This window comes from Arthrobacter sp. zg-Y916, from assembly GCF_020907385.1.
Taxonomy (GTDB): Bacteria; Actinomycetota; Actinomycetes; order Actinomycetales; family Micrococcaceae; genus Arthrobacter_B; species Arthrobacter_B caoxuetaonis.
In genome coordinates this window covers 395,231-451,406 of the sequence record NZ_JAJJOD010000001.1, presented here as the reverse complement: position 1 = coordinate 451,406, position 56,176 = coordinate 395,231, and the positions used below count along the sequence as shown (strand labels likewise).

Genomic DNA, 56,176 nt, shown 5'->3' with positions numbered 1-56,176 from the left:
ACTGTGGCCACACCGGCGCAATGGTTCGAAGGAGCACGTCCGAGGACTCTGCCGATGGCGGTTGCCCCCGTCATCATCGGTACGGCAGCGGCGTATGACCTCGGAGGCCTCCGCTGGGTGAACGCCCTGCTGGCCGCCGTTGTGGCGATCCTCCTGCAGGTGGGCGTGAACTATGCCAACGACTATTCCGACGGCGTCCGCGGCACCGATGACAACCGGGTGGGCCCGCTGCGGCTCACCGGTTCGGGCGCGGCCGCGGCGAAGCACGTCAAGTACGCAGCGTTCGCCTGTTTCGGTGTTGCCATGGCTGCAGGCCTGGCACTCGTGGTCCTCTCCCAGGCCTGGTTCCTGCTGCTGGTGGGAGTGGGCTGCATCGCCGCTGCATGGGGCTACACCGGCGGGCGCAACCCCTACGGCTACATGGGCCTGGGCGACGTCTTCGTCTTTGTGTTCTTCGGCCTGGTGGCGACGCTCGGAACCACGTTCACCCAGGCCGGGCAGGTCAGCGGCGCGGCATGGATCGGTGCCGTCTCGACCGGCCTGATCGCCACAGCGCTCCTGATGGCCAACAACGTCCGCGACATTCCCACCGACCGAGAGTCGGGTAAACGGACCCTGGCCGTACGTCTGGGGGACGACGCCGCGCGGATCAGTTACGTGATGATGCTCGCGCTGGCACTGCTGCTTCCGCTGCTGCTGGTGGGCGATTACCCGTGGGTGCTGCTGGTCCTGCTGCTGCTGCCTGCGTGCCTGATGCCCAGCTGGCTGATGCTCAAGGGCAAAAAGCGCCGCAGCCTGATTCCGGTGCTCAAGCAGACCGGCCTGATCAACCTGGGCTTCAGCGTGATCTACGGACTAGCCCTGGTGCTGACCCGCCTGCTGGCTTAGCTAGCCCCGTAAGCCCTGACCAGAGAGCAGGCACGTCCGGCGGTCTCGGCGTCCGGCATCGAAATGACGCACTTCGGCCTGGAGCCGCCTGTCAGGATCAGAGCGGGACCGCTGCGCACAATGAACCCGGTTCCGGCCGGGCTGATCCGGTAGCCCCAGCCGCCAAAGTCCAGCGCCTGTATATCCTGCACGGACACACTGGTGATTTCCCGGTATTCAAGCGGCATCAGTTTCCAGAACCCACCAGCCAGAACCCGCACGCCGGCGTCGTCAATTACTGCATTTCCCGAGCAGAAGATCCAGATCAGCGCGGCGGCGGGAAGCCCCAGCAGGGCCAGGGCCGGATGGACAAAGACGAGGCTCATGGCTACCGCGGCGCCGGTGCCCAGGCTGAGCAGCCAGCTGACCGGCCCCATTGAGATCTTGATGACCATGCTTTCCCGGTTGGCGGCAGCCCGACGCGCAGCTGCGGCTACGGCTGAGTCTTCACTGGCTGCGTCGGCGTCGGCGGCCACAGTATCTGCGTCGGGAGTACGGTCCACCTCCCCAGGCCTGTACAGCCAGCCGCAGACAGCACCGGCCACACAGCCTGCGACGGCGGATATCCACATCACCGGGGAATCGATCTCAGCTTGTGAAGCATCAGCGAGCCCAATCTGTCCGGCGACGACGGCGACGGCCAGACCAGTCATCAGCACGCCAAGGGCGATTCCGAGCCCAACCCCGATGCGGGCAATGACCGCCGAATAGCCACGGGTCAGGACGGACAGGCCCGCGACGACAGCACCGGTTCCTCCGCTGGCAAAAACCGCAACGGCCGCCATGCCCCACAACGACGAGTACCCGTCGACACCGTCGGGGCCCCAGTGGCTCGCCAGCTGGTCGGGAAGGCTGCCGGCCACCGTGGCCATCCACCCTGCGGCAGTCAGTCCCAGGGCCAGCGGGCCGGCAATCACTGCGAGCAGCCAGCGCCGGTTGTAGGTGCTTTCGCTCTGCTCTGATCGGTTGCTGAGTTCTGTATTTGCCATGCGCTCCCCCACTGCTTACCCGGCGTTTGGCGGGTAGGACTGTCCGTCGACCCTAACAGGGACGCACGGAGGGTCCGGTGTCAGTTCTCGCGGGGTTTGCGGTCGGCGTCGATTGTGACGTCCGGATTGCTGTCCAGCATGGAGTCCTCGGCCGCCGAATCGTCGAGCTCTGCCCGGTTGCGCGACGGCGGAGTTTTTTCGCTGAAACGGCTCTGCAGGGTGACGGCAGCGGCGTCGCGCATATCGCGGAAGAACAGGTACGTAACGCACCAGGCCAGGACCGCTGCCACCAGGGCAGACAGCACGAGACCCAGCTGCAGGTACAGCCCTGCAACAAAGAAGACGGCCACCAGACCAAGGCGGAGAGCGGTAAATTTCCAGAAAGCCACGTTCCTATTCTACGGGCACGCCCGGACCCTGCCTTCCGGATCGCACGGCCGGGCATGGAGGTCACGCAGATTGCCTTGAACAGCACCCAGTCAGCCCTCAGCTCACTCCACTACACTGGGGTCATGCCCCGCCTCGTACTCCTCGGCGTCATCGTCGTCGCAGCCGTCATCATCTACGCGGTCATTGACTGCCTTATGTCCTCTGCCCGGGAAGTGCGCAGCATCTCCAAGCCGGCCTGGCTCGCCACGATTGTGCTGCTGCCGGTCTTGGGTGCCATCCTGTGGTTCCTTTTCGGCCGGCCGGGCCGACGGCCGGAGCCCAGGCCCCGTGCCAACCGGCACCCCACTGCCCCGGACGATGATCCCGAGTTCCTCCGCAACCTGGAGATCCGCCGCCGGCAGAAAGAGAAGGAAGCGGAACTCAAGCGCCGCGAGCAGGAACTGGCCGACCGCGAGAAGCGCTCAAAGCAGAACGACGACGAGAAGCCCAGCAGCAACTAGCTCAAGCTCCAATGCAAAAGCCCCGTTCCGGATCCGGAGCGGGGCTTTTGCTTGCCCTGCGATCTTTTCGGACGCAGCGTTCCATGCCCGGCCGCCGGACGTACAATTCCTGCATCGCGTCGTGGCGGCTGGCGTCCCGGGGCCTGAAATCTCCCGGGTCTGAAGGGAGCTATCACATGACCGACAGCCCTGATGCCGAACGGAAGGCCGCGGCGGCCTCCTCCGGAGCGCATGCCAGGAAATGGAGTGTGGACATTGGCCCTGTCTGGGCCGGTTTGATAACGGGCGGGCTGGCCCTGGCCGGCACGGCCATCGGTATCGTCGTCAGCGGCCAGCAGGAACGCGAAAGTTTCCTGCGCGATGAGCGGCTGGACAGATACTCCTCCCATGCCAGTGCAACGCAGATCTTCCTGGTGGACCTTGATACATGGGCGGCAGCCGCAGAATCCCAAAGCGACGGCGAAGCACAGGCACGGGCCGACGTCGAAGAGTCCTACCGGACGGCCGTTGAAGCGGCCTGGGATGTCCGCCTTATCGCACCCGCCGAAGCCGAAGAGCTAAACCAGCTCATTTCCCAGAAAGTGGACAGCGCCTACACCTACCTGAAGGACGGATACACCGAGGGAGAGAGCGAGAACCTGAAGGCCCTGGGCGCCGAGGTGAATCGACTCGTCTCAGACCTGGCGGAGCACGCCGCCACCGGGATCCGGCCGTCCGCGCCCGCCGGGGAACACCAACTGTCCCTGACCGCAGATGGCGGAGACATCTACACCTGTGAGCGGGCACCGTGAGCTGCTGAAAACCCCGCCCCGGCCGAAGCCGGAACGGGGTTCTGCGAAAGCCGGGGACAGGGTGGGAGGCGCAATCCCCGCCGCCCGAAGGCAGTGCCTAGACGCCGGAGTAGCTGTGCAGCCCGGCGAAGTAGACGTTCACGATGGTGAAGTTGAAGACCACGCAGAGGTAGCCGACGATCGAGAGCCAGGCGGCACGGGTGCCGGTCCAGCCGCGGGTGGCGCGGGCGTGCAGATAGCCGGCGTAGACAACCCAGATCACGAACGTCCAGACTTCCTTGGTGTCCCAGCCCCAGTAACGGCCCCAGGCCTGTTCGGCCCACACGGCGCCGGCCATCAGGGTGAACGTCCACAGCACGAATGCAACGGCGTTGATGCGGTAGGAGAAGTTCTCCAGCGACTGGGCGGACGGAACGATCTTCAGGAACGCCAGGCGCTCCTTGGCTCCGGCACGGACCTTGGCCTCGCGGTCGGCCTGCAGCAGCTGCAGGACGGACATGGCGAAGGTCAGCGTGAACAGCGCCGAAGCAATGACGGCAACCGACACATGGATGATCAGCCAGTAGCTCTGCAGTGCGGGGATGAGGTGGCCTACCGGGGTCGGGAAGCCGATGGTCGCAGCCATCATCATGATCAGGACCAGGCCGATGACGAAGGTACCGAGGAAACGCAGGTCCCGCCGCAGCAGTACCAGCAGGAAGATCACGGAAACCACCAGGGCGCCGGTGGTGCAGAACTCGTACATGTTGCCCCACGGCACACGGTGGGCGGCCATGCCGCGCATGACGACGGCGGCGGCATGGATCAGCGTGCCAAGAACCGTGAGGGCCACGGCAACGCGGGCAGCGTTGCGGCGCGCACCGGTGTAGCCCATGGCATCGTCGGCAGTGACGGCTTCGCCGCCTCCCCACTGGCGTGCTGATCCTTCAGGGCCCGCAGGAGCGCCGGCGGTCGCCATGACGCGCTGCGCCGGTGCTGCGGATGCAGCTTTCTGGTCGATCGCCTTCAGGGTCTTGCTGCTCTTAGCCAGGTCCCAGGTGAACGCAAGGAACGCCACCGTGTAGGTGAAAGCGGCGAGCAGCATGAAGAGGTCGCTGTACTCCGCAAGTTGGTAGTCGATGGAGGGCATTAGGAGTCCTTACCTGTTTCTTCCGTGCGTCCGGCCGTGCCGGCCACTGATGCGTCAGCCAGGTCGCCCGGGCCTTCCGCCTGTGCTGCGGCGGGTCCGCCCGCCAGCCACTTCTTTTCGAGCAAACCGCGCAGGGCTTCGGCTTCGGCTTCAAGGCGCGGATCCTCGCCGCGGGCCAGCAAACCGTACTCGACCATTATGCGGCCATCCCCGCTGGTCCCTGTACGCACCCACACCCGTCGGCGGGCGAGGAACAGGGAAGCGGACAGTCCGGCAAGGCTGAGTACCGAGAAGATCAGCACCCCTACCTTGGCCGGATCGTAATGGATGTCCAGAGCTGCGTAGCGCAGCAGTCCGTCGAAACTGATCGATCCCTTGCCCTCGGGCAAGTCATAGATCTGGTTCATGCCGAGCACGATTCCGCCGGCATCCAGGTCCCTGTTGTTCAAGGGGGTGAGGTCGTCGGTATCGAGGACGAAGACATTGCTCGGGACACCGTTGTCCAGGCCCAGGTCGCCGTAGTAGGAGTTCAGGTTCAGCTGCGGGTTGACCGGATCGGGGTCGCCGGAGAAAGCGACGCCCTCGGGGTCCAGCATGGCGGTGGGCAGGAAGAACCCGACGAAACCGAGCTGGTCGGGCTTGGCGTCCGGTGCCTTGATCACCATCAGGGAGGTGTAGACGCCGTCCGTGGGGACGCCTACCACCGGGCCCTGGAAGGCGATGTCTCCGGCGCCGTCGCGCACTGTGACCACCGGCGCGTAGCCGTTGCCCACCAGGTAGACCTTTGTTCCGCCGATGCTCAGCGGCTTGTTGACCTTCAGCGTCTCGGACCGCGGAGCCTCATCGGGGTCTTCCTGCACGGTGACGCTGGCGGTGAAGTCCAGCGGCTGGACGTTGCCGTTGGCCTGCCGGTCGAAGGTGACGTCGAAGTCGTCCAGGGTCAGGGAGTACGGGGCCAGCTGGGACTCGGAGAAGTTGGTGCCGGGGCTGAAAGTGTCATACCCCACGAGGGTATTCACAAAGGTGTCCCCTTCGACCACCACGCGCTGGCCGTTGTAGCCCACGAGCCCGCCGATCGCCACAGAGGCCAGGACCCCGATCAGCGACACATGGAAGACAAGGTTGCCGGTCTCCTTGGCGAAGCCGCGTTCGGCGCCCACGGAGGGACGGTCCGAGTCCAGGTCACGGGCCTCCACCCGGTAGCCGCGCTTGCGCAGGACCTGGGCAGCGTCGCGGGCTGCCTGCCCGGCGGTGAGGCCGGTGCCGGCGGGAACCACCATGGTTCCGTATTCCGGAAGCCGCGAAAGCTTCGTGGGAGTCCTCGGGGGCTTGGAGCGCAGCGCCTTCCAATGGACCTTGGCGCGCGGAATCACACAGCCGATCAGGGAGATGAAGAGAAGCAGGTAAATGGCCGAGAACCAGATGGAGGAGTACACATCGAACAGCTGGAAGCGGTCCAACCAGGGTCCTGTGCCCGGGTTGTCCTGAATGTACTGCGTGACAGCTGCGGGGTTGGCCGGGCGCTGCGGGAAGAGTGAACCCGGCACCGCCGCCACCGCCAGCAGCAGCAGCAGGAACAGCGCCGTGCGCATGCTCGTGAGCTGGGTCCACGCCCAGCGCAGCGTGCCCAGCAGGCCGAGGGAGGGAAGGGCGACGTCGTCGGCCTTCTTTTTCCCCGGCTTGCCGGCAGGCGGCGTGGTTGCGTTGGCAGACGGCGCGCCGGAGGGCGGTGTCTGCATCTCTTCGCTGTCCGGTTCAGGTTTCAACTGGTTCTCATTGTTCTGTGGAGTCGGGTTCCGGCCAGCTGGCGGCCGGAGTCTCGGACATGGGACATGCTCATCAGATGGGCAGGGTGACACTATCCAACCAGCCTTGGAGCTGGTTGATCCAAACATTCCAGACGCCGGTGACCATCAGCAGCCCCAGCGCGATCAGCATGCCGCCGCCAAAACGCTGCAGCGCAAGCCGGTGGCGGCGGAAGAAGCCCAGTGCGCCCATCCCGCGCCGGACGCCCAGGGCAATCAGCAGGAAGGGCAGTCCCAGGCCAAGGCAGTAGACGAACGTGAGCAATGCCCCCTTGGCCGCCGAGGCATCGTCGCCGGAAAAGGAGAGCAGCTGGACTGCGGAGAGGGTCGGCCCCATGCACGGTGCCCAGCCCAAACCGAAAGTGATGCCCAGCAGGGGTGCGCCCCACAGGCCGGCCGGCGGCCGTGCCTCGATCTTGCGGTCGCGCTGGAACCAGGACAGCCCACCCATGAAGATCACGCCCATCAGGATGATCAGCACGCCCAGGACCTGCGGAATCCAGGCCTGGTCCGGCCCGCGCAGCCATGCCCCGAGCTGTCCGATCCCGGCTCCGATGGCGACAAAAACCACGGAGAACCCCAGGATAAAGAGTGCAATGCCCGTCAGCATCCGCCCCCGGCGCTGCTTTTCCAGGTCAATGCCCGTCAGCCCCGTCACGTATCCCAGGTATCCGGGCACGAGCGGCAGCACGCAGGGGGAAAGAAAGGAAACCAGGCCGGCGAGGATCGCCACCGGGATGGCCAGCAGCATCGACCCGTTAAGGATCGTTTCCGCGAAGACGTTGGCGGCCGGCAGCGCGGCGGGAAGCAGGGGCGGCACGGCTACGCAGCCAGCGCGTCGCTGATCAGGGTCTTGAGCGTTCCCTTTTCAGCCAGGCCCAGGATCCGCGCAGCGACCCGGCCTTCACGGTCAAGCACCAGCGTTGTCGGCACAGCCTGCGGCGGTACGAAGCCCGTCATCGCGAGCAGCACGTCCCCGTTGCGGTCCTCGAAACTGGGGTAGGGAATGGCGAAGTTCCGTTCAAAGGCTTCCGCCGTCTTGGCCTCGTCGCGGATATTCACGCCGTAGAACCGGGCGCCTTCGGGCGAGAACTGCTCATGCAGTTCCACGAGGTCAGGAGCTTCCTTGCGGCACGGCGCACAGGCTGCGTACCAGAAATTAAGGACGACGACGTCGCCCGCCCAGTCCGCGTTGGTCACCGTAGTGCCGTCAAAAAGGGTTCCGGACAGTTTAACGGGCTCACCGCGTTCGGAGACTGCGTATTCCGTGACGGACCCGTCGCCGGCGATGTAGTTCTTGTTGTCTCCGGCTTTGGCCTGGGCGGCAAGCGGGTCCTCAACCGTGCATCCGGCCAGGGCGGCGGCCAGGGGCACGCCTACGGCCAGCCCGGCACCAATCCGCAGGAAGGACCTGCGGTGCATGGCATCGGACTGGTTGTCGCTCTGAGGTTTCTTCACGGATTTCCAGCTTTCATCGCGGCAGGGGAGGGCCACTTCTACAACGCGTAGTAATTGTATTATGCGCCGGGGATGTTCGCTGCCCCGGGCAGCAGGTCCGCGGAGGGCTCCGCATAACGAACGCCGGACAACACGTCGCCCTCGAAATCCAGGGTGGTTACGGAGGTCAGTGTGCATTCCCTGTTCCGCGGGTCATGCCACAGCCGCCGCCCCTCAGCGGCAAGCCTGGTGACCCAAATCGGCAGCTGATGGCTCACGAGGACGGCTTCGGCGCCGTCGCCGCCTGTTTCCAGTGCCCGGACCCGGGCGTCCTGCACGGCAGCCATGACGCGGTCCACCTGCTGGACATAGGGCTCACCCCAGGAAGGCTTCATGGGATTCCGGAGCAGCGGCCAGTAGCGCGGGCTGCGCAGCCGGCTCTTCACTCCAGAGAGTCCTTCAAAACGGTTTTCGGCTTCGAGGATCCGCTCGTCCGTCTCGATTTCCAGGCCCAGGGCAGCTGCGATGGGTGCGGCCGTTTCCTGCGCCCTGGTCAGCGGTGAGGCAACCAGGTGCACCAGCTTGGCGCCGTCGTTCTTCTGCGACTGGAAGTGGGAGGCGACGCGGCGGGCCATCTCCTGGCCCAGATCTGAGAGGTGAAACTCGGGCAGGCGCCCGTAAAGGACACCGTCCGGGTTAAAGACTTCTCCATGGCGGACGAGGTGGATCGAGGCACGCGACATGATTCCAAGTCTCGCAGACACGCCGGTGAAGATTAAATCTTCACAAACAGTTGAACCTTTGAGTTTTATGTGTAAGACTCAATGCAATTGCATCTAATAGCCGGGCAGGCGACCGCCGCCCGGTGATCCACGACAGGAGTTACCCCACCATGATCCCTACCGGACTTAACGCAGGCACCTGGAACCTCGACGCTTCCCACAGCGAAGTCGGCTTCACCGTCCGGCACGCCGGCATCAGCAAGGTCCGCGGCAATTTCGACAAGGTCTCGGCTGTCCTCGAAGTCGGCGAGTCCCTTGCCGGCTCCAAGATCTCCGCCACGATCGATTCCTCGTCCTTCAACTCCAACGACGCCAACCGCGACGCCCATGTCAAGGGCCCGGACTTCTTCGACGCCGAGCAGTTCCCCGAACTCACGTTCACCGCCACCAACGTGGAAGGCTCGGGCGAAAGCTACAAGCTCACGGGCGATCTGACCATCAAAGGCACCACCCGCCCCGTGACCCTGGACGTCGAATTCAACGGTGTGGCCGTTGACCCCTTCGGCGCCACCCGCGCCGGATTCTCCGCAACCACCTCGATCAGCCGCAAGGAATTCGGCCTGACGTGGAACGCTGCCCTGGAGACCGGCGGCGTACTGGTGGGCGACAAGGTAACCATCAACGTCGACGCTGCGTTCGTCGCCGCTTAGTCCCAGTCACTTAGCCCCAGTCACTTAGTCCCAGTGCAGGAGCCGTGGACCGGAACCCCCGACGGGTGTTCCGGTCCACGCTTGTTTAATCCACAGTTTCCCCGCCCACGACCGGAGAGTGTGTCCGCGCCGGTGCCGCGCCAGTGCCCCGGCGATAGACTTGTCACCTGACTTCGCAGATGGGCACACTTGCCTGCCGGCACCCGCCGGCAGGCACCAAACGGCAGGCGGGCCCCATGACCACTCCAAACATCCCTGACCCCAGCGATCCCGACGCTCCGCGGGAAACTCCCCCGCCGGACTCCGCGGTGGAAGGCGAACAAGAGCGCCAGCAGCCCCGCTACGGGCAGTACAGCAAGCCGGAACAGCCGTCCGCTCCGCCCCATGCCGGGCAGGAAGACGGTCAGGCTGGCCCAGCCGCCCCGCAGGGCGGACAGCCGGGGCAGTACGGGCAGGCAGGGCAGTACGGGCAGCCGGGGCAGTACGGGCAGCCCAGCCAATATGGGCAGGCACCTGGCCAGCCGCAGTATGGCCAGGGACCCTACGGATATCAGGCTGCCCAGCCTTCGGGCTACCCCTCGCCTGCTGGAACAGGGTCCTCCAAGGGTCCTGCGCCGCGTGAGGTTGAGCTTGGCTTCTGGCTCATCATCGCGGCCGGCGTCCTGTCCTTCATCAGCAACCTGCTGACGTCCCTGAACCTGCCGAACCTGCTCTCCCCCGAACAGACGCAGATGCTGCGGGACAGTGACATAGATCTGCAGGATGCCAGCGGCTTCCTGATCACCTTCTCGGTGCTGGTGGGGCTGATCGGCCTGGGCATGTACGTGCTGATCGCATTCTTCGTTCGACGCGGACACAATTGGGCCCGGATCGTGGGCACCGTCTTCGCTGCTTTCTCGGTTTTCGGGCTGCTGGTGTCCCTTCCGACCTACTTCGCCTCACCGCTGGGGCTGCTGTCCCTGGTCGCCACACTGGCCGGGATAGCCGGGATCGTGATGCTCTACCTGAAGCCGAGCAATCCCTACTTCCAGCGGCACGATTACAACCCTTACCGCCCGTACTAGCCGGTGGCATAAATCTTGGCTGCTCCGGCACCGGTTCACCCTAATGATGGTCACAGCAGCAGGTCCTGGGCGTAGCGTTAGCTGCCCTACAGGGAGCTGACAACCTCCCGGTAGGAGTACTGTTTTCCGGTCTCTTGAAGGCGGCGACGACTATGACCCCACCTCCCGAAGCCCCCAATTCCCCGCAAGCCGGTTCCACGTTTCTTTCCCGCCACTTCCATTTACCAGTCCGGAACCTTGGGTTCCACCGCCTGGCGGTACGGCCATCCCGGACAGGGTGGCCGGAGCGCGATTCCGCTCCGGAAACACCGGATGCGCCTGCACCGGCAGCAGCCCCTGCACCGGAGACTGCACCGGCAGCACCACCGGCGAGCGGCGCAGCCGCAGGCGCTGCACTCGCCGGCGGCGAGCGTCCAGCGATGCGTACTTCACCCCAGCCCGCTGCCAAGCTGCCGCCCCGGCCCGAACGGGCGCCCGTTCCCCAGCCGGTTCCGCCCCCTCGCCTTTCCAGCCGGAAAACCCCCCGCCGCGCTCCGCTGGCGGTCAATGCGGGTGCCTTGCTGATCTTCGCAGCCGGTGTGGTGGTCCTGGTGGCCGGTTTCCGTGCGGCCATGGACCCTGGTCGCGGAGTACCGGAAGCTACGGCACAGCTCCTGGAACTTGGCGTCCCGGCTGACACCCTGCTGGTCCTCGCCAGGGTTGCGGATGTGGCCATGACCGCCGTGACTTTTGGGGCCTGCTTCTTCCTGGCCTCAGTAATCCGCGATGGCCGGAATTGGGCGCGGGTGTGCTGCGCCGCACTGGTAGCCGCAGCTCTCTTCTTCGGCGTCCTGAACCACGCGGAACAGCATGTGGCGGCCGCACTGATCGCCGGCACCGGGCTGGCACTGTCTTTCCTGCCTGGCACCGCGAGGTATTTCGCGAGGGGCCGGGCCCGCACTTTGGGAAGCTGAACTTCTCAGCGCATCAACCGGGCCTGGGCGTCGGTCGCAAGGGCCGCCACCTGGGCGCGCTGGGCATGGTAGGCAAGGATCTGCAGTTCGGTGGCCATGTCCACCTTGCGGATCTGGATTTCGGGCGGAGCCTGCAGCACCACCGGGGCGAAGCTGAGGATGCTTGTGATCCCGGCTGCAATGAGACGGTCGCACATCTGCTGCGCCACGTCTGCCGGGACAGCCAGGACGGCCATGTTGGCCCTGGTCTTTTCGAGCACGGCTTCCATGGCATCGACCGGGCTGATCCGCAACCAGCCGACTTCCTGGCCCACGGTCATCTGGTCAGCGTCGAACAGGGCCACGACCTCGAATCCCCGCGACCCGAACCCGGGGTAGCCTGCCAGCGCCCGCCCCAAATGCCCGGCCCCCACGATGGCGACGCGCCAGTCCAGCGTCAGGCCCAGGGCCGCAGCAATCTGGCCGCTGAGGTACGGGACGTCGTAGCCCACGCCGCGTGTGCCGTAGGAGCCCAGATAGGAGAGGTCCTTGCGGAGTTTTGGTGAGTTGACTCCCGCGGCCTCCGCCAGCTCCTCGGAGGATACCCGCTCGATTCCCTCGGTCATCATGGTCCCCAGCACACGCAGGTATACGGTGAGGCGCGCCAGCGACGCCGCTGGGATGTGCCGCCCGTGGCCGGACGGCTGACGGCTTGCCGGGTCACTCATCCCTGGTACTCACCTCTGCCGCTTTCGTTGCTCAGGGCCCCGCAGCGGCGCCCGCGGACCTCCGTCCGGTACTTGCCCACTCTAGGGCCGCTCCTCGGGGCTCTCCAAGTGTTCTCCTCCTCCACGGACTTCTTCCGTCTCCCCCGGTTATGACGCCAGCAGCCGGCGCAGCCGGGCTTCATCAATGTGCCAGAAGTCCCGCTGGATTCCGTTGATCATCAGGACCGGGACCTCCTCGGAGAAACGGGCAAGGTAGTCGGGGTCACCGTCAATAGAGCGTTCCTGCCACGGAACGCCGAAATCGCCGCACACCCGGTCCAGAACCTTCCGGGCCGCCTCGCACAGGTGGCAGCCCGGGCGCGTCAGCAGCAGGACCTCCGGAACCGGCGCGGACGTTGGTACACCATTCATGACTTCCAACTTAGCCTGCACGGACCCATGTCCGTGGAACAAGCGGGTTTTTCAGTAGACTCGAGCTATGCCCCGATCCACTGCCGTCCGAGCCACCGATTATCCGGCTGCGGCAGGAACTCCGGGAGAAGCGGCTTTTTTCGACGTCGACAATACCCTTATGCGCGGTGCCAGCCTGTTCCATGTGGCGCGCAAGATGCACCAGCGGGGGGTCTTCACCCTTCGGGAGGCCGGCGGTTTCGCGTACAAGCAGCTGCGCTTCATGCTGAAGGGCGAGAACCTCAAGGACGTTCACAGCGTCCGTGACGCAGCCCTGGCCTTCGCAACGGGACTGGCAGCCGAGGACGTCCGTACCCTCGGCGAAGAGGTCTACGACGAAATGATCGTTTCGAAGATCTGGCCCGGCACCCGCGCACTGACCGAACAGCATATGAAGGCGGGCCGGCCGGTGTGGCTGGTCACGGGAACGCCGGTGGAAGTGGCATCGGTGATTGCCAGCCGGCTGTCACTGACAGGAGCCCTGGGGACTGTCAGCGAGGTGGCCGACGGCCTCTACACCGGCCGGCTGGTCGGTGAATTCCTGCACGGTCCGGCCAAGGCAGAAGGCGTCCGTGCCCTCGCCGAGCAGGAGGGACTGGATCTCTCCCGCTGCTGGGCCTACAGCGATTCCTTCAACGACGTGCCGCTGCTGACGTTGGTGGGCCATCCTGTGGCGATCAATCCTGACGCGCGCCTCCGCCGGCACGCCCGCGATCACAACTGGCCCGTCTATGATTTCCGGTCCGGACGCCGTGCCGCCACGCTCGGCCTTAAGACGGCTTCGGCTGCCGGGGCAGCCTACGGATTGTGGCGCGGCTTTTCCTGGGTCCGTTCCCGCTAGGTCCGTCCCCGCGCAGGTCTTAAAAAGCTGAAGCCCGCCAAGTCCTGAACCGGACGGCGGGCTTCTGCGGCGCTAAAGAAGAATCTACTTCTTGTTGCGGCGCTGGTGACGGGTCTTGCGAAGCAGCTTACGGTGCTTCTTCTTAGCCATACGCTTGCGGCGCTTCTTAATAACTGAACCCACAGAGTCCTCACAAACTTGAATTAGGAGCCATGCCGGTTCCTGGATCAGGGGGCCTGGGCGGCCCGCCGTCAACGGTTCCGGCAGATACTAGCCATGATTGAAACGTTCCTTAACAGGGTACCGCTTCCACGCTGTCTTTCCGGACAGCGCCGTTTGCACCCTGGCACCCGTTTCGGGTGATGCCTAAGCGGTGCCCGTCCGGCGGTCGATCACCGCGTTGCGCAGAACCTGCTGCACCGCAGATTCCGGAACCCGGTAGGACCGTCCGAACCGGACTGCCGGAAGTTCTCCGGAGTGCACCAGCCGGTAAACGGTCATCTTGGACACACGCATGACATCCGCGACCTCTGACACCGTCAGAAACCGCACGTCCGAGAAATTGCTCTCGTCTGCCATTTATCTCTTGTTCCTTCGTTCGGAAGCAACTTGCGTCCAGTCCGACTGGAGGGGCGAAGCGCAAGGAGCGCAATCCCGTCTCGTCGAACATCGGCGGCGTGTCGCCTTGATGACCATCTGATGACCGTCTAGCACTCTACTCTAGTGGCTGAAGTAACCATAGTGGAAGTTTTTCCGCTGAAAGACGGTCCCTTTCCGCGATGTTTCTTCCGCTTGCTCCCGCGGTCCGCGGCCGGCGCCGGTGCAGGACTGCAGCACGGCTTCAGGCTCCGGTGCGACGGCGCCGGGAGGCTGCTGCCAGCGCCTCGAGAATGACAGCCGACGTATCCCAGTCCATGCACTTGTCCGTGATGCTTTGCCCGTAGGTCAGCGGGCGGGGGTTCTCACTGTCGTGCGGCTGCGCGCCGCCCACCAGGAAGCTCTCCAGCATGACGCCTGCGAGCCTGTGCCGTGCATCGTGGCCGGATTCCAGCGTGGCGGCCAGTTCCAGTGCCACTTCTGCCTGGCGGTGATGGTTCTTGCCGCTGTTGGCGTGGCTGGCGTCCACGATTAGGCGCGGGTTAAGGCCCTTGCCGGCCAGGGTTTCGGATGCCGCAAGCACATCCGGGGCGGAGTAGTTCGGCCCGGAGCTGCCGCCGCGGAGGATGAGGTGCGTGTCCGGATTCCCGGCGGTACGGACCATTGATGCCCGTCCTGCGCCGTCGATCCCCAGGAATGACTGCGGAGCGGACGCGGCATCGCACGCGTCCACGGCGATCTGCAGCGAACCGTCGGTTCCGTTCTTGAAGCCGACCGGCATGGACAGCCCGGAGACCAGCTGCCGGTGGATCTGGCTCTCGGTGGTCCGGGCTCCGATTGCTCCCCACGACACCAGGTCGGCGACGTACTGGGGGCTGATGGGTTCCAGGAATTCTGTCCCGGTGGGCAGGCCGAGTTCCGCAGCCGCGATGAGGAAGCGCCGCGCGGCGAACAGCCCGGTGGCGATGTCATGGCTGCCGTCCAGGCGGGGATCGTTGATCAGCCCTTTCCATCCCACTGTGGTGCGCGGCTTTTCGAAGTAGGCCCGCAGCACCACGAGAAGATCGGACCGGTGCTCTTCGGCGGCAGCGGCAAGGCGTGCAGCGTACTCCAGCCCGGCCACCGGATCGTGGATCGAGCAGGGCCCTACGATCACAAGGAGCCGGTCATCGGCCCCGTTGAGTACGGCACGGATGTCTTCGCGCCCCCGGCTCACGACGCCGGCAAGCTCGTCGGTGAGCGGCAGTTCAGCCAGGAGATCGGCGGGTGCCGGCAGCGGGAGGAACTCGCTGACCCGCAGGTCCGACGTACGGTTTGAATGTTTTGTGCTGGTGAGGTTCATGGTCCCGTTATCCGTGTGTGAGGCCGGCGGGACTTCTCTTCAGACCCCGCCGGATATGGCGAAGGGCAAGGGAATAATCCCCTGCCCTGGTGGCTCTGAAGGTTGGCGTCAGCGAATTATCGCGCGGGCTCCTCCAGAGCCAACGAAAAATACGCATACCAACGGTTAGTCATGCCTAGACGGTAGGCCCAGGCCGCGCTGCTTGGCAAGCCGGGCGCCCGCCGGCCTGGATTGTGACGCTGCCGCCCGCCTCTCCGCCCGCTTCGTGAACATGCCTTGTCAGGCCCGCACGCCGCTCCGTAGTCTCAATGATTCCAGAGCAGAATGCTTCGAAAGGCGTTGCCCCCTTGAGTAACAAACCTCCGGCCCTGACCCGCCGTGTCCCCCGCGTCCACGACCTCGCTCCCCTGATGCAGTTCAAGAAACCTCAGCTGGGAGCAGCTGCAAAGCTGCGCCGGGCGAGCACCATCTGGGACCTGCGGGACCTGGCGAAGCGGCGCACGCCCAAGGCGCCGTTTGACTACACCGACGGCGCCGCCGAATCAGAAATCACGCTGCGGCGTGCCCGGGAGGCGTTCACCAACGTCGAGTTCCGGCCCGGAGTACTGCGGAACGTCGAAACTGTGGACCTTTCCACGACCGTGATGGGCCGCACCTCTGCCCTTCCCTTCGGAATTGCACCCACGGGGTTCACACGCATGATGCAGTCGGAGGGTGAATACGCCGGATCGCAGGCTGCAGCGGCGGCAGGGATCCCTTACACGCTCTCCACCATGGGCACGGCGTCCATCGAGGACGTCGCAGCGGCAGCACCGGATGGACGTAACTGGTTCCAGCTCTACCTCTGGACGGACCGGCAGAAGTCCAGGGAACTGATCGACCGCGCGGCAGCAGCCGGATTCGACACGCTGATGGTCACCGTGGACACCGCCGTCGCCGGTGAACGCCTCCGCGACGTGCGCAACGGCATGACCATCCCTCCGGCGCTGACACTCAAGACCGTGCTGGATGCGTCCTACCGGCCGGCCTGGTGGTTCAACTTCCTGACGCACGAGCCGCTGTCCTTCGCCAGCCTGAACCGGTACTCCGGCACCGTCGCGGACCTGATCAATTCCATGTTCGACCCCACCTTGACCTTCGATGATCTCGAGTGGCTCCGCCGGACCTGGAAGGGGAACCTGGTGGTGAAGGGGATCCAGACCCTGGAGGACGCCCGCAAGGCCGTCGATTACGGGGCAGACGGCATCGTTGTGTCCAACCACGGAGGACGCCAGCTGGACCGCGCTCCCATTCCCCTGCACCTGCTCCCGGAGATTGCTGCCGAGCTCAAGGGGAAAACCAGCATCATCCTGGACACCGGGATCATGAGCGGCGGGGACATCGTCGCTGCTCTCGCCCTGGGTGCCGACTTCACGCTGATAGGCCGCGCCTACCTGTACGGACTGATGGCCGGCGGGCGGGCCGGAGTGGACAGGACCATCGAGATCCTCTCCACCCAGGCCGCCCGCACGCTGGCGCTCATGGGGGTGGACCGCATCGCCGACCTCAAGCCGGAGCATGTCCGGCTGCTCTCGGCCTATGCCCCTCTCAGCGGGAGCCCGGGGCTGGACGCGGCCGCGGTTGACTAGATGACGCCGAGCGCCAGCATCGCGTCGGCGACCTTGACGAAGCCGCCGATGTTGGCGCCCACGACGTAGTTGCCGGGAGCCCCGTATTCTTCCGCCGTTTCCGCGCACCGGTCATGGATGTTCACCATGATTTGGCTCAGCCGCTGTTCGGTGTGTTCAAAGGACCAGGCATCGCGGCTGGCGTTCTGCTGCATTTCCAGCGCAGACGTGGCAACGCCGCCGGCGTTGGCAGCCTTGCCCGGACCGAAGAGGACGTTCGCTTCCTGGAACACCTCGATTGCCTTCGGGGTGCACGGCATATTCGCACCCTCGGCCACGGCGACAACACCCGACTTGACCAGCGAGGCGGCGTCATGTTCGCCCAGCTCGTTTTGGGTGGCGCACGGAAGGGCGACGTTCGCACCGGCGTCCCAGACGGATCCGCCGGCCACGTAGGAAACTCCGCTGCCCCTGCGCGCTGCGTACTCGGAGATGCGGCCTCGTTCGTGTTCCTTGATCTGGCGCAGCAGCGGAACATCAATGCCCGCTTCGTCCACGACATAGCCGCCGGAGTCCGAGCAGGCAATGACCTTGCCGCCCAGCGACTGCGCCTTCGCAATGGCGTTAATGGCCACGTTCCCGGAACCGGAGACGATGACCCGCTGGCCGTCCAGGCTGAGGCTCCGCGTCTTGAGCATCTCCTCGACGAACATCACCGCGCCGTAGCCGGTTGCTTCGGGACGGACCAGGGACCCGCCCCAGCTCACTCCCTTGCCGGTGAGGACGCCGGACTCGTAACGGTTCGTAATGCGCTTGTACTGCCCAAAGAGGTAACCGATTTCCCGGCCGCCCACCCCGATGTCACCGGCGGGGACGTCGGTGTATTCCCCGATGTGGCGGTACAGCTCGGTCATAAAGGACTGGCAGAACCGCATGACTTCGGCGTCGGACTTGCCCCGGGGATCGAAGTCGGAGCCGCCCTTGCCGCCGCCGATGGGCATGCCGGTCAGTGCGTTCTTGAAGATCTGCTCGAAGCCGAGGAACTTGACGATGCCCAGATAGACGGACGGATGGAAGCGGAGCCCGCCCTTGTACGGGCCAAGCGCGGAATTGAACTCGACGCGGAAGCCGCGGTTGATGCGCACATGTCCGGCGTCGTCGACCCATGGGACCCGGAAGATAATCTGCCGCTCGGGTTCGCAGATACGCTGCAGGATGGCGGCTTCGCCGAACTCGGGATGCTTGCGCAGCACCGGTTCGAGGGATTCGAAGACTTCGACCACCGCTTGGTGGAATTCGGTTTCGCCGGGATTGCGGCGGAATACTTCGTCGCGCACGCGCGTAAGAGTTGCGTCCATGTGTTGCTCCTTTGGTGATCCCCTCCCGCTTAATACGCTAGACCGATTGGTGCCTGTGCGCGATCCAGGACCGGTGCGGGATGCCGTCTAGGGGCGACGGCGACGGAACTTGGGCAGTGAACCCAGCAGATCAGCGGCGCGTTCCGCGGCGCGGCCGACGGTGCGGCCAAGCTGCTGCTGGACGCTGGCGTCGGATGCCGAAAGGTGCTCGGCGGCCCCCGGCGGCAGCTGCGCTGCCACGGCAGCGGCAGCGGTTTGCCGGCCTGCCTCGGACGCTGGGCGTCCGGCAAACAGGGACCGGCCGCCGCGTGTTTCGGCTGTCTCCAGCCCGGCGGCGACGCCGGCCAGACGCGGAGTGGTGGGCTGGGCGGCGGTAAGTGATGGCAGATCAAATGCGCTTAGCCATAGTACTACTTCATCGAGGGGGGCCGTCTTCAGCGCGTAGTAACGGCGCTGGCCGTCAGCGCGCATGGTGACAAGGCCGGCCTCGCGCAGGACCTTCAGGTGCTTCGACACCGTGGGCTGGCTGACCTCCAGTTCTTCAACCAGCGTTCCAACGGATTTGTCCCCGCCACGGAGGGCACCGAGGATTTCACGCCGGGTGCCTTCCGCGATGACAGCGAATACATCGTCAATGACCATAGGCATTACCTTAGCGGTACATGCCCCCGGCGGCCTTCCCGCCATCGGGACGTGCAGCGGACTAGTCGAACCAGGGGTCCAGTCCGTGGAGCGGGAAGATCTCCTTGCGGGTGGCCATGACAGTCCGGTCAATGTCGTCATTGGGGTCGTAGCCAACTTCCCAGGACCGCCACCACATGTCCACGCCGTCCCCCATCGCCTGCGGGGTATCGATGCCGTGCCGTTCCCGGACGTAGTCGCGCCAGGCGGCCGGAACCGGCGTCGTCACCGGCATTCGGTGGTTCGCAGCCACTGCCAGCAGCAGGGCCCAGGACCGCGGAACCACACTCGCAACGTTGTAGCCGCCACCGCCGGTGGCTACCCAGCGGCCTTCGCTGAACTGGTCGGCCAGCCCGGAAATGCTCAGCGCTGCCTGCCGCTGGGTATCCACGGAAAGCCGCAGGTTGGACAGCGGGTCGTCCCGGTGTCCGTCGCAGCCGTGCTGGCTGATGATCACCTGCGGCTCAAAGGCACCGGTGAGCTGCGGGACGACGGCGTGGAAGGCCCGGAGCCAGCCGGCGTCCGAGGTGCCCGGCGGCAGGGCCACGTTCACCGCTGTGCCCGGCGCGTCCGGTCCCCCGGCTTCGTTGGCGAATCCCGTGCCCGGGAAAAGCGAAAGCCCTGTCTCGTGCAGGGAAATGGTCATGACGCGCGGGTCGTTCCAGAAGATCGACTGCGTGCCGTCACCGTGGTGCGCGTCGACGTCGATGTAGAGGACTCGGGTATAGCCGGCAGCAAGGAAACGGTCGACGGCGGCAGCGGCGTCGTTGTAGATGCAGAACCCGGAGGCCTTGCCGGCCGCGGCGTGGTGCATTCCTCCGCTGAAGTTCACTGCGTGCAGCGCTTCGCCGGACAGCACCGCTTCCGCCGCTGCCAGCGATCCCCCAAAGAGCCTGGCGCTGGCTTCGTGCATGCCCTCAAAGGCCGGGTCGTCTTCGGTCCCCAGTCCCAGCGGTTCATTTACCTGTCCGGGATTCCGGCTGACGTCACGCACGGCGGCAACGTATTCGGGCAGATGGACCCGGGCCAGCTGGGAGTCGCTTGCGACGAACGAATCGGTCAGGCTCACCTGCGGCAGGTCGAAGATTCCCAGTTCCTTCGCGAGCCGGGCAGTGAGGTCCAGGCGGAGCGGACTCATGGGATGGTTTGGCCCAAAGTTGTAGCCCATCATCGACTCGTCCCACACGATGCGTGTTGGAATCGCGGGGAGGCTCAGCCCGGAAGTGGTCATGCTCACAGGCTACGCGATGCGGCCCCCGCGTCCCGCAACGCCGGCGGCAGGGTTAAGTGGTTTACTACCTATTCAGGACCACCGCGCACAGAACTGGACTTTTCTACCCATGGCATCCGATCCTCAGCTGACGCGGCAGACCAACCTGCGCCGCCCCCTCGGCTTGGTAGTTGCAGCCCGGGACTTCATAGACGCCGTGGCCAACTCGTCCCCGGCGCGGCTGGCCCTGATCGTCTTTTCCCTTGTCATCCTGTTGTTCACGGCCCTCCTGGCACTGCCCGTGGCGTCCTCCTCGGGGCAGGCCACCGCCCTGCATGATGCGTTGTTCACGGCTGTTTCGGCCGTCTGCGTCACCGGGCTGACCGTGGTGTCCACGGCAACCCACTGGTCCGCGTTCGGCCAGGTACTCATTCTGGTGGCTATCCAGGTGGGCGGCCTGGGCATCCTGACCATGGCTTCACTGCTGGCGCTGGCCGTGAACCGGCGTCTGGGCCTGCGCGGCAAGCTGATCGCACAGGAAGGCATGAACACCGGCCGCCTGGGCGAGGTCGGCAACCTGCTGCGGATCGTTGTCAGCACAACGGTGCTGATTGAACTCGCGCTGGCCGCTGTGCTGGCACCCCGGTTCATGATCTTGGGCGAGTCACCGGGACAGGCGATTTGGCACGCCGTCTTTTACGCCGTCTCCTCCTTCAACAACGCCGGGTTCACGCCGCACTCGGACGGTTTGGTGCCGTACGAATATGACCTGTGGGTCCTGGTGCCGATCATGGTCGGCGTCTTCATTGGCAGCCTGGGCTTCCCGGTCATCATGGTCCTGCTGCAGAGCCGGCTGCGGGCCCGGGGTTGGAACCTGCACACCAAGCTCACGGTGCTGATGTCACTGATCCTGTTGGTTGCCGGCACGCTGCTCTGGGCGGTTTTCGAATGGTTCAACCAGCGCACCATTGCCGGGATGGGCGTGGGAGAGAAGATCCTGCACGCCCTGTTCGCCTCCGTGATGATGCGTTCGGGCGGCTTCAGCCTGGTGGACATGGCGGACCAGGACGCCTCCACCCTGCTCATCACGGACATGCTGATGTTCGCCGGCGGCGGCTCCGCATCGACGGCCGGCGGCATCAAGGTGACCACCATTGCCGTGATCTTCCTGGCCATCGTTGCCGAGGCCCGCGGTGACACGGACGTCCGCGCCTTCGGACGGAACATCCCGGCCGGTGCCCTGCGCGTGGCCATTTCCGTGGTGATCCTGGGCGCAACCATGGTGGCGGTGGCTACCATCGGGCTGCTGGTCGTCACGGACGAAACCCTGCAGCCGGTACTGTTCGAAGTGATCTCTGCCTTCGCTACCGTAGGACTAAGTGTTGGGCTCAGTCCCGAGCTGCCGCCGTCTGGCAAGTACATCCTGGCCGGCCTGATGTTCGCCGGGCGCGTGGGCACCATCACCCTGGCCGCCGCCCTGGCGCTGCGGCAACGCAAGCCGTTGTACCACTACCCCGAGGAAAGGCCCATCATTGGCTGAGAGACCGCCGCACAACGCCCCCGTCCTGGTTATTGGGCTGGGACGCTTCGGTTCTGCCACCGCCGAGCAGCTGGTGAAGCAGGGCCGGGAAGTCCTGGCGATCGAGCGGGACCCGGACCTGGTGCAGAAGGCCTCGGGAAAGCTCACCCACGTGGTCCAGGCGGATGCGACCAACATTGACGCGCTGAAGCAGCTCGGCGCGCAGGACTTCTCCGCCGCCGTCGTGGGCGTGGGCACGTCAATCGAGTCCAGCGTGCTGATTACCGTGAACCTGGTGGATCTGGGCATCGAGCACCTGTGGGTCAAGGCGATCACGCCCGCCCACGGCAAGATCCTGACCCGGATCGGCGCCAACCACGTGATTTACCCGGAGGCCGATGCGGGCCAGCGGGCCGCACACCTGGTGGGCGGCCGGATGCTGGACTTCATCGAGTTCGACGACGACTTCGCAATTGTCAAGATGTACCCGCCCAAGGAGACCCAGGGATTCACCCTGCGCGAGTCCAACGTGCGGTCCAAATACGGGGTCACGATCGTCGGGGTGAAGTCCCCGGGCGAGGACTTCACCTACGCCCAGGCGGACACCCGGGTCTCCAGCCGGGACGTGCTGATCGTTTCCGGCCACGTGGACCTGCTGGAACGGTTCGCCTCGCGCCCCTAGCGGGCGGTCCCTCCGCTAGGAAGCGGCGTTCAACTCACCGGTGATTTCTGCAGAGCGTTCGGCGGCCGCGGCCATGCCGGCTGCAATGATGCCCGGCAGGTCCCGGTCCGCGAAGACTCCGATGGCCGCTTCCGTGGTCCCGTTGGGGCTGGTCACGGCCCTGCGGAGGGCCGCGGCGTCGGCTCCGGGTTCGGCCAGCATGGCGCCGGCGCCGGCCAGGGTTTCGGCGGCAAGCAGGACCGCCAGCTCCGGCTCGAGCCCCAGTTCCGCTCCGGCCTTCGCCATGGCTTCAGCAAGATAGAAAGCGTAAGCGGGTCCGGATCCGCTGACTGAACCTACGGCGTTGATCTGCTCTTCGGGAACCTGGACCACGCGCCCGGTTCCCGCCAGGAGCGAGCGCACCAGTTCCACGGACGCCGGTGCAGCCGCAGCTCCGGCGGACAGCGCGGTGACGCCCCGGCCCAGCTTGGCCGGAGTGTTGGGCATGGTGCGGATGACCTGGGCCCCGGCCGGCAGGGCGGCTTCCATCAATTCCAGCGGCACCGCGGCAGCAACGCTCACGACGACGGCGCCGGGCTTCAGCACCGGTCCCACCTCGGTGAGCATGGCACGCACGCCGGCGGGCTTGACCCCTACGATCAGCACGTCGGCTTCCGCTGCGGCGTTCCGGTTGGCGGCTTCGTCCTCCGAGCCTGCCAAGACGGTGATCCCATGGCGGACACGCAGTTCGGCGGCCCGTTCGGCGCGGCGGACGGTGGCAGTGACCCGGTCCTTGGGGAAGCCTCCGGCGAGGATGCCGCCGAGGATGGCTTCGTTCATGGAACCGCAGCCGAGGAATGAGATTCGGGGAGAAGTGGGCATGGCCCGATTCTTTCATGCCCTCCCCGCAGCCCCGAATACGCCTGATTCGGAGCTAATATCCAGCTTCCTCAATGCTCCTGCACATCGTCGGTGCCTATTGTGGGTACTGCCTCTTGGAGGTGCGAGTGATGAAGGGCCGGTTTTCCGGTCCTGTGGTGCCGGCGATTCGTGGATGTTCCCCCCAACCGTCCCGTTGCAATCGTCGGCACACACTCGTTTAACCGCCCGGTTCCGGGCTTCTTTCCGCCGTTATTCGTCCAGGACCTGGTTCAGGTTTACCCGGGCGAACTCCAGCGTCTGGCGCAGCATTTCTTCCCGTTCGCCGGGCTCTTTGGCCTTGCGGGTGCTGACTTCAATGGCCACGGTCCCTGTGTACCCCGTCTCTGAAAGGTACTGCAGGGCTTCGGCGCAGCGCTGTGTCCCTTCCCCGGGGAGCAGGTGCTCATCCTTGCCGTTGGGCGTTCCGTCGGTCAGGTGGACATGGCTCAGCCGGGTCCCCAGCCTGCGGATCTCTTCGTAGGAGTCCATTCCCGCGATCGCAGCATGGGAGAAGTCCCAGGTCACATGCTCGTAGGGTTCCGGAAGCGGGTTCCAGTGGGGCAGGTACGCCTTGGCCTCCCGGCCGCGGACCCGCCACGGATACATGTTCTCCACCGCAATGGTGACGCCGTACTGCTCGGCAATGTGCCGCACGCCTTCAGCAAAGTTTCCGGCATAGCCGGTCTGCCAGCGGAACGGCGGGTGCGCCACCACGACGCTCGCCCCGACTTCGGCGGCCATCGCGGCGGAAAGCTCGATCTTGGTCCATGCTTTACCCCAGACCTGCTGTGTCAGCAGCAGGGTGGGAGCATGGATCGCGAGCACCGGCATCCGGTACCGCTCGATCAGGTCCTTCAGGGTCTCCGGATTCCGGCTGATCTGGCTGCCCGTGACCATCACCTCCACCCCGTCGTATCCGAGGTCGTGCGCCACCGCAAAAGTGTCATGGACAGAGAGCGGATAGACCGAGGAACTGGACAACGCCACCGGGATACGCGGCAGGTTGGAGGCGGGTTGGACAGGCTTTGGTGAGGTTAGGGTCATGTTGTGCTCGCACTTCCGTTCGATTCACCGGCAACAGCCAGGACCAGCGCCCCGGCCGGTTCCTGCGGGTATGTTTCAGGCCCGGCCGGCAGCGGGCCCGGGGTGTCGAAACGCAGCGTGTCGAACCGCTGCAGGATCAGCCCCTCGCGCAGCGCCCAGGGGCAGATGCGCAGGGACTTGAGATCAAACGCTTCCATGGCGGCCTCCGCGACCAGGGCTCCGGCCAGCAGCTGGGGAGCCCTCAGCGCCGAGACGCCGTCCAGCCGGGAAATGTCGGCAGCGCTCATCCCGGACAGCCGCTGGACAAGCTGGGAAAGGTCGCTGCGGCGCAGCTTCCGCTTGGCGTAGGGGCCGGCCGCCGAGGGTGCCGCGCCGCACACACGGGCCAGTGAGCGGAAAGTCTTCGAGGTTCCCGTCGCCACGTGCGGCGTTCCGTACGGGAGAAATTCCAGCAGCGCGTCCTGCACCGTGTCCCTGATGTAGGCCCGCAGGGCCGCCACGCGGCGGGGTGCGGGCGGGTCTGTCTGAAGCCAGTCCCGGGTGAGGCGTCCGGCTCCCAGCGGAACGGAGACGGCGACGTCGGGCAGTTCGTCCTGTCCCTGCGCCAGTTCGAAGGACCCGCCGCCAATGTCCAGGTCAAGCAGGCTGCCTGCACCCCAGCCGTACCAGCGCCTGGCGGCCAGGTAGGTCATGGAGGCTTCCTGCCGTCCGCTCAGCTCCCGAAGGGCGACGCCGGTCTGCTCCTCCACGTGTTCCAGCACCAAGGGCCCGTTTGCTGATTCCCGGATGGCTGAGGTGCTGAACGCGAGCAGGTCCCGGGCTCGGTGCCGGGCGGCGAACTCACGTGCCTCCAGCACGAATTCCACGAGGAGCCGCTGCCCCTCGTCCGTGATCGCGCCGTCGTCGTCCAGATGGGTCACCAGCTGCAGCGGCCGCTTGTGGGAGGCATACGGAACGGGCCGGGCACCGGGGTGCGCGTCCACCAGCAGCAGGTGGACGGTGTTTGAGCCGATATCCAGGACGCCTAGACGCATGGTTCCATTATCGCGCCGCTGTTGCCGCGCACGCGTTCCCGGCCCCGGGGAGGGGTCAGGAGGGCGTGCACGGCAGCGGGCACGTGCTTACTTCTTCGCTGCGGCGCGCTTGCGGACCGGCTTCTTGGCAGCCGGACCCTTTTCGCGCTTCTCGGCCAGGAGTTCCAGTGCCCGTTCCCGGGTCAGCTCCTCGATGGCCATGGACCGCGGAACCGTGATGTTGGTGATCCCGTCGGTGATGTACGGCCCGAACCGGCCGTCCTTCACGACTACGGGCTTCTCCGACACCGGATCGGTACCGAACTCCGCCAGCGGGGCAGCTGCCTGGCGTCCGCCGCGCTGCTTCGGCTGCGAGTAGATCTCCAGGGCCTGCTCAAGCGTGATGGTGAAGATTTCCTCTTCGGAGCCGATCGACCGGGAGTCGGTGCCCTTCTTGAGGTAGGGACCGAACCGGCCGTTCTGCACCGTGATCTCATTGCCTTCGGCATCTGTCCCGAGCACGCGCGGAAGCCGCATCAGCTTCAGGGCTTCCTCCAGGGTGACCGTCTCAACGCTCATGGACTTGAAGAGCGAGCCGGTGCGCGGCTTGACCTTGACGGGCTTCTTGGGGGGCTTGGGCTTGCCGTTCTTGTAGTATTCCACCGGCTGGTTGGCCAGTTCCTCAGCCGTCATCTCCGGGATCAGTTCAATCACGTAGGGCCCGTAGCGGCCGTTGCGTGCCACAATCGTGCGGCCGGTTTCCGGATCTTCGCCCAGGACGCGTTCCTCGGGTCCGGCGCTGTTCATCAGCTCGAGCGCCTTCTCGGCGGTCAGCTCATCCGGAGCCAGGTCCTCAGGGACGTTGGCGCGGTCCGGCTCGGTGCCTTCCGGTGCATCCGCAGGCAGCGGGCGCTCCAGGTACGGGCCGAACTTGCCCACGCGCAGGACGATTCCGTCAGCAATCTCGATCGAGTTCACTGCCCTCGCGTCGATTTCGCCGAGGTCGTTCACGATCGTGTGCAGGCCGGTTTCGACGCGGTCGCCGTAGTAGAACTGGTTCAGCCACTCCACGCGGCCGGCTTCGCCGCGGGCAATGCGGTCCAGGTCCTCTTCCATTTCCGCGGTGAAGTCGTAGTCCACGTAATCCGTGAAGTGCTCCTCCAGCAGGCGCACCACGGAGAACGCGATCCAGCTCGGAACCAGCGCCTGGCCGCGGGTGGTGACGTACCCGCGGTCCATGATGGTGGAGATGGTCGCTGCGTAGGTCGAAGGCCGTCCGATGCCGAGCTCTTCCAGCATCTTCACCAGCGAAGCTTCGGTGAAACGCGGCGGCGGGGACGTTTCATGGCCGCCGGCAGCCAGGTCGGCTGCGCTGAGCGGATCATCCTTCTTCAGGATCGGCAGGCGCGAATCGTCGCTGCCGTCTTCCTCGTTGCGCGAAGCATCATGGCCCTCTTCGTAGGCAGCCATGAAGCCCCGGAAGGTGATGACCGTACCGCTGGCCGAGAACTCGGCGTCGCGCCCGTCCGCGGACACCGCACCCAGCTTGACCGACGCCGTCGAACCCTTGGCATCAGCCATCTGGGAGGCCACAGTGCGCTTCCAGATCAGCTCGTACAGCTTGAATTCGTCGCCGCGCAGCGAAGATGCCACCTGCGCCGGCGTGCGGAAGGAGTCACCGGCGGGGCGGATGGCCTCGTGGGCTTCCTGCGCGTTCTTGGACTTGCCCTTGTACACGCGGCGGGCTTCCGGCACGTATTCGGGTCCGTACAGTTCCGAGGCCTGGCGGCGGGCGGCATTGATCGCCTGGTCCGAAAGGGCCGGCGAATCGGTACGCATATAGGTGATGTAGCCGTTTTCATACAGCCGCTGTGCCACCTGCATGGTCACGCGGGAGGAGAAACGCAGCTTGCGGCTGGCTTCCTGCTGCAGCGTGGAGGTGGTGAACGGCGCCGCCGGGCGGCGGGTGTACGGCTTGGTTTCCAGTGACCGGACGGTGAACGACGCATCCTGGAGGCCGGCTGCCAGGGAGACGGCGGCCGCTTCATCCAGGTGCGTGACAGTCTTGGACTTGAGCTCACCGCGGTCGGTGAAGTCCTTGCCGGTGGCAATACGTGCACCGTCGACCGAGGTCAGACGTGCCTTGAAGGTTTCCGAGGACGCCGTGGCGAAGGTGCCCAGCAGGTCCCAGTAGGACGCGGAGCGGAAGGCCATGCGTTCGCGTTCGCGCTCGACCACCAGCCGGGTAGCGACGGACTGCACGCGGCCGGCGGAGAGTCCGCGGGCGACCTTGCGCCAGAGCACGGGAGAAATCTCGTACCCGTAGAGGCGGTCGAGGATGCGGCGGGTTTCCTGCGCATCGACCATCGAGATGTCGACGTCGCGCATCTCCAGCAGGGCGCGCTGGATGGCTTCCTTGGTGATTTCGGGGAAGGTCAGGCGGTGCACCGGAACCTTGGGCTTGAGCACCTGGAGCAGGTGCCAGGCAATGGCTTCGCCTTCGCGGTCACCGTCAGTTGCGAGATAGAGCTCGTCGGCGTCCTTCAGGGCGGCCTTGAGCTCGGCGACCTTCTTCTTTTTATCCGTGGAGACCACGTAGTAGGGCTCGAAGTCCTTTTCGACGTCGACGGCGAACTTGCCCAGCGAGGACTTCTTCAGCTCAGCCGGGAGGTCAGACGGCTGGGGAAGGTCCCGGATATGGCCCATTGAGGCGGTCACCTCGAAGCCTTCACCAAGGTATCCGGCAATAGTCTTGCCCTTGGCCGGTGACTCGACAATTACCAGCTTCTTCTTCTTGCCGGTCGACTTGTCCGTTGCCTTAACTGGCACTGTTCTCCTACGTACGGGTGGATCATAAACGGGTGATGGACGGCGCAGGCGATTGGACCGCAGGCGTGCTCATCCTAAGACAGTATGGGGAATCCCCAAGCACTAGGGTAACCTCAACCGCGCCCCCGGGCTGACGAAAGCCCATATCAGTGGCCCATGCTACGCCTGGACGGGCAGCAGGAATCCGTCCAGCACCAGGTTGCGGACCTCGGCTTCCAGCGCCGGCGCAAACTCCGGATCGTCCCGGCCCAGCAGGGCACCCAGCGCACCGATGATCGCGCCGGCGGGCAAATCGCCGTCGCACGCCGAGACGAAGCCGGTGAGCTCCGTGCTCATCAGGTTGGTGCGGCGCAGGCCCGCTCCCTGGCGCAGCAGGATCACGCCGGGATGTTCGGCGCCGGGACGCTGGTGGCGTTCCTCCGTGACGTCCTCTGCCACCACCAGATGCTCAGCGGCGAGATCCGGATGGGCCTGGCTCCAGTCAAAGCGGTCGACGGCGGCAGCCAGGTGCGGTCCGATCGGGGCTTCCAGCGGATGGGTAATTTCCTCGAACCGGCGAAGCGGCGTGGCGCCGCGTTCCGCGCGGCGGCGCATCCAGACCGATCCGAAGCCGATTCCGGTGGTTCCGCGCGAGGCGAAATCGGCGAGGTAGGCGGCGTAGGACGCGGCGTAGTCCTTGCGGTCGCGGTTCTCTGCTGCGTCGCGGAGCCACATTTCGGCATATTCCGCGGGGCTGAGGACTTCGCGCTGGATGACCCAGGCGTCCATGGACTCCGGCAGCCAGGAACGAAGCCTGGCGCTCCAGCCGGTTTCGTTTTCCTCGCCGTGTTCCGCGTCGCCGGGCTCCTGGATCTCCCAGTTGCCGAGCAGCTGCGCTGTTCCGCCGGGCGCCAGGACACTCTCGAGGTTGCGGAACAGGCCGGACACTATGGCGTCACCGGGCAGTCCGCCGTCGCGGTAGGTGAAACGTTCCTCCGGAGTTTCCTCCGCGGAGCGCGGGGTAATGACGAACGGCGGGTTCGTGACCACCAGGTCGAACTGTTCCCCGGTCACCGGTTCGAGCATGCTGCCCAGCCGCAGGTCGACCCTGTCTTCCGGACGGGCCGGGTCGATGCCCAGTGCCGCGGCGTTCAGCAGGAGGTTGAACCGGGTGAAGGCCAGGGCCCGTTCGGAAATGTCCGTCGCGGTGACGTGCTGCGCGTGGCTGAGCAGGTGGAAGACCTGGATGCCGCAGCCGGTGCCCAGATCCAGTGCCCTGTCGGCCGGGCGGCGGACGGTCAGCTGGGCCAGGGAAAGCGAGGCCTGCCCGATGCCCAGCACGTGGTCATGCGGCAGCACGCCGGGGCGCTGGTGGGAACCGAGGTCGCTGGCGACCCACAGCAGGGTTGCGGGCAGCGCGTCCGGCCTTCCGTCGCCGTTGCCGCCGTTGCCGCCGTCGGACACAGGTGGTGCATCAAAGGAATAGGGGCGCAGGTCCACCGCGGCGCGAACCCGGTCCGGGTTCTCCGGGTCGTCCTCGATGAGGCCGAGGCTCCGCAGGCCTGCGGAGCCGGTCCGGGGGAAAGCCTTCTCCAGGAGTGCCGCAGGCAGGGACTCCCCCACCAGCCACAGCGCCACGGCCGCCGCAACAGGTTCGGGTGCCGCGGCGTCGAACGCTGCCTGGCAGGCAAGCATTGCCGGCACCACCTGGTCCCTGCCCAGCGCCGCACCGGCCTCCTCGCCCAGGAAGGCGGCGACGCCGTCGACCGTGTAGCCGGCATCGCTGAGATCCGCAGCGAGGCCGGCCAGCAGCGGGAGGTCGGAACTTTGGGGTGTGCCCGGGACACGGGAGAAGTCATTCACCAATCCAGTCTAGGTTCCGGGGCACCTGCCCCTTCCCCCGCACCGCCTCCCCCGATAGCAGAAACTGCCCGTATGAGCGTTCATACGGGCAGTTTCTGCTATCTCGTTGGGTGAGGCGCTGGTCAGGCGCGGCGGGGGATCTTGATGAAGGGCGCCAGCACCAGTCCGGCCGTGGCCAGGAGCGCTCCGATGATGAAGGCGGTGTGCGCGCCGGAGAACAACGAATCCAACAGGGCCGAGCCTTCGCCGAGCTTCGCAGCGGAAAGCATGGACAGGACCGTGACGAAGATGGTGGTGCCGATCGCGCCGCCAAGCTGCTGTCCGGTGTTGAAAATCGCCGAGCCGTGGCCGTAGAGCCGGGGATCGACCGTCGCCAGGGCCGCGGAGAGAAGCCCGGTCATCAGCATGGCCAGTCCGATGCTGAAGACAATGTGGGCCGCCGTGAACGCCCAGAGCGGGGACTCCGCAGTGAGGAACACGTAGAGCCACTGCCCCAGTGCCAGCATGGCGGCACCCGGGATGAGGACCGGGCGCGGGCCAAACTTGTCAAAAACCCGGCCGAAGACGGGTCCGACGGCGGCCTGCACCAGTCCGCCGGGCAGAAGCATCATGCCGATGGTCAGGGTGTCCAGGCCGCGGCCGGTCTGGAGCATGATCGGCACTATCATCACGGTTCCCAGCAGGGTGCCCATGGCGATCATGATCATGACGACGCTGAGGCTGAAGTTCCGGTTCCGGAACGGTGCCAGGTTCAGCAGTTCCCTGCCGGTCCGGGCAAGGGTGATCTGCCGTTTGATGAACAGGACCAGGGATCCGGCACCGACGACGACGCTCGCTCCGACCAGGAGGAGGTTCTCCGACGCGTGTTCCAGGCTGGAAATCGCGTAGACCAGGAACCCAAAGGCCAGGGCGGAGAGAATCACCGAGGGAACGTCCAGCGGCAGCTTGCGGGTGGCGGAGGGGATCTTGATGAAGATGATTCCCAGGACGAGGATCACCAGGGCGATCGGCGTCATCAGCACGAAGATCCAGTGCCAGCTCAGGGCATTGACCACTGCACCGGACACAGTGGGTCCGACGGCCGGCCCCACCGAAATGACGATGGAGTTCAGCCCCATGATGGCACCGCGCTTGTGCATGGGCACCAGCGTCAGCGTGGTGGTCATCAGCAGCGGCAGCACGATCGCTGTGCCCACGGCCTGAATAATCCGGGCGATCAGCAGGACAGCGAAGCTCGGCGCAAAGACTGCGAGTACCGTGCCGACCAGGAAGCTGGCCAGGGCAAAGATAAACAGGCTGCGGGTGGTGAAGCGCTGGAGCAGGAATCCGGTGGCGGGGATGACCACGGAGACGGTCAGCAGGAATCCGGTGGTGAGCCACTGCCCTGCTGCGGCGGAAACGTCCAGATCCGCCATGATCGAGGGCAGGGCCACGGTCAGGACTGTTTCATTCAGGATCATCAGGAACGCGGCCAGGGCCAGTGCTCCGATGATGCCTGTCAGCTGTTTGGTGGACAGTGCCGGACGGGGCGGTGCAGCGGTCTGCCCCTGGTGCTCGGCTGTGGTGCTTTCGTGACTCAAGGATTCCTCGGTTTCTGTCGGACTCGAACCGGAAAATACTGTCACAGACTGACAGATTTTTCTAACCGAAGTGGCATACTGTGACAGAAGACAAGCGCTCGCGGACACTCCAACGGAAGCTGGGACAGCGTGGGAAAAAGGGAAGACCACAAGGCCGCAACCAGACGGGACATCCAGCTGGCAACCCTGGACCTGCTGGAGACAGCGGGGATCGAGACCACGACGGTGGCCCGCATTGCGGAACGGGCCGGAATCTCCGAGCGGACCTTCTTCCGCTACTACGACTCGAAGGAATCCGCCGCGGTGCCGGGCCAGAGCGAACTGCTGGACGCGCTCCTCTCCCGGGAGCTCCAGCCTTCCCTGTCCCCGGCTGAGATTCTGCGAGAGCTGATCGATGCCTGCCGGGAACAGTTCGCCTATGAGGTTGAACAGGTGGAGTTCAAACGGATTTCGAGGCTGCTGCTGCACGAACCCAGGCTGCTGCAGGCGGTCTCCCGTCAGGAAATACACCTGGTGAATGTGCTGAGCGGCGCGCTGGCCGAACGGGGCCTGCTCCCCCGGATGCAGGCACAAATCGTGGCGGAGCTGATTACCTGCACCTGGCGGATTGCCTGGCAGTGCTTTGCCCTGGAGGAAACCGCCGGCCGTGCCTCGAATCCTGCGGAGCTGTTCGAGCAGGCAGTATCCAGCCTGGCGGAAGTCACCGCCCCGGCTGCGTTCAGCGCTTAGCAGGACTCGGCTGCCGGGGCGGAGGCCCTGCTTTAGCCGACGGGTTCCGTCAGGGTTTCGCGTTCCGCCCCACCCAGTCCGGCAGCCTGCTGTGCTGCCGCGTGCCGCGCCGCCCGGTATCCGAAGACCATGGCCGGGGCGATGGTCGACCCGGCGCCGGGATAGGTGCGGCCCATCACCGATGCCGTGGTGTTCCCCGCGGCATAGAGCCCGGGAATCAGGCTTCCGTCTTCCCGAAGCACCCTCGCCTCTTCATCGGTCAGCACGCCGCCCTTGGTGCCAAGATCTCCGGGGTAGAGCCGGATGGCGTAGAACGGACCCTTTTCCAGCGGGCCGAGGTTCGGGTTCGGCTTGACCCGCGGATCGCCGTAGTAGTTGTCATACGCGGTGGCGCCCCGGTTGAAATCCTCATCCACCCCGGTGCGCGCGAATCCGTTGAAGCGCTGCACGGTGTCCTCCAGCGCTCCCTGCGGCAGGCCCATCTGCTCAGCCAGCCCGGTCAGTGTGTCAGCGCGCAGCAGCAGGCCCGCCCGCCTCCACTTCTTTCGCCCGGACACGAGGGACGCGTTCAGGTAGCGCTGGGTATGCCGGACGTCGGTGACCAGCCAGCTGGGCACTGAAGGCGCTTTGGCCTGGCGTTCGAGCATGTGGTGGCCGAAGTCCACGTAGGACTCGGACTCGTTGAGGTACCGGTTGCCTTCCCCGTCCACCACCAGGGAGAACGGCATGGACCTCTCGGCCAGCGTGAAGGTGACCCTGCCTGTCGGACCGACTGTCGATGGTCCCCACCAGGCGTCGTCCATCAACGCCAGGCCTCCGCCGAGCTGGCTGACCATATCGATCACCGTGCCCTGGTCGCCGTCGGGCGCTGAAGAGTACTCCCGTTCCAACCCGTGGTATTTCTTCCGCCACTCGGCGTTCCGCGCGAAGCCGCCCGCACCGAGAATCACCCCGGAACGCGCCCGGATCCGCACCGGCTTCCCGCCGCGGGTGACGACGGCGCCGATCACGGCTCCGTCCCCATCCTGGATCAGGTCCGTCAGCGGGGAGGAGAGCCAGACCGGGGTCTGCTGGTTGCGGACTATGTACATCAGGGACGACGTCAAGGCGCCGCCGGTACCGAACAGCCGCTTGCCGGCGAGCAGTCCGCCGAGGGTGCGGAACACAAAGCGGGCCCCGCGGACAAAGCCTCCGGGCGTTGACCAGGCACGGGAAATTTCCCAGACATCGTCTGTCGTCAGGGGAACCGGCATCCCCTGCGATTTCGCCCTCGCCTTGTTGAACCACGGGCCGAGCAGGCGGGTGTCGAACGGTTTCACCTCGAGGGAGCGGCCAATCATTCCGCCGGGACGGTCCGGATAGTAGTCGGGGTAGTCTTTCGACCTCATCCACTGCACCCCCAGCCCGCCCAGGAAATCCACCAGTTCCGGAACGGTTCGCAGGAATGCCACCTTGCGTTCCCTGGAGGAGGCCGGGCCGACGTCCCCGATGACCTCTTCCATGTAGGTCAGTGCCTTCTTCTCACTGTCGCTGACGCCGTCGGCGCGCATGAGCGGATTGTTCGGCATCCACAGTCCGCCGCCCGAAATCGCCGTTGTCCCGCCCCAGAATTCGGTACTTTCCACAACCAGGACATCCTGTCCGGCGTCCGCAGCGGTTATGGCCGCGGTCAGTGCCGCACCGCCGCTTCCCACGACCAGGACATCCGTGATCCGGTCCCATCCGGCGCCGGCGTCTTTGCCTGCCTGATGTTTGGCCGGCTGCGCTGCCGGTGTTCCGGGTACCTGAGGCATGCCGGCAGGCATGCCTTGTGCGGCTGAGGTGCCGCTCGTTTCTGTGCTTTCCATCCCCAGTGCCTTTCCGCGGCCCTGCCCGTCAGGGGCAGGGACGAACCGTGTCCGGCCGGTCGGCCGTGCGCGGGAGCGTACCAGCCGCAGGAGCGTTTGGGGACGGGAAGGCGCCCGGCGGCGGATAACCGTCAGGCGGGGCTTCGGCGGGGTGCCGCAGCAGGTGCGGCAGTGCTACTGTGCGCCGTCCTGGTCCGCACAGCCGTCAGGGCAGCGGAGGGTGGAAGGGTCCGCAGCGCACTCGGCGCAGTACAGCGTGAGCTTGCGGCAGGACGGGTTGGAGCAGTTCTCGAACTTGCTGGTCGGAGCCTGGCAGCGGACGCATTGTCCGATCGTGGCGGCGTCGTCAGTGAACTCCATGTGCATCCGCTTGTCGAAGACATACAGCGAGCCCTCCCACAGGCCCTTGTCCCCGAAGGTCTCCCCGTAGCGGACGATTCCGCCCTTCATCTGGTAGACCTCCTGGAACCCGCGGTTCACCATGAGCGCGGAAAGCACTTCGCAGCGCACGCCGCCGGTGCAGTACGTGACCACGGGCTTGTCCTTGAGGTCGTCGTACTTGCCCGACTCCAGTTCCTTGATGAAGTCATGGGTGGTGGTGACGTCCGGAACCACGGCCCCCTTGAACTTGCCGATCTGGGCTTCGAAGGCATTGCGCCCGTCGAAGAAGACGACTTCCTCGCCCTGGGCCTTCTTCTGCTCCACCAGGCTGTGCAGCTCTTCGGGCCGCAGGTGCGTGCCGCCGCCCACGACACCGTTTTCGTCGACCTTGAGCTCACCGGGAGCGCCGAAGCTCACGATCTCGGGACGGACCTTCACGCTCAGCCGCGGGAAGTCGTCCGCCGAGCCCTCGGAATACTTGATGTCCATCTTCTTGAAGGCGGGGTATTCCCTGGTTGCCTTCACGTAGGCCTTGACGGCGCCCAGTTCCCCGCCAACGGTTCCGTTGATGCCGTCCTTGGAGACCAGGATCCGCCCGCGCAGGCCCAGTTTTTCGCACAGGGTCCGCTGCCAGAGGCGGATGGCCTCCGGGTCGGAGAGAGGGGTGAAAGCGTAGTAGAGAGCAATTCGGTTAACAGCCACGTCTTAAGGGTAGACCGGCGGGGGAAATCCTTATTTTGTGTTCAGCCCTGCCGCCGGCTGGGGCTGCGGGCTAATGTTCATTCATGAACGCGCTAACCGACGAACTCCTGGACACCTGGTTCACTGGGTGGGCCCTTGCCCGCGGTTACGAGACGCGCCGCGAGGGCCGGTTTCCTGCGGCTTTCCTGCACGACAAAACCAATAACTGGGAGTATTTCGCGCTGGAGCCTTCGCAGGACGAATTTGCGGCTCTGGCTTCCTCGGCGCGGCAGGGTGCGGGACGGCTGTTCACCATCGTCACCTCGCGGATCGGCGAGTTCAACGGCGCGGCCAACGTCTACGGGCTGTCGGTCAGGTCCACCGATGAAGTGTTCATGGTGCTGGACATGGACGGGCAGGACATCGAGGACCCGCTTCCTCCGGACGGATTCGAGGCCGAGACGTTCCGGCGCGGCACCGGGGGGAAGGTGCTCGTCACCCTGGACGGCGGACCTGCCGCCCTCGGCCACGTTGCGGTGGTGGACGGGTACGCGGTCTACGACCAGATCGCCACGGAACCGGACTTCCGCCGCCGCGGACTGGGCAGCTACGTGATGCGGGCCCTGACCGCAGTCGCCCTGGAACACGACGCCGAGACCGGGCTGCTCATCTCACCGGAAACAGGGCTGGAACTGTACCGCTACCTGGGCTGGGATTCGCTGGCCAGCGTGATGATGTTCGAACCACGGCTGTAGCTGATTTCGCCTGCCGCGGACCCCGTGCCGTCCGGGTCCCGGTCCCGGGTACACCGGTGGGAGAATGGCCGCGTGGCCTTACATGATTCCCTGATCCCGCTGCTGGGCGGCGGTGCCGAACCGGAGCAGCTGGTCCACGTCCACGAGATTCCGGCCCGGCAGGCCCAGACGGTGCCGTGGCCCCAATGGGTCCACCCCGATGTGATCTCGGCCTACGAGCGGCTCGGTGTCCACCTTCCCTGGCGGCACCAGGCGGAGGCAGCGGAGTCTGCCCACTCCGGCAGGCACACGATCATCTCCACCGGCACGGCCTCGGGAAAGTCACTGGCCTACCAGCTCCCGGTGCTGGACGAGATTCACCGCACCGCCCTGGACGACCGGATCAGCCTGGAGCCCACCGGCTCTGTGGCGCTATACCTTTCACCCACGAAGGCGCTCGCCGCCGACCAGCTTGCCGCCCTGAACGCGCTTCACCTCCCCACGCTCAGGGCAGAAACGTACGACGGCGACACGGACCCGGGGGCCCGGCGCTGGATCCGGGACCACGCGAACATGGTGCTGGCCAACCCCGACATGCTGCACTTCGGCGTGCTGCCCAACCACACCTGGTGGGCACGGTTCTTCCGGCGCCTGAAGTACGTCATCATCGATGAGGCCCACAGCTACCGTGGCGTTTTCGGGTCGAACGTGGCGAACCTGATGCGGCGGCTGCGCCGGATCTGCGCCTACTACGGTGCCGATCCGGTGTTTATTGGCGCCTCCGCCACCTCGGCGGACCCCGCCCAGTCCTTTGGGCGGCTGATCGGCGGGGACGTCCACGCCGTGACCCATGACTATTCTCCGCACGGCGCCACCACCGTGGCACTCTGGGAACCGCAGCTGACCGAGCTGAAAGGCGAGAACGGAGCCCGCGAGCGCCGGACGGTCATCGCCGAAACCTCCGACCTGCTGGCGAACCTGGTCTCGGCCCAGGTACGCACCATCGCATTCATCAAATCCCGCCGCGGCGCTGAGGCGATCGCCACGATCACCCGCCGGCTGCTGGACGAGGTCCATCCGTCGCTGCCGGGGAGGGTGGCGGCCTACCGGTCCGGATATCTCCCGGAGGAACGTCGCGAGCTGGAGAACCAGCTGCGCAGCGGAGCGCTGCTGGGCATTGCCAGTACCTCGGCACTGGAGCTGGGGATCGACATTTCCGGCCTCGACGCCGTTCTGGTGGCCGGCTGGCCGGGAACCCGTGCGTCCCTGTTCCAGCAGATCGGCCGGGCCGGGCGGTCGGGGCAGGATGCCCTGGCGGCCTTCGTTGCCAGCGATGACCCGCTGGACACCTATCTGGTCCATCACCCTGAGGCCATCTTCGACATCTCCGTGGAAGCCACCGTCTTCGATCCTTCCAACCCGTATGTCCTGGGGCCGCACCTGTGTGCGGCGGCTGCGGAACTGCCGCTGACTCCGGACGAGCGCGGCCTCTTCGGTCCCACCGCAGCAGGGCTGCTGGACTCCCTGGTGGCGCAGGGGTATCTCCGGCGCCGTCCGGCCGGCTGGTTCTGGACCCATGCAGAGAGTGCTGCCTCCATGGTGAACCTGCGTGCTGCCGGTGCCGGACCCATCAACATTGTTGAATCGGAAACCGGCACCCTGCTGGGCACCATGGACGGCGCGCAAAGCCAGTACCAGGCGCACACCGGAGCCGTGTACGTGCATCAGGGCCAGACGTTCCTGGTGGATGAACTCAATGAGGCCGACCACTGCGCCATGGTGACCCGGGGCAACCCGGAGTTCTACACCCAGGCCCGGGACATCACCCAGATCGACGTCATGGAAGCCGAGCGCACGTCCCAATGGGGAGAAGTGACCGTCTGCTTCGGCACGGTGAAGGTCACCACCCAGGTGGTCTCCTTCCAGCGCAAGGCCCTGGTCTCGAACGAGATCCTGGGCGAGGAGCCGCTGGACCTTGAGGCCAAGGAGCTGTTCACCAAGGCTGTCTGGTTCATCATCGACGAGAAACTTCTTCTGGGTGCCGGGCTGGCCGCCGCAGACTTCCCCGGCTCGCTGCACGCTGCTGAGCATGCTTCCATTGGCATGCTCCCCTTGGTCGCCACGTCGGACCGCTGGGATATCGGCGGCGTTTCCACTGCCCTGCATGCAGACACCGGCAAGCCGACCATCTTCGTTTACGACGGCCATCCCGGAGGGGCGGGCTTCGCCGAGCGCGCCTACGAAGCTGCGACCGTCTGGCTGACGGCCACCCGGGACGCCATCCGGTCCTGTGAGTGCGACGGCGGCTGCCCCTCGTGTGTGCAGTCCCCCAAGTGCGGCAACAAGAACAACCCGCTAGACAAGAAGGGCGCCGTCACCCTGATCGACGTGCTGCTGGACAGCGCGCCGGACGGTTCGGATGGCTCGGACAGTTCGGACGGAACGGACCGCTCAGCCGGTCCGGATGGAAACCGGGTATCCGCCGGCTCGGCTGCTGAGCTCCGCTAGCCGCCCGGCGGACCAGCCCGGGCACGGGCAGACGGCGGCCACGGCAGGAATTTGCCGGCACGCGACTGCACATGGACAGTGACTGTCTGGGCGGCCAGGTCCGTGGCGCACGATGCCAGCTCAGCGGCATTCCGCCCGGCCACCTCCCCGGCAACGGTGCAGGGATCCCCCGTCCGCAATCCCCTCAACGTGTCAGCCGCGGCCAAAGCCGCCAGATCTGCTGCTGCTCCGGCGCGGGCAGCTCCCACCGTTGCCTGCACGAGCAGCAGCACCGCCAGGATGACCGCAATCAGGCTGAGCGCGATGGCCAATACCAGGACTGTTCCCGATCCTTCTTCTGGCAAGGCAGCCCGCGCGGGCTGCGTACCCTGGCAGCGGCGTGGACCAGAGCACGGGTCACCCACAGAACCTCTGCTTCTTCGGTTCGCGCGCATCCGTGTCATGGAGGCTCCTCCGGCAGTGCCGCGGCCTGCGCGGAGAGGGTGATGGGAAGGTGCTCCAGCAGCGGTGCCTTCAACCCGGATTCCACCCGGACCATCACCCACTCCCCCTCCGCGGCCAGACTCAGAACTGCGTCGGATCCAGCCAGCCGGGCAACGGTTCCGGACGCAGCATCCGCCTCGCCGCGCATGACCTGCCTGGCCGCCGCGCGTGCCGCTTCCTCCAACCGAAGCTGGGTGATCCCTGCTGCCGCCCCGGTAAGCAGCCCTGCCAGCACCACAACGGCCGCCGGCAGCGCCACGGCCAGTTCTGCCGTCACCGCTCCGTGTTCCAGCGACCGGGCAGCGGCACTGCTGCCAGCGCTCGCTCGTCCCAGCCGCCGGGGGTCCCCCGGCTGCCGGATCATCCGAAACTCAGTGCCGCCCGGATCAGCGACATCAGCAGCTCACGGACATCGCCGCTGCCCAAGACGGCGGCGAGGAGCGCCGCGAATGCCACTGCAGCCAGGGTGGCAATGGCGTATTCGGCAGTGGCCATGCCAGCCTCCGGCTCATGAACGGCCGGCAGCTGCCTGCGCTTGGTTCGTATGTCCGTGACCGAGGCGGGCCGGCCGTGATCCGGCTCCGGTTCGCGGTTTGGAACGCGAGTCTCCGGCAGGTCACCTTGCCCGGGCGCCGCTCCGGGGAGCGTTGCCCGGCGGGGCACAGGTGCCGTGCTTTGTGGCGCAAGTGTTTTAGCTGCATGCATTGAGGACATTTTCACTCCTTGTAGGTACCTGCTGGGTTTGTGTCTGCCTGATTGATTCTTCGCCAGTCTCTCGCCCCGGGGTTCGCCCTGGTCCCCGTTCTGGACAAGGCTTCCCGCCCCTGCACTTGTGGAGGAAGAAGGGTCAGAAAGCGGGCAGCAGAGTGAGCACCAGCGGCACCACCGCCAGGCAGATAAACGCCGGGAGGGCACACAGCCCCAGCGGAAGGACCAGCTGAACTCCGAGCGCTGCGGCCCGGCGTTCAGCTTCCCGGGAACGACGGCGGCGGATCTGGGCTGCCTGGGCATGCAGGATGGCGGCGGAGGGTGCACCACTCGTCGCAGCAAATCCCAGGGAGCTCCTGAGCGCTCCTGCGCTGCTCCTGGCTTCTTCCGAGGCTTCGCCGTCGAGGGCCAGCTCCCATGCTGCCGCCCACGGGGCACCGAGTTCCACTGCCGTCACCAGGCGGCGCAGCATCCGCGCCGTGTGCGGATCCGCCGACCCGGCGATAATCCGCAGGGCTGACGGCAACGGGCGTCCGGCGGTGAGCATGGCTCCCGCAAGATCCAGGATCAAAGCCGGGTCGCTGCTGACGGCACTGCGGTAGGTGCGCTCGAGCGGTTGGGCCTGCGGTCCCGGGACGCCGCCGGGCCTGTCCCGCTCAGCGCCGGCTCCGCTGTGCCGTGCCGGCCAAAAAAAGACAGCCGCGGAAACGCCCAGCAGCAGGCCCACGATGATGCCGGTCAATGCGGGGTCCGCGGGATCATCAGCGTCCGCCTGCGCTTCCCGCCGCACGGCGCACCAGTGCCATCGACCAGGCCCTTGCGCCCAGCGCCAGCCCCAGACCGGTTACCGCGGTGGCCCATCCCAGCGGCCCGCCCGCCAAGACGGCCAGGGGGTTGCCACCGAGGAGATACCCCATCAGGAGCCCTGCGGCTGGAAGCCAGGTCAGCAGCTTCATCGTCGCTTTCGGACCAGACATCGCCGTGGCACGCGCTGCCGTGGAGTCCAGGGCGGCCTCCAGTTCCCGGCCGTACCGGGCGAGTATGCCGGCCAGCGGAGCGCCGCTGCGTTCCGACGCGTCTACGCAGGCCGCCAGGTCCTGCCAGACCATAGCCACGAAAGGATCTCCCGCCGCCGCTTGCTCAGCGGCCCGCTGGAAAACGGGAACCGGGCTCATGCCCAGGGCCGCCGCACGGGCAGCGGCTTCTAGAATCAACGGGGATGGGCTGTCTTCCCCGTCGATGAGCTCATCCTGCCTGCTCAGGCGTGCAGCGTCCGACCACAGTTCCCTCGGAGTCCGGCCCGCTGACAGCAGGCCCGCGAGCTGCTGGACCAGAAGCGGGAACCGGTGCAGCTCGTCGTCCCGCGACTCTCTGAGCCGACGGATCTTCGTACGGAAACGGGACCCCTGACGAGGTTTTTGCTTCCACCCAGCGCTGCGCTGCTTAGTCCCCTGGCTCGGCGGAAGGGCATCCGCTGGCCGGTGCTTTCCCGGCAGCCTGGCGGCGTCCCCCGCCAGCAGGATCCCCGCGAGCGCGAGCAGGGCTCCCACCGTCCACCCGGTCATCCCCTCATCTCCCGGCACCCGCTGAACCGCACCCATCCGTGGGCAGGGACCGGAACAGGAACGGCCGGCTGGACACCTGGTCGCGGAACCTCATCCCGGGACAATCCCGCCGGCCAGCCTCTGCTGCAGCTGATCCCAGCCCCGCTGGCGCGGCTGGCCGCCCGGCTTCCAGGCAGGCTGGACTCTCAGCTCTCCGTGTGCCGCAACGGAAAAGATCCCAATCTCCCCGATACGCCGGCCTGCCGGCGTGCGTTCCATATGGACGACTGCGTCCAGTGCTCCCGCGGCTTGCAGGGCGAGCGCATCGCTGCTCATCCCGGCCAGTGCGCCCAGGGCCGCCAACCGGGCCGGCACCGTTGACGCAGAGTTGGCATGGATGGTGCCCCCGGCGCCGTCATGCCCGGTGTTCATGGCGGCCAGCAGTTCCCGGATCTCGGCTCCGCGGCACTCACCGACCACCAGACGGTCCGGACGCATCCGCAGTCCCTGCCGGACCAGTTCCGCCAGGTCAATGGAACCTGCTCCCTCCACATTGGTGTGCCTGCACTGCAGTCCCACCACGTGCGGGTGCCTGGGGTCCAGTTCCGCTGCATCTTCGATGAGCACCAGGCGCTCGCCGGGCGCGCAGAGTCCCAGGAGCGCTGAGAGCAGCGTGGTTTTCCCGGTGCCGGTGGCACCGCTGACCAGGAAGTTCAGGCGGCCGGCGACAATCCGGCGCAGCAGCTGCCCTCCTTCTTCATCGAAGGTCCCCGCCGCAAGGAGTTCGGAAAGGGCAAAGCTCCGCGGGCGCCGCAGCCGGATTGAGAGCAGCGTGGTTCCCGTGGAGACGGGAGCCAGGACGGCGTGCACGCGGTGATCGCCCAGTTGGACATCCGCGCACGGGCAGGAATCATCCAGTCTCCTGCCGCCCGCGGCGAGCAGCCGGCCGGCAAGAGCCCGCACATCGGCGTCGGATTCGAACCTTATCCCGGTGAGCTCGAGACCGGCTCCGGTGTCCGTCCAGACCTGGTCTGGCGCGTTCACCAGGATGTCGGTAAGTTCGGGATCGCGAAGCAGGGGCTGAAGCGGCCCCAGGCCCTGCAGGTCCGCCCTGACCCGATCCACCGCCAGCAGGCCGCCTTCAGAGCCGAGGAGGCGTCCGCTGGCATGGACCGCCGCAGCCAGCCTTGTGCCTGTGACCGGGGTTTCTCCGGCGAGAAGATCCGCGCGTACCTGGGACACCAGGCCGGGACTGTAGGTTCCGGAACCCTCCTGCAGGGCGGCGGTCCGGCGGGCGTGTTTGCGGGAGCGTTCCGGCACCGGCCCCGCCGCACCATCGTGCCGTTTTCCGCCCGGACCCCGGCCGGAAGTCATGCGTCGCCCGGAACCGGGTCAACGGCATCGAGGATCCGTGCCAGGGCACGCCTGAACCTGCGCCGCCTCAGTTCCAGCAACCTGCCTCTGTCTTCCGCCGCCGCGACAGCTCGCACACAGGGCAGATATCCCGCGAGGCGGATGCCTGCTGCGTCAGAGACACGGACCTCGTCGAGCCCTTCGCCGAAAGGACCACGGACAACCGCGAAGGTATCGGGGGCACTCGCCTGCAGGGACCCCCACCAGGAACGTGCAGCCAGGAGCAGCTGCGTCCGTCCGGAAAGGACAACCAGCAGGGCATCGCAGTGGCCCAGGACCAGGCTGCCCGGCCGCGGGCAGGTCCCCAGATCGAGAAACGTGAGGTCGAAGGCATAACGGGCAGCTTCGAGCACGGACGGCAGGACCTCCGCTTCCTGGCCTTCCTGCACCGGTTCACCTGCAGGTCTTGTCAGCAGCGAAAAGCCCCCGACATCCGGCAGGGCAGAGACCAGCTGTTCGGGGTTGAGCGTTCCCCGCACATCGGCCAGGTCCGGCCACCGCAGTCCCGGAATGCCTTCGGCTCCCAGCCGGTACTCCAGGCCTCCTCCACAGTCGTCAACGTCAGCAAGCAGGACACCCCTGCCTGTCTGTGCCGCCCGCTGTGCCAGCAGGCAGGCCAGCGTTGATCCCCCGGCACCCCCAAACGTTCCGGCAATCCCAACAACCCGTCCGCGGGGCCCGTTCCTCCGGGCAAGGTGTTCAGCAAGCCAGGCACCGGCAGCCGGCAGGGCCGCCACGCGGTCCATACCGCAGCGGGCCGCGTCTGACCACAGGGCCGCGCTCTCCGGACCCACGCAGATGGTTTCCGTTCCCCTAAGTCCGGCGAGCGAGCGGTGGCCGGCAGTACGGAGAAAATCAGGGGTGAGCAGCACGGTCTGTGGCTGCAGCCTCAGCGCCTCGGCTGCATCGCCGGCGATCTGCATGTCGATCCCCGCCGCGACGGCAATCCGGGCTATGTCATCCTGCAGCACCTGGTCCTCCGGCCGGATCAGGACGACTCCTGTGCCTGCCCCTGACGATACGGTGTCCTCCCTTCGGGGTAGTTCCCGCCCGGGTCCGTCAGCTGGCCGTCCACGCAGGTGTGGACGCCAGAGCGTCGTGTCTGTCATGGACCCAAGCCTTGCCGGAGTCTGCAAGGAAACCTGCCTGCCCGCCGCGATCTGTGGAGAACGCACCCCGGACGCCGGGATGTGCAGGATCGGAGAGCCGGATGCCCGAACCCGAACCGGGACAGGACAGAATGGGAGCGTGTACATAGTCCTCGCCCCTGCACCGGCAGCGCATGCCTGGGTGCTGCAGGAAACCGACGGAACCGGCGCACCCAGCGCATCCGCCGCCGTCGTGCCTTCTGCTGACCTTGCGGCGGCGGTCGACGCGGCGGAGACCCGGCCTGTCCGCTGGGTGTGGGACCGCACCCGCGAAACCTACGGCGCGCTGCTCGCCGCCGGAATCACCGTGGAACGAAGCCACGATGTCAGCCTGTGCCGTGAAATCCTGCGCCATTCTGAATACGCCGCCCCCACCGCCTACGTGGACGCGCTCCGCGCCAACGCGGCGGACGCCGAACCGGACCTCGCTCCCCGCCGGCTGCTCCCCATACCGCCCGCACCGGACCAGGGCTCTCTGTTCGACGGACTTGACGGACTCGACGGCACGGAGGATCCCCGCGCCCGGAACCACGCCCGCACGGCCGAAGACGTTACGGCGGAGCTCCAGGACCAGCTCGCCGCCGTCGCCGGGTCCGCCGAACGCCACAAGCTGACGCTGCTGTTGGCGGCAGAATCCGCCGGCGGACTCGTGGCGGCGGAGATGGAGCACTCCGGCATCCCCTGGCGCCGGGACCTGCACGAAGCCATGCTCGAAGAACAGCTGGGCCCCCGGCCGCCGGAGGGCCAGCGCCCGGCCAAGCTGGAGGCCGCGGCCGCGGAGCTCCGCGCTGCGCTGGGAAACCCGGGTTTCAACCCGGATTCGCCGCAGGAACTGCTCCGCGCCCTGCACCGCGCCGGCATCGAGGTCCGGACCACCCGCACGTGGGAGCTGGAGCAGCAGGACCACCCGGCGATTGAACCGCTGCTGCGCTACAAGAAGCTCTCCCGGCTGCTCTCCGCCAACGGGTGGGCCTGGTTGGATGACTGGGTCGACGGGGGACGGTTCCGCACCGAATACGTGGTGGGCGGCGTTGTCTCCGGCCGGTGGTCCTCCCGCGGCGGCGGTGCCCTGCAGATCCCCAAGAACGTGCGCGATGCCGTGCGTGCCGATCCGGGCCACAAACTCCTGGTTGCGGACGCCGCCCAGCTGGAGCCCAGGGTCTTGGCCGCACTGGGACAGGACGATGTGCTGGCTGCCGCCGCCCGCGGCAAGGACCTCTATCAGGGGATCGCCGACCAGGGCTTCAACGGCGACCGGTCACTGGCCAAGATCGCGATGCTCGGCGCCATGTACGGGGCAACCAGCGGTGAAGCCGGGCGCCTGATGCCGGTCCTCACCCGGACCTACCCCCGGGCCATCGACGTCGTCGAACGGGCTGCCCGGACCGGCGAAGCGGGCAAGAGCGTCTCCACCAGGCTGGGCCGCAGCACTCCGCCGGTCTCCGAACGCTGGCTGCGTTCCCAGCAAACCGCTTCCGCTGAGGAACAGCGCCGCGCAGACACCCTGGCACGTTCCCGGGGCCGTTTCACGCGAAACTTCGTGGTGCAGGGAACGGCTGCGGAATGGGCCACCTGCTGGCTGGCGGGGATACGACGCCGGCTGCGGGCGGCGTCGGGCACCTCGCCGGCGGGTCAGCTGGTGTTTTTCCTCCACGACGAGGTGATGCTACACGTTCCCGCCGGGCGTGTCCGGGAAGCGGAAGCAATCGTCGCTGAAGCGGCCGCGGAGGCCACGGAACTGTTGTTCGGGCAGATCCCGCTGGAGTTCCCCGTGGTGAGCGCCGTCGTCGACTCTTATGCGGAGGCGAAGTAGCCGTTCCGGCTCTACCTGCGCCCTGCGGTCCCGGACGGAGGAAGCTCTGCTGCCGGAAACCACCGAACCACCAGCAGCGAATATGCCAGCAGGAAGGCAAGGGAAAAGGGCAGGGCGGCAAGCGGCAGGTCGGTTGCATTCGGGTCTGCCAGGCCCACCGCGCCGAGGCCCAGGACGCCCACATTGTTGACCACGTGCAGAACGATCGCAGCCTCGAGCCCTCCTGTGCGCCACGTGATCCAGCCGGCGGCCACCGCGAAGGCAGCTACATCGATCTGTCCCACGATGCCGTAGTCATGGCCCAGGACGAACAGTGGAACAGGCATCAGGATCGCAAACGCCGGATGCCGCAGCCAGGACCCAATAACCTGCATCAGCAGCCCCCGGAAGGCGTATTCCTCTGCGGCAGCCTGGATCGGCACAACCGCCAGCACAACCAGCAGCAACAGCCAGACATCCCCGCCCCCGCCGTTCCCGGCGGAGGCTCCGCCTGTGGGTCCCTCGTTGCCCGGCAGCAGCAGGCTGACGGCGCTGGTCACCAGGAACAGTGCCGCGGCCAGCGCCAGGGGTTTAGGGAAGAGCCTCCATCGCAGCCGGCCCGCAGTTGATAAGAGTGTTCCTGCGGGACGCCTGCCGCCCCAGCGGACACCCAGCGCCGCGGCCGGCCAGAGCAGGCAAATCGTGCCCAGCAGGAAAACCAGTTGCCCAGGGTCCCGCAGGTCGGCATCTTCTGACAGTGCCCGGTCAACGCTCACGGACACTGCAGGTACAAAAGCGCCCACAACCAGCATCACTACGACAGCAAGCAGGGTCAGGCCACAGAAGAGGCCGGCCGCGGTTAGCACGGTGAGCAGCGGACGCCACCAGCGGTAGTCCGGCACAGAACGGGCCATGCGGTGGAACGGGTAGGCGTGCACCTGGCGGCCGGGGAAGGTAGGCAGAGTGATAGACATAACCCCAGCCTGTCCCGCCGGTACGGCTGCCCGCTTCGGTACTTCGGCCCGTTTTTGTTGGCCAGTCGGCGTCGTGAAGTTCATGCTTTCGGCTAATTGCCGCTCTCCAGGGCCCCTCACTAGGATCAATGAGATGCCACAACGACTCGAACACCCCAGCGCCCTGAAAACTGCTGGCCTGACCTTCGGCGCCGCCGTAACGGGTCTCCTGGTTTTCCTGGTTGTTCAGGGCAGCATGCTTCCGCCCGACGGCGCCGATCCCGCCCCCTTCATCGGCCTGATGTTCCTGGACTTTATGCTGGGTGTCGCCGCCTTTGGCCTCCTCCCCCTGGCCCTCCGCCGGTTCCCCGTAGGTGCCGGGCTGGGGATCATCGCCCTGTCCTCCCTGTCAACGCTGGCCTTCGTTCCTGCCTGCATGGCCCTCATCGGAATTGCCGCGCTGCGCCGCCCCCGAGCCCTGGCGGCAGCGGTGCTGGTTTATGCCGCTGCCGTCGCGGTGGACCTGACAGTCCGCCCTGTGGAAGACATGGCCTGGTGGGCCTTGTCGCTGACCGCGCTGGCCATGCTCCTCGTCCTTGTCCTGATCGGCCTGAACCGCGGCGCACGCCGGGCGCTGATAGCCTCACTCAGGCACGAAGCGGACAGCGCGCGCCGCGAGCAGGATGCCCTCGCCGCCCAGGCACGGCTGGCTGAGCGCACCCGCATCGCCCGGGAAATGCATGACACCCTGTCCCACCGGCTCAGCCTCATTGCCATGCATGCGGGAGCCCTGGAGTACCGCGCGGACCTTGACCGGGAGACCATCCGTTCCACTGCCGCCGTGCTGCGCGAAACTGCTCACACGGCTGCCGGGGAGTTGCGCACGGTCTTGTCCGTGCTGCGGGAGGAAGCCGCGGAAACCTCGCCGCAGCCCACCGTCCATTCCATTCCCGCCCTGGTTGAAACGGCCCGCGCAGCCGGCAGCGACGTCACGCTTCACATGGATCCGCCGCTGCGGGGAGACGAGGCAGCTTCTCTGCCGGACGCCACGTCGCGCCACCTCTACCGCGTGGTGCAGGAAGGACTCACCAACGCGCAGAAACACGCTCCCGGCCTGCCGGTCACGGTATCGCTGACCGGTGGCCCCGGGCGGGGAATCACTGTATCCGCGAGCAACCCGGTGTCCGGGCAGGTCACCGCTGCGCCGGGTGGACTGGGACTGGTTGGCCTTGCCGAACGTGCCCGGCTCGCGGACGGCACTTTTGAATCCGGCCTCCGCCACGGCATGTACACCACCACCGTGAAGGTTCCGTGGTGAGTGGGGAACCGATCCGGATCCTGGTCGTAGATGATGAGCCCCTGATCCGGGCCGGGCTGCGGCTCATTCTTGAAGGTGCCCCGGATATTTCCATTGTTGGTGAAGCCGGCGACGGCGAGGCAGCGCTCAGGCTCGCTGCCGAGCACCGGCCCGACGTCGTGCTGATGGACATCCGTATGCCCGTACTGAATGGAATCGCGGCGACGGAACGCATTACCGGGTCCCTGCGCCCGCCACGGATCATCGTCCTGACTTCGTTCGACACCGATGACTTTATTCTGGACGCGCTGCGGGCAGGGGCCAGCGGATTCCTGCTCAAGGACACGGCCCCCGCAGACCTGGTATCCGCCGTCCGGGACGCTGCACAGGACAACCTGCGCTTCTCCCCGAAAATCCTCAGGCGGATCGTCGCCGCGGCAGCCTCAGCCCCGGGCCCCGCCCAGCTTCCCGAGGACCGGTTGAAGGAACTGAGCAACCGTGAACGCGCCGTGGCAGAGGCGGTAGCCCGGGGGCTGACGAACACGGAGATCAGTGCCGAACTTTTCGTCAGTGTCGCCACCGTCAAGACGCATGTCGCCAATGCCTTTACCAAGCTGGACGTGACCAACCGCGTCCAGCTCGCCGTAGCGGTCCTGGAATCGGGGCCGCCCAGGCCAGGCACCCGGCTAGAGGGCAGGGACCATCTCGCGTGAGGTGTCCCACGGCAGCGTCCAGCCGAGCTGGTTGAACAGATCGTCCAGGATCAGGGCCGTGAAGCCCCAAACCACCACGCCGTTCACCAGGAACGCCGGCCCGCGGTGCACCTGTCCCCCGCGGGCGACCACGGTGGTGCGCCGGTTGGCCGGGTCCAGCAGGTCCGCTACCGGGACGCGGAACACCGAAGCGGATTCAGCCTCATCCACAACATCGACCGGCGTCGGCTTGTCCCACCATCCCAGCACCGGCGTGACCAGGAAGTTGCTGACCGGCAGCCCCACTTCCGGCAGCGCACCGAGGATCCGCACGCCGGAGGGATCCAGCCCGGTCTCCTCGTTCGCTTCGCGGAGGGCGGCAGCAATGGCATCGGTGTCGGAGTCATCTACGGCACCGCCGGGAAAGGCGATCTGGCCGGGATGCGAGTTCAGCGTGGAAGCTCGTTCCACAAAGAGTACGTCCAGGTCATCGGGCACCGCGTCGGCGTGGAAGCGTGCCGGATGCTCATCCAGCACGCCGAACAGGATCAGCACCGCCGCGGCCCGGGCAGCGTCAGGATCCACGGCCCGGGTCATGAACCGCAGGTCCCGGCCAAAGTTGCCGGCGCCGTCGGATACCAAAGCGCCGAAAGCCTCCAGCTCTGCCTGGGCGCTCATGCTTCGAGCCCGAATCCCGCGGCGCGGAGTTCCGCCCGGGTTTCGGAAGCCATCATCCGGGCTAGCAGCTCTTCGCGTCCCGGCGCCAGCTCGTACTTCAGCAGTTTCCGGGCCTTGTCCGGGTCCGTCTCGCCTTCGCCGTAGGAAGGGCACAGCTGCGCGACAGCGCAAACACCGCAGGCGGGCTTCTTGGCATGACAGACTCGGCGTCCGTGGAAGACCACGCGGTTGGACAGCGGCGTCCAGTCCTTGGGTTCGAACAGCTCCGCCACGTCCTGCTCAACCTTGACCGGGTCCTTCGATTCGGTCCAGCCGAACCGGCGGGACAGCCGCAGGAAGTGGGTGTCTACGGTGATGCCGGGAACCCCAAAAGCGTTGCCGAGGACCACGTTGGCGGTCTTGCGGCCCACACCGGCCAGTTTCACCAGATCTTCGAGCTTGTTGGGCACCTGGCCGTCATAATCGTCCACGATCTGTGTGGCCAGCTTCTTGATCGCAGCGGACTTGGCCCGGAAGAAACCAGTGGGCCGGATGATTTCCTGGAGCTCGGCTTCGTCGGCCTCCGACAGCGCGCGTGCATCCGGGTAGCGGGCGAAGAGAACCGGGGTCACGGCATTCACGCGCACGTCCGTGGTCTGCGCGGAGAGCACCGTGGCGATCAGCAGTTCGAAGGCGTTGGTGAAGTCCAGTTCAGCCACCGCGTAGGGGTACAGCTCCCCGAGCAGGCGGTTGATCTTTCGTGCGCGGCGCTTGAGCGCCAGCAGGGAGGCGTCACTGCCGGTTGCCATAGGGGTTTCGTCCTTCGCAGTTGGCTGAGCCCCGCGGCCGCAGGGGCAGCGGGGCTCCTTGCCGGGGTCTTAGTGTCCGGAGTTTTCGTCGCTGACGCGTTCGATGTTGCTCAGGTCGCGCAGGACGCCGATGCGCCCGGTGCGCTTGTCCTGGACGAGGAATTCGTGGCCGCGGTCTTCCAGGCCCAGTTCCCAGTCGCCCGGGTAGAACATGAACAGCGGCATTCCCGTGCGCTCGTCAACAATCTGGCGGGGCGTACCCACGGCAAACCAGAATGCCTCAACAACGTTCTCGTTCTCCTCGCGCGTAGCGGAGATCCATTCCGAGGACTGCGTTGCGGGAGAGCCCGACGACGGCGAGCCGGCGGACACCGCCGGGTTCACCGTGGTGGCGGGCAGGGATTGCTGCCCGGCCGGAGCCGGCGCCTCCGCAGGCTGCTCGGAAGAATCCTGGCTGGAAGGGGCCTGGTTGGAAGAAGCCTGGGTGGAAGGGGCCTGGGCGTTTTCCGGCCGGTCCGTGCCGGAACCCGCAGGAGCAGTTTCGCCGAACGCGGCACCCGTTCGAGGCGTGCCTGCACCAGCGGATCCTGCACCGGCAGCTCCTGCCGCAGCTCCGGCAGCGGCCGCAGCGGCACCCCCGGCAACGCCGGTTGCACCAGCACCAGCGCCGGAAGCGCCGGGACGGACATCGCCCTGCCCTGCAGGAGCAGGAGCACCGTGATCCCGCTCGGCCCCGGGACGTCCTGCGTTCGGCGCGCCGTGGCGCTCTCCGTCATGGTCAGTCGAAACACGTCCCTCGTCCGGCCGGGCCGCCGCTGTCTGCCGTGCATCGCGCTCCTGGCGGGCGTCGGGATACTGCCCGAAGGCACCGGTATGCGGCTGGCCGGCGGGGTGGCCTGCGTCCTTGGGAGCAGGCGCAGGCTTGGGTGCGCGCGCCAGGGGAAGGGCCTCACGGGCCACCGGGTGGGCGGGGATTTCCTTCCGGCCGGAAAATTCCGCGGAGAACGGCGGAATGTGCGGCGCAAACGTGGTGGCTGCTACGAGCACAATGGCACCAATGAGGCAGATCAGGGCGCCGACGCTGAAGACGTACACCAGCTGGAGGAAAAAGAAGATGACAGCAAGCACCGCAATCACCGAGGCGAACTGGTCCAGCGACAGCGAGCCGACGCGCAGGCGTGTTCCCGGAGACAGACGTCGAGCGACAAACAGGCCGGCAACTGCCACCGGCATGATGATGCCGATTCCGACGAAGAACAGGGAGAAGGCGGACCAGAGGTTGAGCCTGCCCCCCGTGGCGAAGGGAAGGACGCTGCCAATGAGCAGCAGCAGGACGGCTGATCCAACCACGATGTCGCGCAGCCCGAAAGGACCGGCTACGGCGTGGGGCCCTCCGTCAACAGAGGCCTGCTTCGGCGCTGGTGCATCCGCGTCCGTGCGTGCCTCATTTTCGATGTGGGGCTGGTTCATTCTCGTCTCCGTTCCGACAGCAACCATCCGGAAGGCGGGTGCGCCGACCGTGCAGGCACCGCCGCGGCGGCGCCACAAGCGGTTTGCTTTCAGTAACAGCCTAGTTCCCGCCAGTTGGACAGACTACCCGGGCGGCCCCGGCTGCGGCATGCAGGAGCTACCGTTCATCGCATAAACGCCCCGTTTCACGGAGGCGGATGTGAGCGGCGCCACAGCGGTGGTGCTGCCGGGTTAGGGTTGGGGAAATACAGCACAGAACCCCGCCGGCCGGGCGCAAGCCCGGAAAAGGCGGCCGGGTGAGAGCCAACCGAAAGGGTCCGAGATGTCTGAACAGCCACCGGTCAAGCAGCAGGGCGAAGCACTGGAGAACCTCTACCATGAGCACCGCAGCTTTCCGCCCAGCGCGGAATTTGCCGCGGCCGCGGTGGCACAGCCGGAACTTTACGAGGACGCCGCAGCCGCCGGACCGGAGTTCTGGGCCCGGCAGGCACGGGACCTGCTGAGCTGGGATGAGGACTTCACCCAGACCCTGGACTTCTCCGACGCACCCTTCGCCAAGTGGTTCGTAGGCGGAAAGCTCAACGCGTCCTACAACGCGCTGGACCGCCACGTTGAACAGGGGCGCGGAGACCGCGTCGCCATCTACTTCGAGGGCGAGCCCGGCGACACCCGCACGTACACCTACGCCCAGCTCACCGAAGAAGTGAAGAAGGCCGCCAACGCCTTCGAGTCGCTCGGGGTGTCCAAGGGCGACCGTGTTGCCGTCTACCTGCCGATGATCCCCGAAGCTGTCATCACCATGCTGGCCTGCGCCCGGATTGGCGCCGTCCACTCCGTGGTCTTCGGCGGCTTCTCCGCAGATGCCCTGCGCAGCCGCATCGACGACGCCGAAGCGAAGCTCGTCGTGACCGCCGACGGTTCCTACCGCCGCGGCAAGCCCACCCAGCTGAAGCCGGCCGTGGACGAATCCCTGGTAAAGGACGGCCACAGTGTGCAGCACGTCCTGGTGGTCAAGCGCAACGGCGAGCCCGTGGACTGGACCGATGGCCGCGACGTGTGGTGGGACGACGCCGTCGCCACTGCGAGCGCCGAGCACACGCCCGTACCGCATGACTCCGAGCACCCGCTGTTCATCCTCTACACCTCCGGCACCACCGGGAAGCCGAAGGGTATCCTGCACACCACGGGCGGGTACCTGACCCAGACCGCGTTCACGCACCTCGCCACCTTCGACCTCAAGCCCGAGACCGATGTCTACTGGTGCACCGCCGACGTCGGCTGGGTGACCGGCCACAGCTATGTCACCTACGCACCGCTGGTCAACGGTGCCACGCAGCTGATGTACGAAGGCACCCCGGACACACCCCACCAGGGCCGCTGGTGGGAGCTGGTGGAGAAGTACAAGGTGTCCATCCTCTACACGGCGCCGACTGCGATCCGGACCTGCATGAAGTGGGGACGGGACATTCCCGGGAAGTTCAACCTGGACTCCATCCGGGTGCTGGGAACCGTGGGCGAGCCGATCAACCCCGAAGCCTGGATGTGGTACCGCACGGTGATCGGCGGCAATGGCGGCAAGAAGGAAATCCCGGCCCCGATCGTGGATACGTGGTGGCAGACCGAAACCGGTGCCCACATGATCGCGCCGATGCCCGGAGTCACGGCCACCAAGCCCGGATCGGCCCAGGTGCCCGTCCCCGGCATCTCCGTGGACGTGGTGGATGAAATGGGACAGCCGGTGCCCAACGGTTCCGGCGGTTTCCTGGTGGTGAAGGAACCCTGGCCCGCAATGCTGCGCGGCATCTGGGGAGATCCGCAGCGCTTCAAGGACACCTACTGGTCCCGGTTCGACAACATGTACTTTGCCGGTGACGGCGCCAAGAAGGACGAGGACGGTGACATCTGGCTGCTCGGCCGGGTCGACGACGTCATGAACGTGTCCGGACACCGGCTCTCCACTACGGAGATCGAGTCTGCACTCGTCAGCCATCCCTCGGTGGCGGAAGCCGCCGTCGTTGGTGCCGTTGATGAGACCACGGGTGAAGCTGTGGTCGCCTTCGTGATCCTGCGCGGCAGTGCCAAGGACGACGCCGACATCGTCACCACGCTGCGCAACCACGTGGGCAAGGAGATCGGCCCCATCGCGAAGCCGCGGCACATCCTGGTGGTTCCCGAACTGCCCAAGACCCGGTCCGGCAAGATCATGCGCCGCCTGCTCAAGGACGTGGCCGAGGGCCGCGAGCCGGGCGACTCAAGCACGCTGGCCGACAACACGGTGATGTCCCAGATTGCGGAGTCCCTGCGCAAGTAGCATCCCGCTGTCCGCGCGAACGAGATAACAGAAACTGCCCGTATCGGACCTGATACGGGCAGTTTCTGTTATCTCGGTGAGTTTGGAAGGACTAGCCGACGACGGCGTCCACTTCCACGTCGATGTTGCCGCGGGTGGCGTTGGAGTACGGGCAGACCTGGTGTGCTTCCTGGGCAAGCTTGTCAGCCGTTGGCTGGTCCACACCGGACATTTCCACGTGGAGGGCCACGGCGAGCTGGAAGCCGCCCTCTTCCCTGGGGTTGATGCTGACCTCGGCGGTGACCGCACTGTCGCTGATCTCGGCCTTCGCCTGGCGGGCCACCATCTTCAGTGCCGAGTGGAAACAGGCCGCGTAGCCCACGGCGAAGAGCTGCTCCGGGTTGGTTGCCCCGCCGGCGCCGCCCATTTCCTGCGGAACAGCGAGATCCACCGCCAGCAGGCCATCGCTCGTCCGGGCTTCGCCGTTCCGGCCGTCACCGGTGGCGGTTGCAACTGCGGTGTAGAGGGCACTCATGGGAACTCCTTGGGGGTAGGAAACGTCTTCGTGAACAGCGGGACTTTGCCTCGCCGTCCAAGTAGACTAACTAGTAAGTCTACTAAACGCCATCCCCAGGAGCCCCCGCTATGGCACCCACTCCCCCTGCAGGCACTCCCCCGGTCCGGGACCGCATCCTGGCAGCTGCCGGCGAACTGTTCTACGCCGAGGGCATCCGGGCGGTCAGCGCCGACAAGATCATCGCCGCGGCGTCCACCACCAAGGTCACCTTCTACCGCTACTTCCCAACCAAGGACGATCTGGTTGCCGGGTACCTGGACGCCCAGTCGGACCGGATCCGCGAGGCCGCCGCCCGGCTTCCGGCAGATCCCTGCCAGGCACTTGCTGCCCTTGCGGACGCCATGGGCACGGAAGCATGCCGCCCGGGCTTTCGGGGGTGCCCGTTCATCAACGCTGCCGCCGAGTATCCTGCTGCGGACCACCCGGTGCGTGCTGCCGTGGAGCGCCACCGCAACTGGTTCCACGGCCTCGTGGCTGACCTGGCCGCACGGTTGGGCGCCGAGGACCCGCAGCAGGCGGCAGACCAGCTGGTCATGCTCCGGGACGGGGCCATGGTGCACGGCTATGTCTCCGATCCCACGGGGGTCGGCCCCAGCCTGCTGCAGGCCGGACGCGCGGTCCTGCAGCTGCACCTTCCAGCCGGCACCGCACTCCGCTGACCGGCCCTGAATGAGCCACCCCGCGGGCCGGTTGGCAAAACACCGGAACACCTAGCACAATCAGCACTTGTGTCTACTTCCCCCACAGCAGTGAACCCTGCCCAACGCGCCCGCATGGCCCGCAAGGTTGCCGGCGCTTCGTTCGTCGGAACCGCACTGGAGTCCTATGACTTCTACGTCTTTGGTACCGCAGCGGCCCTGATCCTGAACCGGGTGTTCTTCCCGGACGTGGACCCGGTGACCGGCACCCTGCTCGCGTTCCTTTCCCTGGGCATGGGGTTCGTGGCCCGGCCGCTGGGCGCAATCCTCTTCGGACACATCGGTGACCGGGTGGGGCGGAAGAAGTCGCTCATCTACACCATCGTGCTGATGGGACTGGCAACCGGCGTGATCGGGCTGCTGCCCGATTACAACGCCATCGGCATCTGGGCGCCGGTGCTGCTGGTGCTGCTGCGCCTGCTGCAGGGCCTGGCAGTGGGCGGGGAATGGGGCGGAGCGGTCCTTATCGCCAGCGAACACGGAGAACCCAAGAAGCGGGCGCTGTTCGCTGCGATCCCCCAGATCGGCTCTCCGGTCGGGACCATCATGGTCACGGCCACCTTCCTGCTCCTGGCCCAGGTCTCCCCCGAGGCTATGGAAGCCGGGGTCTGGCGGATCCCGTTCCTGCTGGCCTTCCCCTTCATGGCGGTGGCCCTGTACATGCGCCTGGCGATTGACGAAACTCCGGTCTTCAAGGACGTCGCCGAGCACAAGGAAGTGGCACGGGTCCCCCTGCTCGACGTGCTGCGCACCCAGCCCGCCGCCGTCGGCATTGCCATGGCCGCAGCCCTGCTGGGTATTGGCTCCTACTTCCTGATGACCACCTACACGCAGGCCTACGGCATTTCCGAACTGGGACTCTCCCAATCAACGGTCCTGAACGCAGCGCTGGTCGGCTCGGTGCTGCAGCTCGCCACGATTCCGGCGTTCGGCTACCTCGCCACCAAGATCGGTTCGGCGAAAGTGGTCGCTGCCGGCGCAGCCGCGACACTGCTGATTTCCTTCCCGCTGTACTACCTGATCAGCATCGCCAACCAGCCGGTCTACATCCTCACGATCCTGATCGGCGGAATCGCCCCGACCGCGGCCTGGGCTGCGCTCGGCGGCTTGATGGCGGATCTGTTCCCGGCCCGCACGGGCTTTACC

54 protein-coding genes (1 of these 54 only partly in view) are annotated in these 56,176 nt (G+C 66.3%); 19 read left to right on the top strand and 35 right to left on the bottom strand.

The window, feature by feature from the left end; genetic code table 11:
- Positions 1-3 precede the first annotated feature (3 nt).
- Positions 4-888, top strand: a complete 885-nt coding sequence (locus tag LOC59_RS02150; protein WP_227894113.1) for a 1,4-dihydroxy-2-naphthoate polyprenyltransferase — start codon at positions 4-6, stop codon at positions 886-888.
- On the opposite strand, the gene LOC59_RS02145 is transcribed toward LOC59_RS02150, so the two are convergent.
- Entirely contained in the window at positions 885-1,916 is a 1,032-nt protein-coding gene (locus tag LOC59_RS02145; RefSeq protein ID WP_227894112.1) for a hypothetical protein, read from the bottom strand. The genes LOC59_RS02150 and LOC59_RS02145 overlap by 4 nt on opposite strands.
- Positions 1,917-1,996: 80 nt before the next feature.
- Positions 1,997-2,305 carry a DUF4229 domain-containing protein gene (locus LOC59_RS02140; protein WP_227894111.1) on the bottom strand — a complete coding sequence of 103 codons (309 nt, stop codon included), beginning with the start codon at positions 2,303-2,305 and terminating at the stop codon, positions 1,997-1,999.
- A gap of 123 nt (positions 2,306-2,428) precedes the next feature.
- On the opposite strand from LOC59_RS02140, the gene LOC59_RS02135 reads away from it, so the two are divergent.
- Positions 2,429-2,806, top strand: a complete 378-nt coding sequence (locus LOC59_RS02135) for a PLD nuclease N-terminal domain-containing protein (RefSeq protein WP_227894110.1) — start codon at positions 2,429-2,431, stop codon at positions 2,804-2,806.
- A gap of 176 nt (positions 2,807-2,982) precedes the next feature.
- Positions 2,983-3,597, top strand: coding sequence for a hypothetical protein (locus tag LOC59_RS02130; protein ID WP_227894109.1), 615 nt, complete (start codon positions 2,983-2,985; stop codon positions 3,595-3,597).
- Between the two features lie 97 nt (positions 3,598-3,694).
- On the opposite strand, the gene ccsB is transcribed toward LOC59_RS02130, so the two are convergent.
- From ccsB to LOC59_RS02105, 5 genes are all read right to left on the bottom strand, one after another.
- A complete protein-coding gene (gene ccsB / locus LOC59_RS02125; protein WP_227894108.1) occupies positions 3,695-4,726 on the bottom strand; it encodes a c-type cytochrome biogenesis protein CcsB in 1,032 nt (343 codons plus the stop codon).
- Positions 4,726-6,465, bottom strand: a complete 1,740-nt coding sequence (gene resB, locus LOC59_RS02120; protein WP_229970854.1) for a cytochrome c biogenesis protein ResB — start codon at positions 6,463-6,465, stop codon at positions 4,726-4,728. The genes ccsB and resB overlap by 1 nt, the downstream gene beginning before the upstream one ends.
- Positions 6,466-6,565: 100 nt before the next feature.
- Complete coding sequence (locus LOC59_RS02115; RefSeq protein WP_227894572.1) at positions 6,566-7,282, bottom strand: cytochrome c biogenesis CcdA family protein; 717 nt, start codon at positions 7,280-7,282, stop codon at positions 6,566-6,568.
- A 71-nt stretch (positions 7,283-7,353) separates the two neighbouring features.
- Entirely contained in the window at positions 7,354-7,953 is a 600-nt protein-coding gene (locus tag LOC59_RS02110) for a TlpA family protein disulfide reductase (RefSeq protein ID WP_227894571.1), read from the bottom strand.
- A 95-nt stretch (positions 7,954-8,048) separates the two neighbouring features.
- Positions 8,049-8,711, bottom strand: coding sequence for a histidine phosphatase family protein (locus LOC59_RS02105; RefSeq protein WP_227894570.1), 663 nt, complete (start codon positions 8,709-8,711; stop codon positions 8,049-8,051).
- A gap of 149 nt (positions 8,712-8,860) precedes the next feature.
- On the opposite strand from LOC59_RS02105, the gene LOC59_RS02100 reads away from it, so the two are divergent.
- From LOC59_RS02100 to LOC59_RS02090, 3 genes are all read left to right on the top strand, one after another.
- Positions 8,861-9,400, top strand: a complete 540-nt coding sequence (locus tag LOC59_RS02100) for a YceI family protein (RefSeq protein ID WP_227894107.1) — start codon at positions 8,861-8,863, stop codon at positions 9,398-9,400.
- 236 nt (positions 9,401-9,636) lie between these two features.
- Positions 9,637-10,464, top strand: a complete 828-nt coding sequence (locus LOC59_RS02095) for a hypothetical protein (RefSeq protein ID WP_227894106.1) — start codon at positions 9,637-9,639, stop codon at positions 10,462-10,464.
- A 419-nt stretch (positions 10,465-10,883) separates the two neighbouring features.
- The gene (locus LOC59_RS02090; RefSeq protein WP_227894105.1) at positions 10,884-11,417 is read left to right on the top strand and encodes a hypothetical protein; all 534 of its coding nucleotides are present in this window, start codon (positions 10,884-10,886) and stop codon (positions 11,415-11,417) included.
- Positions 11,418-11,422: 5 nt separating this feature from the next.
- Here the strand turns inward: LOC59_RS02090 and LOC59_RS02085 are convergent, their stop codons facing one another.
- Positions 11,423-12,124 (bottom strand): redox-sensing transcriptional repressor Rex, encoded by a 702-nt coding sequence (locus tag LOC59_RS02085; RefSeq protein ID WP_227894104.1) that lies wholly within the window; start codon positions 12,122-12,124, stop codon positions 11,423-11,425.
- Positions 12,125-12,271: 147 nt separating this feature from the next.
- Entirely contained in the window at positions 12,272-12,535 is a 264-nt protein-coding gene (locus LOC59_RS02080) for a glutaredoxin family protein (protein ID WP_227894103.1), read from the bottom strand.
- Between the two features lie 67 nt (positions 12,536-12,602).
- On the opposite strand from LOC59_RS02080, the gene LOC59_RS02075 reads away from it, so the two are divergent.
- Complete coding sequence (locus LOC59_RS02075; protein WP_227894102.1) at positions 12,603-13,415, top strand: HAD family hydrolase; 813 nt, start codon at positions 12,603-12,605, stop codon at positions 13,413-13,415.
- A gap of 84 nt (positions 13,416-13,499) precedes the next feature.
- On the opposite strand, the gene LOC59_RS02070 is transcribed toward LOC59_RS02075, so the two are convergent.
- The 3 genes from LOC59_RS02070 to LOC59_RS02060 all read right to left on the bottom strand — a co-directional run bounded on the left by LOC59_RS02070 (position 13,500) and on the right by LOC59_RS02060 (position 15,354).
- The gene (locus LOC59_RS02070) at positions 13,500-13,598 is read right to left on the bottom strand and encodes a 30S ribosomal protein bS22 (RefSeq protein WP_003792170.1); all 99 of its coding nucleotides are present in this window, start codon (positions 13,596-13,598) and stop codon (positions 13,500-13,502) included.
- Positions 13,599-13,781: 183 nt separating this feature from the next.
- Complete coding sequence (locus LOC59_RS02065; RefSeq protein ID WP_227894101.1) at positions 13,782-13,994, bottom strand: helix-turn-helix domain-containing protein; 213 nt, start codon at positions 13,992-13,994, stop codon at positions 13,782-13,784.
- Between the two features lie 262 nt (positions 13,995-14,256).
- Entirely contained in the window at positions 14,257-15,354 is a 1,098-nt protein-coding gene (locus tag LOC59_RS02060) for a 3-deoxy-7-phosphoheptulonate synthase (protein WP_227894100.1), read from the bottom strand.
- A 410-nt stretch (positions 15,355-15,764) separates the two neighbouring features.
- Between LOC59_RS02060 and LOC59_RS02055 the strand changes: the two genes are divergently transcribed.
- Positions 15,765-16,982, top strand: a complete 1,218-nt coding sequence (locus tag LOC59_RS02055) for an alpha-hydroxy acid oxidase (protein WP_331460401.1) — start codon at positions 15,765-15,767, stop codon at positions 16,980-16,982.
- Here LOC59_RS02055 and gdhA read toward each other — a convergent pair.
- The 3 genes from gdhA to LOC59_RS02040 form a co-directional block, all read right to left on the bottom strand.
- The gene (gene gdhA / locus LOC59_RS02050; RefSeq protein WP_227894098.1) at positions 16,979-18,319 is read right to left on the bottom strand and encodes an NADP-specific glutamate dehydrogenase; all 1,341 of its coding nucleotides are present in this window, start codon (positions 18,317-18,319) and stop codon (positions 16,979-16,981) included. The genes LOC59_RS02055 and gdhA overlap by 4 nt on opposite strands.
- Before the next feature lie 87 nt (positions 18,320-18,406).
- Entirely contained in the window at positions 18,407-18,961 is a 555-nt protein-coding gene (locus LOC59_RS02045) for an ArsR/SmtB family transcription factor (protein ID WP_227894097.1), read from the bottom strand.
- A gap of 61 nt (positions 18,962-19,022) precedes the next feature.
- Positions 19,023-20,231, bottom strand: a complete 1,209-nt coding sequence (locus LOC59_RS02040) for an acetoin utilization protein AcuC (protein WP_227894096.1) — start codon at positions 20,229-20,231, stop codon at positions 19,023-19,025.
- Positions 20,232-20,340: 109 nt separating this feature from the next.
- On the opposite strand from LOC59_RS02040, the gene LOC59_RS02035 reads away from it, so the two are divergent.
- The gene (locus tag LOC59_RS02035) at positions 20,341-21,750 is read left to right on the top strand and encodes a TrkH family potassium uptake protein (protein ID WP_229970450.1); all 1,410 of its coding nucleotides are present in this window, start codon (positions 20,341-20,343) and stop codon (positions 21,748-21,750) included.
- Positions 21,743-22,411, top strand: a complete 669-nt coding sequence (locus LOC59_RS02030) for a potassium channel family protein (RefSeq protein ID WP_227894094.1) — start codon at positions 21,743-21,745, stop codon at positions 22,409-22,411. Before LOC59_RS02035 ends, LOC59_RS02030 begins: the two co-directional genes overlap by 8 nt.
- Before the next feature lie 15 nt (positions 22,412-22,426).
- Here LOC59_RS02030 and proC read toward each other — a convergent pair whose 3' ends face one another.
- The 6 genes from proC to LOC59_RS02000 form a co-directional block, all read right to left on the bottom strand.
- Complete coding sequence (gene proC, locus LOC59_RS02025) at positions 22,427-23,272, bottom strand: pyrroline-5-carboxylate reductase (protein ID WP_229970447.1); 846 nt, start codon at positions 23,270-23,272, stop codon at positions 22,427-22,429.
- Between the two features lie 249 nt (positions 23,273-23,521).
- Positions 23,522-24,355: a sugar phosphate isomerase/epimerase family protein gene (locus LOC59_RS02020; protein ID WP_227915585.1), complete on the bottom strand. Its 834-nt coding sequence runs from the start codon at positions 24,353-24,355 to the stop codon at positions 23,522-23,524.
- A complete protein-coding gene (locus LOC59_RS02015; RefSeq protein ID WP_229970445.1) occupies positions 24,352-25,389 on the bottom strand; it encodes a Ppx/GppA phosphatase family protein in 1,038 nt (345 codons plus the stop codon). The genes LOC59_RS02020 and LOC59_RS02015 overlap by 4 nt, the downstream gene beginning before the upstream one ends.
- Before the next feature lie 87 nt (positions 25,390-25,476).
- Positions 25,477-28,197, bottom strand: a complete 2,721-nt coding sequence (gene topA / locus LOC59_RS02010) for a type I DNA topoisomerase (protein WP_227894090.1) — start codon at positions 28,195-28,197, stop codon at positions 25,477-25,479.
- Between the two features lie 159 nt (positions 28,198-28,356).
- The gene (locus tag LOC59_RS02005) at positions 28,357-30,039 is read right to left on the bottom strand and encodes a DUF7059 domain-containing protein (protein ID WP_229970443.1); all 1,683 of its coding nucleotides are present in this window, start codon (positions 30,037-30,039) and stop codon (positions 28,357-28,359) included.
- A gap of 122 nt (positions 30,040-30,161) precedes the next feature.
- Positions 30,162-31,619 (bottom strand): MDR family MFS transporter, encoded by a 1,458-nt coding sequence (locus LOC59_RS02000; RefSeq protein ID WP_229970441.1) that lies wholly within the window; start codon positions 31,617-31,619, stop codon positions 30,162-30,164.
- 129 nt (positions 31,620-31,748) lie between these two features.
- On the opposite strand from LOC59_RS02000, the gene LOC59_RS01995 reads away from it, so the two are divergent.
- The gene (locus tag LOC59_RS01995) at positions 31,749-32,348 is read left to right on the top strand and encodes a TetR/AcrR family transcriptional regulator (RefSeq protein WP_227894087.1); all 600 of its coding nucleotides are present in this window, start codon (positions 31,749-31,751) and stop codon (positions 32,346-32,348) included.
- Positions 32,349-32,380: 32 nt separating this feature from the next.
- Here the strand turns inward: LOC59_RS01995 and LOC59_RS01990 are convergent, their stop codons facing one another.
- Both LOC59_RS01990 and trhO read right to left on the bottom strand, forming a co-directional pair.
- The gene (locus LOC59_RS01990) at positions 32,381-34,195 is read right to left on the bottom strand and encodes an FAD-binding protein (protein ID WP_229970438.1); all 1,815 of its coding nucleotides are present in this window, start codon (positions 34,193-34,195) and stop codon (positions 32,381-32,383) included.
- A 174-nt stretch (positions 34,196-34,369) separates the two neighbouring features.
- Positions 34,370-35,278, bottom strand: a complete 909-nt coding sequence (gene trhO / locus LOC59_RS01985) for an oxygen-dependent tRNA uridine(34) hydroxylase TrhO (protein WP_227915587.1) — start codon at positions 35,276-35,278, stop codon at positions 34,370-34,372.
- Positions 35,279-35,361: 83 nt separating this feature from the next.
- Here trhO and LOC59_RS01980 point away from each other — a divergent pair, with 83 nt between their 5' ends.
- Positions 35,362-36,012: a GNAT family N-acetyltransferase gene (locus LOC59_RS01980; RefSeq protein WP_227915588.1), complete on the top strand. Its 651-nt coding sequence runs from the start codon at positions 35,362-35,364 to the stop codon at positions 36,010-36,012.
- A 72-nt stretch (positions 36,013-36,084) separates the two neighbouring features.
- Positions 36,085-38,499 carry a DEAD/DEAH box helicase gene (locus LOC59_RS01975; RefSeq protein ID WP_229970436.1) on the top strand — a complete coding sequence of 805 codons (2,415 nt, stop codon included), beginning with the start codon at positions 36,085-36,087 and terminating at the stop codon, positions 38,497-38,499.
- On the opposite strand, the gene LOC59_RS01970 is transcribed toward LOC59_RS01975, so the two are convergent.
- The 7 genes from LOC59_RS01970 to ssd all read right to left on the bottom strand — a co-directional run bounded on the left by LOC59_RS01970 (position 38,496) and on the right by ssd (position 43,756).
- The gene (locus LOC59_RS01970; protein ID WP_269440038.1) at positions 38,496-38,843 is read right to left on the bottom strand and encodes an Rv3654c family TadE-like protein; all 348 of its coding nucleotides are present in this window, start codon (positions 38,841-38,843) and stop codon (positions 38,496-38,498) included. The two genes, LOC59_RS01975 and LOC59_RS01970, sit on opposite strands and share 4 nt — an antisense overlap.
- Positions 38,844-38,938: 95 nt before the next feature.
- A complete protein-coding gene (locus LOC59_RS01965) occupies positions 38,939-39,346 on the bottom strand; it encodes a TadE family type IV pilus minor pilin (protein ID WP_229970432.1) in 408 nt (135 codons plus the stop codon).
- A complete protein-coding gene (locus tag LOC59_RS16635) occupies positions 39,343-39,687 on the bottom strand; it encodes a DUF4244 domain-containing protein (RefSeq protein ID WP_227915716.1) in 345 nt (114 codons plus the stop codon). The genes LOC59_RS01965 and LOC59_RS16635 overlap by 4 nt, the downstream gene beginning before the upstream one ends.
- Positions 39,688-39,829: 142 nt before the next feature.
- On the bottom strand, positions 39,830-40,480 hold the full coding sequence (locus LOC59_RS01955; protein WP_229970428.1) for a type II secretion system F family protein: 651 nt from the start codon (positions 40,478-40,480) through the stop codon (positions 39,830-39,832).
- Positions 40,452-41,255, bottom strand: a complete 804-nt coding sequence (locus tag LOC59_RS01950) for a hypothetical protein (protein WP_227894079.1) — start codon at positions 41,253-41,255, stop codon at positions 40,452-40,454. Before LOC59_RS01950 ends, LOC59_RS01955 begins: the two co-directional genes overlap by 29 nt.
- 90 nt (positions 41,256-41,345) lie before the next feature.
- Entirely contained in the window at positions 41,346-42,608 is a 1,263-nt protein-coding gene (locus LOC59_RS01945; RefSeq protein WP_227894078.1) for a TadA family conjugal transfer-associated ATPase, read from the bottom strand.
- A complete protein-coding gene (gene ssd / locus LOC59_RS01940; RefSeq protein ID WP_229970426.1) occupies positions 42,605-43,756 on the bottom strand; it encodes a septum site-determining protein Ssd in 1,152 nt (383 codons plus the stop codon). Before ssd ends, LOC59_RS01945 begins: the two co-directional genes overlap by 4 nt.
- Positions 43,757-43,895: 139 nt before the next feature.
- Here ssd and LOC59_RS01935 point away from each other — a divergent pair, with 139 nt between their 5' ends.
- Positions 43,896-45,608: a bifunctional 3'-5' exonuclease/DNA polymerase gene (locus LOC59_RS01935; protein WP_229970424.1), complete on the top strand. Its 1,713-nt coding sequence runs from the start codon at positions 43,896-43,898 to the stop codon at positions 45,606-45,608.
- A gap of 11 nt (positions 45,609-45,619) precedes the next feature.
- On the opposite strand, the gene LOC59_RS01930 is transcribed toward LOC59_RS01935, so the two are convergent.
- Positions 45,620-46,561 carry a CPBP family intramembrane glutamic endopeptidase gene (locus LOC59_RS01930; protein WP_229970422.1) on the bottom strand — a complete coding sequence of 314 codons (942 nt, stop codon included), beginning with the start codon at positions 46,559-46,561 and terminating at the stop codon, positions 45,620-45,622.
- 133 nt (positions 46,562-46,694) lie between these two features.
- Between LOC59_RS01930 and LOC59_RS01925 the strand changes: the two genes are divergently transcribed.
- Together LOC59_RS01925 and LOC59_RS01920 are read left to right on the top strand one after the other, a co-directional pair.
- Positions 46,695-47,858 carry a sensor histidine kinase gene (locus LOC59_RS01925; protein ID WP_229970418.1) on the top strand — a complete coding sequence of 388 codons (1,164 nt, stop codon included), beginning with the start codon at positions 46,695-46,697 and terminating at the stop codon, positions 47,856-47,858.
- Positions 47,855-48,550 (top strand): response regulator transcription factor, encoded by a 696-nt coding sequence (locus tag LOC59_RS01920; protein ID WP_229970415.1) that lies wholly within the window; start codon positions 47,855-47,857, stop codon positions 48,548-48,550. Before LOC59_RS01925 ends, LOC59_RS01920 begins: the two co-directional genes overlap by 4 nt.
- On the opposite strand, the gene LOC59_RS01915 is transcribed toward LOC59_RS01920, so the two are convergent.
- From LOC59_RS01915 to LOC59_RS01905, 3 genes are all read right to left on the bottom strand, one after another.
- Positions 48,524-49,207, bottom strand: coding sequence for an NUDIX hydrolase (locus LOC59_RS01915; protein WP_423720960.1), 684 nt, complete (start codon positions 49,205-49,207; stop codon positions 48,524-48,526). The two genes, LOC59_RS01920 and LOC59_RS01915, sit on opposite strands and share 27 nt — an antisense overlap.
- Complete coding sequence (nth, locus tag LOC59_RS01910; RefSeq protein ID WP_227894072.1) at positions 49,204-49,995, bottom strand: endonuclease III; 792 nt, start codon at positions 49,993-49,995, stop codon at positions 49,204-49,206. The genes LOC59_RS01915 and nth overlap by 4 nt, the downstream gene beginning before the upstream one ends.
- A 69-nt stretch (positions 49,996-50,064) precedes the next feature.
- Complete coding sequence (locus LOC59_RS01905; RefSeq protein WP_229970413.1) at positions 50,065-51,465, bottom strand: MFS transporter; 1,401 nt, start codon at positions 51,463-51,465, stop codon at positions 50,065-50,067.
- 322 nt (positions 51,466-51,787) lie between these two features.
- On the opposite strand from LOC59_RS01905, the gene acs reads away from it, so the two are divergent.
- Complete coding sequence (gene acs / locus LOC59_RS01900; RefSeq protein WP_227915599.1) at positions 51,788-53,776, top strand: acetate--CoA ligase; 1,989 nt, start codon at positions 51,788-51,790, stop codon at positions 53,774-53,776.
- A 91-nt stretch (positions 53,777-53,867) separates the two neighbouring features.
- Here acs and LOC59_RS01895 read toward each other — a convergent pair whose 3' ends face one another.
- Entirely contained in the window at positions 53,868-54,290 is a 423-nt protein-coding gene (locus LOC59_RS01895) for an organic hydroperoxide resistance protein (protein WP_227894069.1), read from the bottom strand.
- A gap of 110 nt (positions 54,291-54,400) precedes the next feature.
- Between LOC59_RS01895 and LOC59_RS01890 the strand changes: the two genes are divergently transcribed.
- Both LOC59_RS01890 and LOC59_RS01885 read left to right on the top strand, forming a co-directional pair.
- On the top strand, positions 54,401-54,991 hold the full coding sequence (locus LOC59_RS01890) for a TetR/AcrR family transcriptional regulator (protein WP_227894068.1): 591 nt from the start codon (positions 54,401-54,403) through the stop codon (positions 54,989-54,991).
- Between the two features lie 69 nt (positions 54,992-55,060).
- A protein-coding gene (locus tag LOC59_RS01885; RefSeq protein ID WP_229970411.1) for an MFS transporter crosses the window boundary here: on the top strand, positions 55,061-56,176 show its 5' portion. 213 nt of this gene lie beyond the right edge of the window; 1,116 of the gene's 1,329 nt are visible here — the first part of the coding sequence; its start codon is at positions 55,061-55,063; its stop codon lies beyond the right edge, outside the window.

Bases quoted from the DNA above. Each gene is read 5' to 3' on its own strand.
- LOC59_RS02090 (WP_227894105.1), top strand. From the start codon at position 10,884: ATGCGTACTTCACCCCAGCCCGCTGCCAAGCTGCCGCCCCGGCCCGAA.
- LOC59_RS02110 (WP_227894571.1), bottom strand. From the start codon at position 7,953: ATGCACCGCAGGTCCTTCCTGCGGATTGGTGCCGGGCTGGCCGTAGGC.
- LOC59_RS02100 (WP_227894107.1), top strand. From the start codon at position 8,861: ATGATCCCTACCGGACTTAACGCAGGCACCTGGAACCTCGACGCTTCC.
- LOC59_RS02040 (WP_227894096.1), bottom strand. From the start codon at position 20,231: ATGACCACTTCCGGGCTGAGCCTCCCCGCGATTCCAACACGCATCGTG.
- LOC59_RS02075 (WP_227894102.1), top strand. From the start codon at position 12,603: ATGCCCCGATCCACTGCCGTCCGAGCCACCGATTATCCGGCTGCGGCA.
- LOC59_RS01930 (WP_229970422.1), bottom strand. From the start codon at position 46,561: ATGTCTATCACTCTGCCTACCTTCCCCGGCCGCCAGGTGCACGCCTAC.
- ssd (WP_229970426.1), bottom strand. From the start codon at position 43,756: ATGACAGACACGACGCTCTGGCGTCCACACCTGCGTGGACGGCCAGCT.
- LOC59_RS02045 (WP_227894097.1), bottom strand. From the start codon at position 18,961: ATGGTCATTGACGATGTATTCGCTGTCATCGCGGAAGGCACCCGGCGT.
- LOC59_RS02145 (WP_227894112.1), bottom strand. From the start codon at position 1,916: ATGGCAAATACAGAACTCAGCAACCGATCAGAGCAGAGCGAAAGCACC.
- LOC59_RS02130 (WP_227894109.1), top strand. From the start codon at position 2,983: ATGACCGACAGCCCTGATGCCGAACGGAAGGCCGCGGCGGCCTCCTCC.
- LOC59_RS01945 (WP_227894078.1), bottom strand. From the start codon at position 42,608: ATGACTTCCGGCCGGGGTCCGGGCGGAAAACGGCACGATGGTGCGGCG.
- gdhA (WP_227894098.1), bottom strand. From the start codon at position 18,319: ATGGACGCAACTCTTACGCGCGTGCGCGACGAAGTATTCCGCCGCAAT.
- LOC59_RS01915 (WP_423720960.1), bottom strand. From the start codon at position 49,207: ATGAGCGCCCAGGCAGAGCTGGAGGCTTTCGGCGCTTTGGTATCCGAC.
- LOC59_RS01980 (WP_227915588.1), top strand. From the start codon at position 35,362: ATGAACGCGCTAACCGACGAACTCCTGGACACCTGGTTCACTGGGTGG.
- LOC59_RS02055 (WP_331460401.1), top strand. From the start codon at position 15,765: ATGCAGTTCAAGAAACCTCAGCTGGGAGCAGCTGCAAAGCTGCGCCGG.
- LOC59_RS01990 (WP_229970438.1), bottom strand. From the start codon at position 34,195: ATGGAAAGCACAGAAACGAGCGGCACCTCAGCCGCACAAGGCATGCCT.
- LOC59_RS02085 (WP_227894104.1), bottom strand. From the start codon at position 12,124: ATGAGTGACCCGGCAAGCCGTCAGCCGTCCGGCCACGGGCGGCACATC.
- LOC59_RS01905 (WP_229970413.1), bottom strand. From the start codon at position 51,465: ATGAACCAGCCCCACATCGAAAATGAGGCACGCACGGACGCGGATGCA.
- acs (WP_227915599.1), top strand. From the start codon at position 51,788: ATGTCTGAACAGCCACCGGTCAAGCAGCAGGGCGAAGCACTGGAGAAC.
- LOC59_RS02080 (WP_227894103.1), bottom strand. From the start codon at position 12,535: ATGAATGGTGTACCAACGTCCGCGCCGGTTCCGGAGGTCCTGCTGCTG.
- proC (WP_229970447.1), bottom strand. From the start codon at position 23,272: ATGCCCACTTCTCCCCGAATCTCATTCCTCGGCTGCGGTTCCATGAAC.
- LOC59_RS01965 (WP_229970432.1), bottom strand. From the start codon at position 39,346: ATGATCCGGCAGCCGGGGGACCCCCGGCGGCTGGGACGAGCGAGCGCT.
- LOC59_RS01950 (WP_227894079.1), bottom strand. From the start codon at position 41,255: ATGACCGGGTGGACGGTGGGAGCCCTGCTCGCGCTCGCGGGGATCCTG.
- LOC59_RS02060 (WP_227894100.1), bottom strand. From the start codon at position 15,354: ATGAACCTCACCAGCACAAAACATTCAAACCGTACGTCGGACCTGCGG.
- nth (WP_227894072.1), bottom strand. From the start codon at position 49,995: ATGGCAACCGGCAGTGACGCCTCCCTGCTGGCGCTCAAGCGCCGCGCA.
- LOC59_RS02115 (WP_227894572.1), bottom strand. From the start codon at position 7,282: ATGCTGCTGGCCATCCCGGTGGCGATCCTCGCCGGCCTGGTTTCCTTT.
- LOC59_RS02065 (WP_227894101.1), bottom strand. From the start codon at position 13,994: ATGGCAGACGAGAGCAATTTCTCGGACGTGCGGTTTCTGACGGTGTCA.
- LOC59_RS16635 (WP_227915716.1), bottom strand. From the start codon at position 39,687: ATGCATGCAGCTAAAACACTTGCGCCACAAAGCACGGCACCTGTGCCC.
- LOC59_RS01890 (WP_227894068.1), top strand. From the start codon at position 54,401: ATGGCACCCACTCCCCCTGCAGGCACTCCCCCGGTCCGGGACCGCATC.
- LOC59_RS02135 (WP_227894110.1), top strand. From the start codon at position 2,429: ATGCCCCGCCTCGTACTCCTCGGCGTCATCGTCGTCGCAGCCGTCATC.
- resB (WP_229970854.1), bottom strand. From the start codon at position 6,465: ATGCAGACACCGCCCTCCGGCGCGCCGTCTGCCAACGCAACCACGCCG.
- LOC59_RS01925 (WP_229970418.1), top strand. From the start codon at position 46,695: ATGCCACAACGACTCGAACACCCCAGCGCCCTGAAAACTGCTGGCCTG.
- LOC59_RS02035 (WP_229970450.1), top strand. From the start codon at position 20,341: ATGGCATCCGATCCTCAGCTGACGCGGCAGACCAACCTGCGCCGCCCC.
- LOC59_RS02095 (WP_227894106.1), top strand. From the start codon at position 9,637: ATGACCACTCCAAACATCCCTGACCCCAGCGATCCCGACGCTCCGCGG.
- LOC59_RS02015 (WP_229970445.1), bottom strand. From the start codon at position 25,389: ATGCGTCTAGGCGTCCTGGATATCGGCTCAAACACCGTCCACCTGCTG.
- LOC59_RS01895 (WP_227894069.1), bottom strand. From the start codon at position 54,290: ATGAGTGCCCTCTACACCGCAGTTGCAACCGCCACCGGTGACGGCCGG.
- LOC59_RS02105 (WP_227894570.1), bottom strand. From the start codon at position 8,711: ATGTCGCGTGCCTCGATCCACCTCGTCCGCCATGGAGAAGTCTTTAAC.
- LOC59_RS02020 (WP_227915585.1), bottom strand. From the start codon at position 24,355: ATGACCCTAACCTCACCAAAGCCTGTCCAACCCGCCTCCAACCTGCCG.
- ccsB (WP_227894108.1), bottom strand. From the start codon at position 4,726: ATGCCCTCCATCGACTACCAACTTGCGGAGTACAGCGACCTCTTCATG.